At 62.2% G+C, this 56,091-nt stretch carries 52 protein-coding genes (2 of these 52 running past the window's edge); 26 read left to right on the forward strand and 26 right to left on the reverse strand.

Annotated elements, in window-relative coordinates; genetic code table 11:
• From AC1DYR_RS03730 to AC1DYR_RS03745, 4 genes are all read right to left on the reverse strand, one after another.
• Positions 1-179 carry the start of a molybdate ABC transporter substrate-binding protein gene (locus AC1DYR_RS03730; RefSeq protein WP_477703885.1) on the reverse strand. 595 nt of this gene lie to the left of the window's left edge, so 179 of the gene's 774 nt are visible here — the first part of the coding sequence; the start codon lies at positions 177-179; its stop codon lies off the left edge, out of view.
• A 134-nt stretch (positions 180-313) separates the two neighbouring features.
• Complete coding sequence (locus AC1DYR_RS03735) at positions 314-1,162, reverse strand: ABC transporter substrate-binding protein (RefSeq protein WP_477703886.1); 849 nt, start codon at positions 1,160-1,162, stop codon at positions 314-316.
• Positions 1,159-1,848, reverse strand: a complete 690-nt coding sequence (locus AC1DYR_RS03740) for an ABC transporter ATP-binding protein (protein ID WP_477703887.1) — start codon at positions 1,846-1,848, stop codon at positions 1,159-1,161. The genes AC1DYR_RS03735 and AC1DYR_RS03740 overlap by 4 nt, the downstream gene beginning before the upstream one ends.
• Positions 1,845-2,591 carry an ABC transporter permease gene (locus AC1DYR_RS03745; RefSeq protein WP_477703888.1) on the reverse strand — a complete coding sequence of 249 codons (747 nt, stop codon included), beginning with the start codon at positions 2,589-2,591 and terminating at the stop codon, positions 1,845-1,847. Before AC1DYR_RS03745 ends, AC1DYR_RS03740 begins: the two co-directional genes overlap by 4 nt.
• Before the next feature lie 168 nt (positions 2,592-2,759).
• Between AC1DYR_RS03745 and AC1DYR_RS03750 the strand changes: the two genes are divergently transcribed.
• On the forward strand, positions 2,760-3,872 hold the full coding sequence (locus AC1DYR_RS03750) for a substrate-binding domain-containing protein (RefSeq protein ID WP_477703889.1): 1,113 nt from the start codon (positions 2,760-2,762) through the stop codon (positions 3,870-3,872).
• Between the two features lie 35 nt (positions 3,873-3,907).
• Here the strand turns inward: AC1DYR_RS03750 and senA are convergent, their stop codons facing one another.
• On the reverse strand, positions 3,908-5,164 hold the full coding sequence (gene senA / locus AC1DYR_RS03755; protein ID WP_477703890.1) for a selenoneine synthase SenA: 1,257 nt from the start codon (positions 5,162-5,164) through the stop codon (positions 3,908-3,910).
• A 426-nt stretch (positions 5,165-5,590) separates the two neighbouring features.
• Here senA and AC1DYR_RS03760 point away from each other — a divergent pair, with 426 nt between their 5' ends.
• The 4 genes from AC1DYR_RS03760 to AC1DYR_RS03775 all read left to right on the forward strand — a co-directional run bounded on the left by AC1DYR_RS03760 (position 5,591) and on the right by AC1DYR_RS03775 (position 11,248).
• Complete coding sequence (locus tag AC1DYR_RS03760) at positions 5,591-7,357, forward strand: FimL-related protein (RefSeq protein ID WP_477703891.1); 1,767 nt, start codon at positions 5,591-5,593, stop codon at positions 7,355-7,357.
• Positions 7,358-7,494: 137 nt separating this feature from the next.
• Entirely contained in the window at positions 7,495-8,556 is a 1,062-nt protein-coding gene (selD, locus tag AC1DYR_RS03765) for a selenide, water dikinase SelD (RefSeq protein ID WP_477703892.1), read from the forward strand.
• 283 nt (positions 8,557-8,839) lie between these two features.
• Positions 8,840-9,439, forward strand: coding sequence for a TRAP transporter small permease subunit (locus tag AC1DYR_RS03770; protein ID WP_477703893.1), 600 nt, complete (start codon positions 8,840-8,842; stop codon positions 9,437-9,439).
• A 15-nt stretch (positions 9,440-9,454) separates the two neighbouring features.
• Complete coding sequence (locus AC1DYR_RS03775; protein WP_477703894.1) at positions 9,455-11,248, forward strand: TRAP transporter large permease; 1,794 nt, start codon at positions 9,455-9,457, stop codon at positions 11,246-11,248.
• Between the two features lie 490 nt (positions 11,249-11,738).
• Here AC1DYR_RS03775 and AC1DYR_RS03780 read toward each other — a convergent pair whose 3' ends face one another.
• Positions 11,739-13,055, reverse strand: coding sequence for a chloride channel protein (locus AC1DYR_RS03780; RefSeq protein WP_477703895.1), 1,317 nt, complete (start codon positions 13,053-13,055; stop codon positions 11,739-11,741).
• 103 nt (positions 13,056-13,158) lie between these two features.
• On the opposite strand from AC1DYR_RS03780, the gene AC1DYR_RS03785 reads away from it, so the two are divergent.
• Positions 13,159-13,647, forward strand: a complete 489-nt coding sequence (locus AC1DYR_RS03785; RefSeq protein WP_477703896.1) for a MarR family winged helix-turn-helix transcriptional regulator — start codon at positions 13,159-13,161, stop codon at positions 13,645-13,647.
• Between the two features lie 290 nt (positions 13,648-13,937).
• Here the strand turns inward: AC1DYR_RS03785 and AC1DYR_RS03790 are convergent, their stop codons facing one another.
• From AC1DYR_RS03790 to AC1DYR_RS03815, 6 genes are all read right to left on the reverse strand, one after another.
• The gene (locus AC1DYR_RS03790) at positions 13,938-15,017 is read right to left on the reverse strand and encodes a TRAP transporter substrate-binding protein (RefSeq protein ID WP_477703897.1); all 1,080 of its coding nucleotides are present in this window, start codon (positions 15,015-15,017) and stop codon (positions 13,938-13,940) included.
• Between the two features lie 224 nt (positions 15,018-15,241).
• Positions 15,242-16,321, reverse strand: a complete 1,080-nt coding sequence (locus AC1DYR_RS03795; protein ID WP_477703898.1) for a TRAP transporter substrate-binding protein — start codon at positions 16,319-16,321, stop codon at positions 15,242-15,244.
• Between the two features lie 260 nt (positions 16,322-16,581).
• Positions 16,582-17,661: a TRAP transporter substrate-binding protein gene (locus AC1DYR_RS03800; protein WP_477703899.1), complete on the reverse strand. Its 1,080-nt coding sequence runs from the start codon at positions 17,659-17,661 to the stop codon at positions 16,582-16,584.
• Between the two features lie 280 nt (positions 17,662-17,941).
• Complete coding sequence (dxs, locus tag AC1DYR_RS03805) at positions 17,942-19,852, reverse strand: 1-deoxy-D-xylulose-5-phosphate synthase (protein WP_477703900.1); 1,911 nt, start codon at positions 19,850-19,852, stop codon at positions 17,942-17,944.
• A gap of 65 nt (positions 19,853-19,917) precedes the next feature.
• A complete protein-coding gene (locus AC1DYR_RS03810; RefSeq protein WP_477703901.1) occupies positions 19,918-20,838 on the reverse strand; it encodes a polyprenyl synthetase family protein in 921 nt (306 codons plus the stop codon).
• Positions 20,839-20,891: 53 nt separating this feature from the next.
• On the reverse strand, positions 20,892-21,140 hold the full coding sequence (locus AC1DYR_RS03815; protein WP_477703902.1) for an exodeoxyribonuclease VII small subunit: 249 nt from the start codon (positions 21,138-21,140) through the stop codon (positions 20,892-20,894).
• A 279-nt stretch (positions 21,141-21,419) separates the two neighbouring features.
• On the opposite strand from AC1DYR_RS03815, the gene AC1DYR_RS03820 reads away from it, so the two are divergent.
• From AC1DYR_RS03820 to AC1DYR_RS03835, 4 genes are all read left to right on the forward strand, one after another.
• The gene (locus AC1DYR_RS03820; protein WP_477703903.1) at positions 21,420-22,538 is read left to right on the forward strand and encodes an aromatic ring-hydroxylating oxygenase subunit alpha; all 1,119 of its coding nucleotides are present in this window, start codon (positions 21,420-21,422) and stop codon (positions 22,536-22,538) included.
• Between the two features lie 91 nt (positions 22,539-22,629).
• A complete protein-coding gene (locus AC1DYR_RS03825) occupies positions 22,630-23,625 on the forward strand; it encodes a DMT family transporter (RefSeq protein ID WP_477703904.1) in 996 nt (331 codons plus the stop codon).
• Between the two features lie 10 nt (positions 23,626-23,635).
• Positions 23,636-24,535, forward strand: a complete 900-nt coding sequence (locus AC1DYR_RS03830; protein ID WP_477703905.1) for a sulfurtransferase — start codon at positions 23,636-23,638, stop codon at positions 24,533-24,535.
• 195 nt (positions 24,536-24,730) lie between these two features.
• Complete coding sequence (locus AC1DYR_RS03835; RefSeq protein WP_477703906.1) at positions 24,731-24,997, forward strand: hypothetical protein; 267 nt, start codon at positions 24,731-24,733, stop codon at positions 24,995-24,997.
• A 117-nt stretch (positions 24,998-25,114) separates the two neighbouring features.
• On the opposite strand, the gene AC1DYR_RS03840 is transcribed toward AC1DYR_RS03835, so the two are convergent.
• The 7 genes from AC1DYR_RS03840 to AC1DYR_RS03870 all read right to left on the reverse strand — a co-directional run bounded on the left by AC1DYR_RS03840 (position 25,115) and on the right by AC1DYR_RS03870 (position 31,864).
• On the reverse strand, positions 25,115-25,297 hold the full coding sequence (locus AC1DYR_RS03840) for a hypothetical protein (RefSeq protein ID WP_477646334.1): 183 nt from the start codon (positions 25,295-25,297) through the stop codon (positions 25,115-25,117).
• Positions 25,298-25,671: 374 nt separating this feature from the next.
• Positions 25,672-26,934, reverse strand: coding sequence for an FAD-dependent oxidoreductase (locus AC1DYR_RS03845; protein WP_477703907.1), 1,263 nt, complete (start codon positions 26,932-26,934; stop codon positions 25,672-25,674).
• A 419-nt stretch (positions 26,935-27,353) separates the two neighbouring features.
• Positions 27,354-27,578: a hypothetical protein gene (locus AC1DYR_RS03850; protein ID WP_477703908.1), complete on the reverse strand. Its 225-nt coding sequence runs from the start codon at positions 27,576-27,578 to the stop codon at positions 27,354-27,356.
• A gap of 165 nt (positions 27,579-27,743) precedes the next feature.
• Positions 27,744-28,589: a ZIP family metal transporter gene (locus tag AC1DYR_RS03855; RefSeq protein WP_477703909.1), complete on the reverse strand. Its 846-nt coding sequence runs from the start codon at positions 28,587-28,589 to the stop codon at positions 27,744-27,746.
• A gap of 349 nt (positions 28,590-28,938) precedes the next feature.
• The gene (locus AC1DYR_RS03860; RefSeq protein ID WP_477703910.1) at positions 28,939-29,850 is read right to left on the reverse strand and encodes a dienelactone hydrolase family protein; all 912 of its coding nucleotides are present in this window, start codon (positions 29,848-29,850) and stop codon (positions 28,939-28,941) included.
• A gap of 147 nt (positions 29,851-29,997) precedes the next feature.
• Complete coding sequence (locus tag AC1DYR_RS03865; protein WP_477703911.1) at positions 29,998-30,798, reverse strand: fumarylacetoacetate hydrolase family protein; 801 nt, start codon at positions 30,796-30,798, stop codon at positions 29,998-30,000.
• Between the two features lie 157 nt (positions 30,799-30,955).
• The gene (locus tag AC1DYR_RS03870; RefSeq protein ID WP_477703912.1) at positions 30,956-31,864 is read right to left on the reverse strand and encodes a helix-turn-helix transcriptional regulator; all 909 of its coding nucleotides are present in this window, start codon (positions 31,862-31,864) and stop codon (positions 30,956-30,958) included.
• A gap of 97 nt (positions 31,865-31,961) precedes the next feature.
• Between AC1DYR_RS03870 and AC1DYR_RS03875 the strand changes: the two genes are divergently transcribed.
• From AC1DYR_RS03875 to AC1DYR_RS03890, 4 genes are all read left to right on the forward strand, one after another.
• Positions 31,962-32,534, forward strand: coding sequence for a GbsR/MarR family transcriptional regulator (locus AC1DYR_RS03875; protein ID WP_477703913.1), 573 nt, complete (start codon positions 31,962-31,964; stop codon positions 32,532-32,534).
• A 79-nt stretch (positions 32,535-32,613) separates the two neighbouring features.
• The gene (locus AC1DYR_RS03880) at positions 32,614-33,135 is read left to right on the forward strand and encodes a thiol-disulfide oxidoreductase DCC family protein (RefSeq protein ID WP_477703914.1); all 522 of its coding nucleotides are present in this window, start codon (positions 32,614-32,616) and stop codon (positions 33,133-33,135) included.
• Positions 33,136-33,187: 52 nt separating this feature from the next.
• Entirely contained in the window at positions 33,188-33,610 is a 423-nt protein-coding gene (locus tag AC1DYR_RS03885) for a hypothetical protein (RefSeq protein WP_477703915.1), read from the forward strand.
• 25 nt (positions 33,611-33,635) lie between these two features.
• Positions 33,636-34,577 carry an SAM-dependent methyltransferase gene (locus AC1DYR_RS03890; RefSeq protein ID WP_477703916.1) on the forward strand — a complete coding sequence of 314 codons (942 nt, stop codon included), beginning with the start codon at positions 33,636-33,638 and terminating at the stop codon, positions 34,575-34,577.
• Positions 34,578-34,581: 4 nt separating this feature from the next.
• On the opposite strand, the gene polA is transcribed toward AC1DYR_RS03890, so the two are convergent.
• Complete coding sequence (gene polA, locus AC1DYR_RS03895) at positions 34,582-37,413, reverse strand: DNA polymerase I (RefSeq protein WP_477703917.1); 2,832 nt, start codon at positions 37,411-37,413, stop codon at positions 34,582-34,584.
• Positions 37,414-37,566: 153 nt separating this feature from the next.
• Between polA and AC1DYR_RS03900 the strand changes: the two genes are divergently transcribed.
• The 4 genes from AC1DYR_RS03900 (at position 37,567) to AC1DYR_RS03915 (ending at position 40,609) form a co-directional block, all read left to right on the forward strand.
• The gene (locus AC1DYR_RS03900) at positions 37,567-37,914 is read left to right on the forward strand and encodes a hypothetical protein (RefSeq protein WP_477703918.1); all 348 of its coding nucleotides are present in this window, start codon (positions 37,567-37,569) and stop codon (positions 37,912-37,914) included.
• A gap of 57 nt (positions 37,915-37,971) precedes the next feature.
• Positions 37,972-38,922, forward strand: a complete 951-nt coding sequence (locus AC1DYR_RS03905; protein ID WP_477703919.1) for a homoserine kinase — start codon at positions 37,972-37,974, stop codon at positions 38,920-38,922.
• Positions 38,923-39,056: 134 nt separating this feature from the next.
• Positions 39,057-39,893, forward strand: a complete 837-nt coding sequence (locus tag AC1DYR_RS03910) for a BPSS1780 family membrane protein (protein ID WP_477703920.1) — start codon at positions 39,057-39,059, stop codon at positions 39,891-39,893.
• Positions 39,890-40,609 carry a FecR family protein gene (locus tag AC1DYR_RS03915; protein ID WP_477703921.1) on the forward strand — a complete coding sequence of 240 codons (720 nt, stop codon included), beginning with the start codon at positions 39,890-39,892 and terminating at the stop codon, positions 40,607-40,609. Before AC1DYR_RS03910 ends, AC1DYR_RS03915 begins: the two co-directional genes overlap by 4 nt.
• A gap of 20 nt (positions 40,610-40,629) precedes the next feature.
• On the opposite strand, the gene AC1DYR_RS03920 is transcribed toward AC1DYR_RS03915, so the two are convergent.
• Positions 40,630-41,466 carry an IclR family transcriptional regulator gene (locus AC1DYR_RS03920; protein WP_477703922.1) on the reverse strand — a complete coding sequence of 279 codons (837 nt, stop codon included), beginning with the start codon at positions 41,464-41,466 and terminating at the stop codon, positions 40,630-40,632.
• Between the two features lie 184 nt (positions 41,467-41,650).
• On the opposite strand from AC1DYR_RS03920, the gene AC1DYR_RS03925 reads away from it, so the two are divergent.
• Complete coding sequence (locus tag AC1DYR_RS03925) at positions 41,651-42,808, forward strand: ABC transporter substrate-binding protein (RefSeq protein WP_477703923.1); 1,158 nt, start codon at positions 41,651-41,653, stop codon at positions 42,806-42,808.
• Here the strand turns inward: AC1DYR_RS03925 and AC1DYR_RS03930 are convergent.
• From AC1DYR_RS03930 to AC1DYR_RS03940, 3 genes are all read right to left on the reverse strand, one after another.
• Positions 42,801-43,202 (reverse strand): hypothetical protein, encoded by a 402-nt coding sequence (locus AC1DYR_RS03930; RefSeq protein WP_477703924.1) that lies wholly within the window; start codon positions 43,200-43,202, stop codon positions 42,801-42,803. The genes AC1DYR_RS03925 and AC1DYR_RS03930 overlap by 8 nt on opposite strands.
• A gap of 50 nt (positions 43,203-43,252) precedes the next feature.
• On the reverse strand, positions 43,253-45,685 hold the full coding sequence (locus AC1DYR_RS03935) for a UvrD-helicase domain-containing protein (protein ID WP_477703925.1): 2,433 nt from the start codon (positions 45,683-45,685) through the stop codon (positions 43,253-43,255).
• Positions 45,686-45,823: 138 nt separating this feature from the next.
• A complete protein-coding gene (locus AC1DYR_RS03940) occupies positions 45,824-47,173 on the reverse strand; it encodes an NAD(P)/FAD-dependent oxidoreductase (RefSeq protein WP_477703926.1) in 1,350 nt (449 codons plus the stop codon).
• Between the two features lie 233 nt (positions 47,174-47,406).
• Here AC1DYR_RS03940 and AC1DYR_RS03945 point away from each other — a divergent pair, with 233 nt between their 5' ends.
• Together AC1DYR_RS03945 and AC1DYR_RS03950 are read left to right on the forward strand one after the other, a co-directional pair.
• Positions 47,407-48,132 (forward strand): hypothetical protein, encoded by a 726-nt coding sequence (locus AC1DYR_RS03945; RefSeq protein WP_477703927.1) that lies wholly within the window; start codon positions 47,407-47,409, stop codon positions 48,130-48,132.
• Positions 48,133-48,210: 78 nt separating this feature from the next.
• Positions 48,211-51,225, forward strand: a complete 3,015-nt coding sequence (locus AC1DYR_RS03950; RefSeq protein WP_477703928.1) for a VIT domain-containing protein — start codon at positions 48,211-48,213, stop codon at positions 51,223-51,225.
• A gap of 100 nt (positions 51,226-51,325) precedes the next feature.
• Here AC1DYR_RS03950 and AC1DYR_RS03955 read toward each other — a convergent pair whose 3' ends face one another.
• Positions 51,326-51,457 carry a hypothetical protein gene (locus AC1DYR_RS03955; RefSeq protein ID WP_477703929.1) on the reverse strand — a complete coding sequence of 44 codons (132 nt, stop codon included), beginning with the start codon at positions 51,455-51,457 and terminating at the stop codon, positions 51,326-51,328.
• Between AC1DYR_RS03955 and AC1DYR_RS03960 the strand changes: the two genes are divergently transcribed.
• The gene (locus tag AC1DYR_RS03960; protein WP_477703930.1) at positions 51,456-52,433 is read left to right on the forward strand and encodes a GMP reductase; all 978 of its coding nucleotides are present in this window, start codon (positions 51,456-51,458) and stop codon (positions 52,431-52,433) included. The two genes, AC1DYR_RS03955 and AC1DYR_RS03960, sit on opposite strands and share 2 nt — an antisense overlap.
• Positions 52,434-52,506: 73 nt before the next feature.
• Positions 52,507-52,896, forward strand: coding sequence for a tautomerase family protein (locus AC1DYR_RS03965; protein ID WP_477703931.1), 390 nt, complete (start codon positions 52,507-52,509; stop codon positions 52,894-52,896).
• A 9-nt stretch (positions 52,897-52,905) separates the two neighbouring features.
• Here the strand turns inward: AC1DYR_RS03965 and AC1DYR_RS03970 are convergent, their stop codons facing one another.
• On the reverse strand, positions 52,906-53,796 hold the full coding sequence (locus AC1DYR_RS03970) for an alpha/beta hydrolase (RefSeq protein WP_477703932.1): 891 nt from the start codon (positions 53,794-53,796) through the stop codon (positions 52,906-52,908).
• 136 nt (positions 53,797-53,932) lie between these two features.
• On the opposite strand from AC1DYR_RS03970, the gene AC1DYR_RS03975 reads away from it, so the two are divergent.
• The 3 genes in view from AC1DYR_RS03975 to AC1DYR_RS03985 are tightly spaced (at most 31 nt apart) and all read left to right on the forward strand, a layout consistent with a single transcriptional unit that may run on beyond the window.
• The gene (locus AC1DYR_RS03975) at positions 53,933-54,619 is read left to right on the forward strand and encodes a GntR family transcriptional regulator (RefSeq protein WP_477703933.1); all 687 of its coding nucleotides are present in this window, start codon (positions 53,933-53,935) and stop codon (positions 54,617-54,619) included.
• Positions 54,620-54,650: 31 nt separating this feature from the next.
• A complete protein-coding gene (locus tag AC1DYR_RS03980; protein ID WP_477703934.1) occupies positions 54,651-55,562 on the forward strand; it encodes a phytanoyl-CoA dioxygenase family protein in 912 nt (303 codons plus the stop codon).
• 4 nt (positions 55,563-55,566) lie between these two features.
• Positions 55,567-56,091, forward strand: partial view of an NAD(P)H-dependent oxidoreductase gene (locus AC1DYR_RS03985; protein WP_477703935.1) — the 5' end (the start) only. Its footprint extends 834 nt past the window's final position; 525 of the gene's 1,359 nt are visible here — the first part of the coding sequence; the start codon lies at positions 55,567-55,569; its stop codon lies beyond the right edge, outside the window.

Consider the following 56,091-nt stretch of genomic DNA (forward strand, 5'->3'; position numbering starts at 1 on the left):
TTTTCGATGCGCTCGCGCAGCAGACCAGAAGCGCCAAACGTCAGCTGGGTTTTGACGCCTGTGCGGGATTCGTAGGCGCGGGACACTTCCGTGAGCGCCTCGCGCAGACTGCCCGCCGCGTACACGCGTAGCGGCGCGGCGGCCTCAGCAGAGGCTGCGGGCGATTGGGCATGCGCCATAGACAGGCCTCCTGAAAAAACAACCGCCGCAGCAATCCATGCCAGCAGGGGCCACGGAACCGGCTTCGCCGGGCCGCAGGCGCCGCCCCTTGAGGGGGGACAGGCTACACGCAGTGAGCCTGGGCGGGGTGAGCTCATTTGGTTGCGTTGGGGAAGAACAGTTGTTCACCGTTGATCTTGTAGCCGGCGATCACGTTCTGGCCTGCGGGCGAAATCACCCAGTCCACAAACTTCTGCGCTTCCACCACTTTGGTCTGCGGATGTTTCGCGGGGTTCACCACCATCACACCGTACTGGTTAAACAGCTTGGTGTCGCCTTCGACCAGCACAACCAGGTCACCGCGATTTTTGAAGGACAGCCAGGTGCCGCGGTCGGCCAGCACATAGCCGCCGCTGCTGGCCGCGATATTGAGAGCCGGGCCCATGCCGCAGCCACAGGCTTTGTAATTGGTGAAAGCGGGCTTGTCGGCTGGTGTCTCGACGCCTGCGGCTTTCCAGTAGCGAAGTTCGGCGGCATGCGTGCCGCTCTTGTCGCCGCGAGAGATAAAACCGGCATTGGCGGCGCTGAGTTTTTTCAGCGCCTCGACAATGTCCTTGCCCCTGGTTTTGGCCGGATCAGCTGCGGGGCCTATCAGCACGAAATCGTTGTACATGACAGGAAAGCGCTTGATGGCAAAACCTTCGGCCACCACTTTTTCTTCCGCCACCTGGTCATGCACAAACAGCACGTCGGCGTCCCCCCGGCGGCCCATGTCGATGGCCTGGCCGGTGCCGACAGCGACTACTTTCACGTCAATGCCCGTGGCTTTTTTGAACTCGGGCAGCAGGTAGGGAAAGAGGCCCGACTGCTCGGTCGAGGTGGTTGACGCCATCACGATGGTGTTGGTTTGTGCTATCGAAACAGTAGCTGCCAGCGCAAGCGGGACAAGCGCCAAGGCCCTGATCGACCCGAAAATTCCCGAAACCATGCTCAAGCTGTTCATGCAAGTTCTCCTTTTAAAAATGCTTCCGCCGCTGCGGGGACAGGACCGGTGAAAAAGGCCGCAGTCGGCAAGTCGACTACCAGCCGGCCGTGCTCAAGGTAAATCACCCGGCTGGCCAGCCGCTTGACCTGCCCCAGGTTGTGGCTGCTGAAAATAAGCGTCATGCCAGCGTCGGCAAATTCCGCCATCAGGCGCTCCACCTCGCGCTTGGCCGTGGGGTCCAGGCTGGCCGTGGGTTCGTCGAGCAGCAAGACCTGCGGCTTGAGCGCCCAGGCGCGCGCCAGCGCCACACGCTGCTGCTGCCCGCCCGACAGCGCCTTGGCATTGCGTGTAGCCAGGTCTTCCAGCCCCACCCGTTCCAGGGCGACCAGTGCCTGGACTTTGGCCTCTTGCCAGCGCACGCCACCCAGCCACAGTCCGAGTGCCACGTTGTTCAGCACACTGGCGCGCAGCATGTAGGGCCGCTGGAACAGCATGGCCTGCCGCAATTGCACGTCGTGTTGAAAGCTGCCGGCGGAAGGCCGGACCAGGCCGTTGAGGGTTCGCAGCAGCGTGCTCTTTCCGCTGCCGTTGGCGCCCACCAGCGCCAGCCTTTCGCCGGCCTTGATGCGCAGGCTGCAGCCGCTGAGCGCGTGAACCTGGCCGAACTGCACGCCGATGGCGTGCAGGTTGAAAACCTGCGTCATGGCTGCGCGCCCCCGGTGGCCAGGGCCACATCCGGCAGACGGTCGTCGAACTGCTCGCGCCAGCGCCGCACCAGCGCTATCAGGATGTTGAGCAGCAGCACCACACCCAGCAGCACGATGCCGAGCGCAAGTGCCAGCGGCAAATCGCCCTTGCTGGTCTCCAGCGCGATCGAGGTGGTCATCACGCGCGTGAAGCCGTCGATGTTGCCGCCGACCACCATCACCGCACCGACCTCCGAGATCGCCCGGCCGAACGCGGCGATCAGCACCGTCAGCAACGCATAACGCTCGTCCCACAAAAGAATGAGGCCGCGCACGAAGCGGCCCGCACCCAGCGACTGGAATTGCTCGCCATGGGAACGGTCGGCGTCTTCAATGGTCTGGCGCACCAGGGCGGTGACGACCGGCAGCACCAGCACGGCCTGCGCCAGCACCATGGCCTTGAAGGAAAACAGCCAGCCCAGGAAACCGAGCGGCCCGGTTCGCGAGAGCAACAGGTACACCACCAACCCGACCACCACCGAGGGCAGGGCCAGCGTGGTGTTGAGCAGGGCCAGAACCGCACCGCGGCCGCGAAAGCACGACACGCCCAGCCACGCACCGAGCAGCAGGCCGCCGCCGCAGGCAATGAGGCAGGCAGAAGCGCTCACGGCCAATGAACGGGCCACGATGCTGGCCAGCATGGGATCGAGCGAGGTGATGAGCGTGAATGCCGTGGCGACGCTGTCTGAGAAGGTGTTCATGTCAAAGCTGTGCGGCACTCTAGCGTAGGGCCTAAGTCCTTGATTTGCATTGGGAATCATCGCTATGAATGCGTTTGCATAGGTTGACCCGCCGCTTCGCAGCGCGCCCGCCCTTCGCCTGTCGCTGCTGACCTGTGCACTCATAATCAGTGCACTTACCGCTTTGCCATGCATAAAGTCGAACTCTCTTACCTGCTCACGCCACAGCGCGGCAAAAACGCCCTGATACGCAATCCGCTGATGGACATGCTCCATGCGGTGCGTGAGCAAGGCTCCATCTCAAAAGCCGCCAAAGCGCTCGACCTGTCGTACCGCCACGTATGGGGTGCACTCAAAGACTGGGAGCAGACCCTGGGCCGAACACTGATCGTCTGGGACAAGGGCCAGCGGGCACGGCTCACGGAATTCGGCGAAAAACTGCTTTGGGCCGAACGGCAGGCACAGGCTCGGCTGGCGCCCCAGATCGAAGCGCTGCGGGGCGACATCGAGCGGGCTTTTTCCACCGCCTTTGACGACAACGCCCATGTGCTCACGCTTTATGCCAGCCACGATGCGGCGCTTTCCGCGCTGCGCGAGCAGGCCAGCCCGCGCGGGCTGCACCTGGACATCCGGTTCATGGGGAGCGTGGACGCCATTGCCGCCCTGAACGCGGGGCGCTGCATGATGGCCGGATTTCACACGCTGGACCAGCCTGGCAGCCAGTCCGTGACCGCCCTGACCTACCGCAACCTGCTCAAGCCCGGACTGCACAAGCTGATCGGTTTCGCCCATCGCAAGCAGGGCCTGATCGTGGCCAAAAACAACCCGCTGCACATCGCCGGCATCACCGACCTGGCAAGGCCGGGCGTGCGTTACGTGAACCGGGCAGAAGGCACCGGCACACGCGTGTTGCTGGATGAACTGCTGGGCAAAGCCGGTGTGGCGACTTCAGATATCCAGGGCTACCAGAGCCAGGAGCCATCCCATACGGCCGTGGCCCAGGCGATTGCCAGCAATGTGGCCGATGCGGGCCTTGGCATTGAAACGGCAGCGCGCGAGAAAGGGCTGGGCTTCATCGCCCTGGCCGAGGAGCGCTACCACCTGGTATGTCTGAAGTCCGAACTGCCCACGCCGCAGGTGCAGGCACTGCTCAAGGAGCTCCAGAGCAGCGACTGGCAGGCCACGCTGGGAGAGTTGCCCGGCTACAGCGGCGAAACGGCCCAGAGCGGCAAGGTGCTGTCCCTGCGCGCCACCTTGCCCTGGTGGACATACCGTAAGGAAAAATTGGCGAAAAATGTCTAAATCCCTTTATGGACGAGCGCAAGTAGCTATTCTTTTTATAGCGCGCAGGACCTGAAGCCACAGAAAATATCATCCCGACCAGGCAGGCAGAAATTGCGGAACCGGGGATGCTTCAGGCGCGCACGCGCGGCGAATGAGCCGCCGCGCAGCACCTTGTGGCTGCCGAACCAGGGTTCGGAATAGGCAGCGAAAGGGCCGGGCACAAAACCCGGGTAAGCGCGAAAGGTGGTGCCCGTCCACTCCCACACGTCGCCCCAGCGAAAGCCCCTGCGGGCGGCCGTGCACGCAGCGGTTTCCCATTCCACTTCTGCAGGCAGGCGGCGGCCCGCCCAACGGCACCAGGCGTCAGCCTCCCACCAGCTCATGTGCATGGCCGGCTGGTTGCCGAGCATGCGCATGGCCTTGCCAAAGCGGGTCAGCATCACGGCGCCGCTGGCCACGCCGATCTGTTCAACGTAACGCGGACCGCGCCTGCCTTCGCTTTTGACGGTGGCTTGCAACCACTCCCATCCCTCGGGCTGCCAGAACTCGGGCCGGTCATAGCCGCCGTCATCGACAAATTCCACGAACTGCGACCAGCTCACCGGCTGCGCGTCGATCTCGAACTCCGGCACGCTGATGTCGTGCAGCATCAGCTCGTTGTCAAAAGCAAAACCTGCGCTGTCCGATAGCGCGGCAGAGCCCATTTTCCAGACGGTAGCCGGAACCAGCAGAGCGCCCCGCAAGGCCATGGGCGGGGGCGTGAAGGCTTGCAGCAAATCCTTGTCCATGGGCACACCCAGCATTTGTGCCGCATGGGTCAAGGCTTCGGCCTGCATGTCCTCATAAAAGAGGCACAGGCGGTAGAAGTAGAGTGCGCCGCTGTCTTCATCGGCTTTTCCCAGCAGTTCCAGCGTGCTTTCCAGCGTGTCGAGCAGATAGGCACGGCAAGCTGCCACATCGGGCAGGTCAAGCGCCCAGCGCTGGCTGTGGGGAACACTCGCAGGGTCCCACCAGCGGTCGGCGTTGGGCTCGACCGAAGCGAGGCGGGTGTGCCCCGGTGCGCAGCGTATTCCCTGTGCGCGCTGCACATTGCGGCCGATCCACCATTCCTGGAACCAGCCGACGTGGCCGAGCATCCACAGCGGAGGGCTCAGCAGCGGGGAGGCCGGCACGGCAAAACCAACGGATTCCAGCGCCTGCTGGTACTGGCCAAAAATCCGCAAGGTGTGGTTGCGGGCATCCATCAGCGCCAGCGACAGGACGTCACGGCCCCCGCTGCGCATCAGGGGCGAGTCAAGCAGGCTGTTCATTGTGGCGACTGTCTGAGGACGTGAGGAATGAAGTGCTGGACGAGACGAGTAATGAAAAGGTGTGGCGCCCTCACCCCGGACAAAGTTGCGGCAAGGGCTGCCACGGATGGACACAAACAAGGCGCCACCAAGTCAGGCGCCCGTTAAAGCCAGAATAGCAGACGGACCGACGGCGACGTCGCATAAGTGATTAGGTTGCATGTAGGTCTGGAGTACAAATGAGGATCAGGCCACCGCTCCGCCACACTGCCAAAAATATTGATGAAAAGATGTCGCGCTACAGCGACTTACCCCCTTTTGTAACAACAGGTACACGGATAGACTCCGGCCAGTCGCCCCGTATCTTGAGAATGCCTGCGGGTGTCTGGAGGACGCACCGACTGCCCCTCGACCTCGCCCCTTGACTCACTCACCAGCACGCCACTTATGCAACCACACGATCTGAACTCATCGCCCGCCGAGCTCGACATGACGCTCCTGGACCTCGGGCCCCTGGCGTGGGTGCTGGAAGAACTGGGCAAGTCGCTGGAAGGCTCCAACAAAGCCCTGAAACGCTTTTTGAGGGAGGCCGAAGGCGTCAGCAACTCGGATCTTGCGGCACTCGATGCCGGCCAGTTACGCATTGCCCGCCAGCAGTTGCACCAGGCGGTCGGCGCGCTCGAGATGGTCGGCATGAGCGCGCCTGCACTGGTGCTGCGGGCGATGGAAACGGCGGTGCAGAAGTTCATCCAGTCGCCGGGGCAATGCACGCAGGATGCCGCAGCCAAGATCGAACTTGCCGGTTTTTCCCTGGCGCATTACCTCGAAGACGTGCTGGCCGGCAAACCAGTGTCTGCGGTGTCACTTTTCCCCCAGTACCGCGACATCCAGGCCCTGGTTGGCGCAGATCGCGTCCATCCTGCGGATCTCTGGGTGTTCCAGTGGCGCTGGATAGAGCCGGTCCTCAATATCACCGTCGACGCCAGGGCGTACGGCGGTGAATCCCGGCAGCTGCTGGACCGGCTGATGCTGACCCTCATTCGAACCGGTGATGCAGAAGCCGCGCAAAGCCTCAGCGATGTGTGCCTGGGGTTCGCCCAGGGTCAAACCGGCATCGAACCCAGGACCTTCTGGAAAATAGCAGCGGCGTATTTCGAAGCACTGGCAAAAGGCCTGCTGAAGATCGATCTTTACGTGAAGCGCGCCACCCTGCGCATCTTGCTGCAGTATGTCTGGCTGGCCAAAGGCACGGAGGCTTCGGCCCGGCTTGCGGAAGATCTGCTTTTCCTGTGTTCGCAGGCGAAAGTCCCGCGTTCCAGCGATGCACCGGTGCTGTCGGCAGTGCGCTCGAGTTATGGCTTGACGCGGTTCAAGCCGGTTGACTATGAATCGGTCCAGTTCGGCCGCTTCGCCCCGGCCCTGATCGCGCAGGCCCGCAAGCGCATCAGCTCGGCAAAGGAAACATGGTCCGCAGCCACCGCTGGAGACCTGAGCAAGTTCAGGTCCCTGAACGACCAGTTCAGCCTGGTGACGGATTCACTGGTCAAACTGCACCCGCCGAGCGAGCCGATGGCGCGGTCGCTGACGCGCGTGATCGCCTCGACGGTCAGTTCGGGTCAGGCTCCCAGCCCCGAGTTGGCGCTGGAGGTGGCAACCGCCGTGCTGTACCTGGAAGCCGTGTTTGACGATTTCGACCCCAACGACCCGCGCCTGTGGGCCCGGACAGCCCGGCTCGCGGAGCGACTTGAAAGCGCCAGGACGGGCGGACAGCCACAACCGCCGGAATCGTGGATGGAGGAGCTGTACCAACGCGTCAACGACAAACAGACCATGGGAAGCGTGGTGGGCGAACTGCGCGTGGCCCTGGGTGTGCTGGAAAAATCCCTCGACAGCTTTTTCCGCACGCCGGAGGACAAAAAACCCCTGGCCGTGGTGCCAGGACAGCTCGCACAGATGCAGGGCGTGCTGTCCATGCTCGGGGTAGACCAGGCAGCGGTGGCGGTGATGCACATGCGCGAGCTGGTGGAACAAATGCTCAAACCTGGTGCCAATGAGCAGCAGGCCCACATGGCAAGATCGGTCGATCGCCTCGGCAATAATCTCGGCGCCTTGAGCTTCCTGATTGACATGCTCAATTACCAGCCCGGCCTGGCAAAAAAACTGTTTGTGTATGACGCGGTGAAAGGTGAACTGAAGGCGGACAAGGACAACTGAACCGGAAGGAGCGCCGCCGGGACCGCGTCTCAGGGCAGCAGGTGAAATGCCTGAGAAAGCACCCTTGTTTTAAACTGGCTGCCACGCACACAACCCGCGCACCGCCGGTACCGCGGGTAAGCCATTGAAAGCACTCGATGAACGCCCCTGAAACTCTTCCGGGCACCCCGCCCCGGCTCACCAGCCTGTCGCATGGCGGCGGTTGCGGATGCAAGATTGCGCCTGGTGTGCTGAGTGAAATCCTCAGAAACTGCAGCAACCTCCCGATTCCGCCGCAGCTGCTGGTGGGCATTGAAACCGCCGACGACGCAGCTGTTTACCTGCTCAATGACGAGCAGGCGCTGATCGCGACGACCGATTTCTTCATGCCCATCGTGGACGACCCCTACGACTTCGGCCGCATCGCCGCCACCAATGCGATCAGCGACGTCTATGCCATGGGCGGCACGCCCATCATGGCGCTCGGGCTGGTGGGCATGCCCATCAATGTGCTGCCGCTGGAGACCATAGGCGCGATCCTGCGTGGCGGGCAGGACGTTTGCCGCGATGCGGGCATTCCGATCGCGGGGGGCCACACCATCGACTCGGTCGAGCCAATTTATGGCCTGGTGGTGCTGGGCCTCGTGCACCCTTCGCGTGTCAAGAAAAATTCCGGTGCCAAGGTCGGGGACGTGCTGGTGCTGGGAAAACCGCTGGGCATCGGCATTCTTTCTGCGGCACTGAAGAAGGAACAGCTCGATGCCGCAGGCTATGCCCGCATGATCGCGCTCACCACACAGCTCAACAAGCCGGGTATCGAGCTGGCACGCATGGAAGGCGTGCATGCGCTCACCGACATCACCGGCTTTGGCCTGGCAGGCCACGGCCTGGAACTGGCCCGCGGGGCCGGCGTCCAGTTGCGTATCGACTGGCAGCGCGTGCCGCTGGTCAGTGGCACGCGCGAACTCGCAGCACAAGGTTGTGTGACGGGCGCCTCGGGGCGAAACTGGGCCAGCTACGGTGGTGAAGTCAATCTGCCGGCTGCTTTTTCCGAGGTGGACAAGGCCTTGCTGAGCGACCCGCAAACCTCGGGAGGCCTGCTGGTGTCCTGCAGCGCGGACAGCGCCGACCAGGTGCTGGCGATCTTCCACGCCCAGGGCTTTGACGACGCGGCGGTGATCGGGGAAGTCATCGCGGGCGCGGGCATGGCCGTGCGCTGAATCAGGTGCGCACTTATGCCGCGGCCAGCTTGTGCCGCGGGCAGAGCGCGTGCCCATCAAGACCATGGGCCAATACGCCTTCGACTTGAAAAGCCCGCCAAATCGGGCCGAACCGCGTGTTTACCCCTATGTATCCGGGGGCCTACCGTCAAAATGCTGTCAGCTTGCCTTCTATAGTTCTTTATAGAATTTCACTGCTGCAAAGATCCATCCGGACTCACCGCCCAAAGCGGAGACTCCGGATGAATTTTTATGCGGATTACCTTTACCCCGGAGACAAACAATGCGCGCATTACTGAAATTTTCAAATGCGGTGGACTGGATCAATACGCAGATCGGCAAGCATGTCATCTGGCTGATCCTGGCCTCCACCCTGATCAGCGGCGTCAACGCCATCGTCCGCAAGGTGTTCAACGTGAGTTCCAACGCCTACCTGGAAGTGCAGTGGTACCTGTTTGCCGCGTCATTCCTGATCGCCGCCGGCTATACCCTGCTGCAAGGCGAGCACGTCAAGATCGACGTAGTCTCCAGCCGGCTTTCCAAGCGCGGGCAGATCTGGGTGGACATCATCGGGTTCACCATCTTCCTGACACCGGTGTGCTTTGCCCTCATTTACTACGGCTTCCCGTTTTTCCTGCGCGGTCTGCAATCCGGTGAGGTCTCCGGCAACGCCGGCGGCCTGATTCGCTGGCCCGTCTACGCGATGATCCCGCTCGGTTTCACCCTGTTGTTGCTGCAAGGATGGTCGGAGCTGATCAAGCGCATTGCGTTCCTCAAGGGCCTTATCGAAGACCCGACCGTCAAGAAGGTCGAAAAAACCGCCGAAGAAGAACTGGCTGAAGCCATCCGCAGGCTTGCTGAAACAAAAACCAACGCCGGCTGATCGGGAGACACATTCATGGAATTTTTTATTCACAACCTTGCCCCGATCATGTTTCTGGGGCTGATCGTTTTCCTGTTGATGGGTTTTCCGGTTGCTTTCAGCCTGGGCGCCTGCGGCCTGTTTTTTGGCTTTATTGGTGTGGAACTCCGCGTGCTGCCGGAAGCACTTTTGCAGGCTCTGCCGCTGCGTGTTTTTGGCATCATGCAGAACGACACGCTGCTGGCTATTCCCTTCTTTACCTTGATGGGATTGATTCTTGAACGAAGCGGCATGGCGGAAGATTTGCTGGACACCATCGGCCAGCTCTTCGGCCCGGTTCGCGGCGGCCTGGCGCTTGCCGTGATCTTCGTGGGCGCCCTGCTGGCGGCGACGACGGGTGTGGTTGCCGCATCGGTGATCTCCATGGGCCTGATCTCGCTGCCCATCATGCTGCGCTACGGCTACGACAGGCGCATCGCCGCCGGCGTCATCGCCGCCTCCGGAACCCTGGCGCAAATCATCCCGCCGTCCCTGGTGCTCATCGTGCTGGCCGACCAGATGGGCCGCAGCGTAGGTGAAATGTACAAGGGTGCGTTCATCCCGGGTTTTGCGCTGACGGGCATGTATGTGCTCTACATCGTGGGCTTGGCCATCTTCAAGCCGCACTGGGTGCCCGCCCTGCCGGCCGAGGCCCGGACCATACGCGAAGACAGCGGCAAAAACGGCCTGCTGTCGCTGCTGGTCCTGACGGTAATTTCGACCGGCATCGCCTTTTACTTCGGCGAACACTACGCGGCCGTGCAAAGCTGGGTGACGGGTGTGCCGGTCACCACGGTGGCAACGGATGAAACCATCGTCGTCTCCATGTGCGCGGGTGTCATGCTCGCCTTCGTCATCGCCGTGATCAACAAGGTCTCGGGCCTGAAACTGCTTTCGCGCATGGCCGAACGTGTCACCTTTGTCCTGATCCCGCCCCTGCTTCTGATCTTCCTGGTGCTGGGCACGATCTTCCTGGGCATCGCCACACCGACAGAAGGCGGCGCCATGGGTGCACTGGGCGCCTTCATCATGGCCATGGTGCGGCGCAGGCTCAGCTTCTCGCTGCTCAAGCAGGCCCTAGCGACCACGACCAAGCTGTCCTGCTTCGTGGTGTTCATCCTGATCGGCTCCACGATGTTCAGCCTCACTTTCCAGGGTGTTGATGGGCCGAAATGGGTCGAACACCTGCTCACCGGCTTGCCCGGCGGCCAGACCGGCTTCCTGATTGTGGTCAACCTCTTGATCTTCTTCCTGGCCTTCTTCCTGGACTTCTTTGAACTGTCGTTCATCGTGGTTCCTTTGCTGGCACCTGTTGCAGAAAAACTCGGCATCGACCTGATCTGGTTCGGCGTGCTGCTAGCCGTGAACATGCAGACCTCGTTCATGCATCCGCCGTTCGGGTTCGCACTCTTCTATCTGCGCAGCGTGGCGCCCATCAAGGCCTATACCGACAGGGTCACCAAGAAGCTGATCGAGCCGGTGACGACCATGCAGATCTACTGGGGTGCCGTGCCCTTCGTGCTGATCCAGGTCATTATGGTCGGGCTGATTATTGCGTTCCCTGGCATTGTCTCCAGCGGCCTGGACAAGAAGCAGGTCTATGACCTGGACAAGGTGCGCATCGAGATGGAAAACAACATGCCCGCCGTAGAACCGGCAACAGATCCGTTCGCGCCCCCCCCCGAATCGCCGGCTTCGGACGCCACGAGCGGCATGCCTGCACCGGACACCGCACCGGCCGCGGAGACCGACCCCATGAAGGCGCTGGAAGAAGCCGTGAAAAAGAAATAGGCGGTTTCCTGCCGTCTCCATGCCCCGTTTTTACGGGGCTTTTTTGCGCCTCGAAAAAGCAGCCTGCACCCGGCTCGACCGCCAGGCCACACGGAACGAACAAGGGAAATAGAGGGAGAGGAAGCCAGGGGGGCGCCAAACGCTAGACGCTCAACCAAACTTCCTTTAGGGCCCTCATCGACCGACCGGCAGATTTTTCTTGCCATCTGAATGCATGGCCGTTTCTCGAGGAAAGCGTCTCCAATGGCGCAACGTCGTGCCCGGCAGATTCCAATTGGTTTTCGCGAAACAAATGGCCCAATCTACGATTGGACTATCTCGATTCATCGCCACATGCAGCCCATAAAAAAGAGCCCCCAGAGGGCTCGAGCCTCTGAGGGCTCCAAGGTCCTCGCTGGGAAATAAGTGGAATTGCGCTTACCAATTATGTTTGTGCAAATGTATTTTGCATCAGGTCTTTCCCTGCCTGAAACCAGAGCTTGTCAGGTGTTCAGGCTTTGGGCAGGCGCAGCAACTGCAGATCCGCCAACAGGGAATAAAGCGGGACACTGACCAGGCGTGAAACGGCGCTTGCGACCAGCGCGCTGGCCATCAGACTGAGCACCAGTCCATGGCCATCGACCATCTCCATCACAATGATGAAGGCCGTCATCGGCGCATGTGTGACGGCGGCCAGGAACCCCGCCATGCCCAGCGCTATCAGCGTGGGCGCGTTGACGTAGCCGGTGAGTTGGGCAATGTCGTTGCCCAAAGCGCCGCCAATCGCCAGCGATGGTGCAAAAATGCCACCCGGCACGCCGGACCAGGTGGTGAGCCAAGTGGCGATGAATTTCAGAAGCACATACAGCGACGAGGATTCACCGCCGCTTTCCAGCATCGTGCGCGTATGCGCGTAGCCGCCGCCATAGGTATCGCCATGGCTCACGCAACCCAGCACCGCCACCGCCAGACCGCAACCGGCTGCGAAACGGACGGGTGCTTTCTGCCGGAAGCGGCTGAACCAGTCTGGTGTGCTGCCGGCCAGGGACACCGCAAGCAGGCGGGAAAACAGCCCACCCGCCAGACCGCTGCAGACGGCGACCAACAAGCCCGGCAGCAGCAAGGCCATGCTGATGTTGTCGACATGGATCACTCCGAAATAGGTGGCATTGCCGTAAACCGAAACGGCCATCAAGCCGCCCAGCACGATGGCCGCCAGCAACAGCCCGTTGCTGCGCTGCTCAGGTTTGCGCGTCAGTTCTTCAATCGCGAACATTACGCCGCCCAGTGGCGTATTGAATGCCGCGGCAATGCCGGCTGCGCCGCCGGCCAGCAACAGGCCCTGCTCCGATACCCGGGAGCCCGAAGGTAGCCAGCGACGGGCGTGATACATGACCCCGGCCGCGATCTGCACTGACGGGCCTTCGCGGCCCAAGGACAACCCGCCCAGCAGTCCCCAGGCTGTCAACAGCATCTTGGCCACGGCAAGCCGCAATGACACAAACAGGCCGCGCGAGTCGGCGGGCACATTGGGTGCCAGAGCGGCCATGACCTGCGGAATGCCCGAACCACCAGCACCCGGAGCGTAGCGCCTGGTTACCCAGACGATGGCCGCCGTGCAAACAGGCGTCCACAGCAGCGGCCCCCACCAGTAGCTCTTTTCGAACACGAAGAAAAGCCTCAGCGCATGCTCCGTCAGCCAGGTAAATACCACAACCGCCAGACCCGCCAGCACAGCTGACGCCAATACCACCGTGCGACCGGCCCAGAGGCGCCAGTCGGCCATCTCACTTCGCAGGTTTGAGAGAAAAGGAGGATGGGATTTCATTGCGCGCCGGATAGATACATTTGGGGAAATGCAATTTACATTCCCCCAAATGTAAACTACGTGGCATTAAAGCGGCACTGTGGCGCGAACTATCATCTTGAACATGAAGCCTGAGACACCTGACAACAACCCCAGCGCCACCACGGCCCAAGTCCTTAGGCGGTTTCGTGTGGTGTTCAACGCCGTACGAAGCCATTTTCAGCAGGTGGAAAACCAGGTGGGACTGGGCGGTGCGCAGGTCTGGGCGCTGGCCCTGGTGCGCGACCAGCCGGCGATTGGCATGGGTGAACTCGCCAAAAGCATGGACATCCACCAATCCACGGCAAGCAATCTGGTCAAGATCCTGCTGCGCAAGGCGTTCATCCGGATGGACAAGGCGCCCGGCGACCGGCGCAATGTTCAGCTGACCATCACACCGGCCGGACTGGAGGTTTTGAATCAGGTACCCGGCCCCTTCGAGGGCGTACTGCCGCTGGCGCTAGGTAAACTGACGCCCACCAGCCTGCAGCGATTGGATGAGGATCTGGCCGAACTGATCGCACTGTTGAAAGCCGATGAAGAGGCCGGTGGCATACCGTTGGCCGAAATGTAGGGATGCACACCAAACGGCCCGCGGAAACAAAGCGCGCCGGGATCGCAGGTTCTCGAAGCGGGCTGTCACAAGGCAGTTACAGCCAGACATTGAGAGACTCGTCAGCTTTATTTTTCAGAAACCGCGCATTGAATGCCATGCATAAAAGTCACCGGGAAGAGATGAACTGATATGGCACGGCTAGCCGTGACAAAGAAAAGCCCGCCTGAAACAGGAGGGCTTTTCAATTCAAGACTTTAGTTGAACGTCTCGTGCCAAGCGGGAATTTCCGAGCAGAAGGGTTCCGGCTCTTACATCTTGCGGCTTTGCATGAAGGTATCGAAGCGCGACTCGGCGAAACGGAACCAGAGAATCTGGTCGCGCTGGAAGGCTCGGTAGTCGCCGTAGATCTTCTTCCAGTCCGGGTTCTTGGCGGCGATCTCTTCGTACAAGTCCATGGAGGCCTTGAAAGAGGCTTCAAGCACCGCGGTGGGGAAAGGCAGCACCTTGGTGCCCCCGGCGACCAATTGCTTCAGCGCGCCGGGATTGCGGGCGTCGTACTTGGCCTGCATGTCGATGTGCGCGTGCGAGGCAGCGGTCTCGACGATGGCCTTGTATTCCGCAGGCAGGGCCTCGAGCGCCTTGTTGTTGATAAAGAAATCAACTTCGGGGCCGCCTTCCCACCAGCCGGGGTAATAGTAGAACGGCGCCACTTTGGCAAAACCGAGCTTCTGGTCGTCATAAGGGCCGACCCACTCGGCAGCATCCAGCGTGCCCTTTTCGAGGGCCTGGTAAATTTCACCGCCAGGCAGGTTTTGCGGTACCACACCGAGGCGCTCAACCACCTTGCCGGCGAAGCCGCCAATGCGGAACTTCAGGCCCTTGAGGTCGGCCACGGTCTTGATTTCCTTGCGGAACCAGCCGCCCATCTGGGTGCCGGTGTTGCCACCGGGGAGGCTCACCATGTTGTACTTGGCATAGAACTCGTTCATGAGCTTGCGGCCGTTGCCCTCGTACATCCACGCGGACATCTGGCGCGAGTTCATGCCGAAGGGAATGGCCGCGCCGATGGCGAAGGCCTCGTTCTTGCCGAAATAGTAGTAAGGCACGGTGTGGCACATTTCCACCGTTCCCTGCTGAACGCCGTCGACGACGCCGAAGGCAGGCATCAGTTCACCGGCCGCGTGCACGCTGATCTGGAACTTGCCGCCAGTCATCTCGCCGACCTTCTTGGCGAACACTTCGGCACCGCCATAAATGGTGTCAAGCGGCTTGGGGAAGCTGGAAGCCAGGCGCCAGCGAATGGCGGCCTGGGCGTGAACAGCAGGTGCCACACCAGCGGCCAGTACACCGGCAATACCGGCGTTTTTGATAAGTGAACGACGATCCATTAAATGCTATCTCCTGAAGGGTGGTCGGGTTTGCGGTCCGAATGGACCTGCGGGGGGCCAGCTGGCAATCGACGGCTATGCAAGCCGTGCTTTTGAGCAAGAGGGCAGAGATCTATTTTGTCAGCATTTCACACTGCTTGCCCAACCCCGTTTTAACAGTATCGGGACAGGCGTAAAAAAACCGCCTGCAAGAGGCGGCTTTCGGGATGACCGATGGGCCAGGTTCAGAGTTTCTGGGCTTGCATGAAGCGGTCAAACGTGGCTTCCGTGAAACGGAACCACAGGTTCTGCTCGGCGCGGAACTTGGAGTAATCGGCGTAGATCTTTTTCCAGTTTTCGTTCTTGGCACCAATCTCTTCGTACAGGGCCATGGACTCTTTGAAAGCAGCGTTCATCACGTCGATCGGGAAAGGCCGCAGTTTGGTGCCCGCACCTACCAGTTGCTTGAGCGCGCCCGGATTTTTTGCGTCGTATTTGGCCTGCATGTCGCCATGGGCCTGGGCCGCAGCCGCTTCCACAATCGCCTTGTTCTCGGGCGTGAGGGCGTCGAATGCCTTGTTGTTGATGAAGAAGTCCAGCTCGGGACCACCCTCCCACCAGCCGGGGTAGTAGTAAAAGGGAGCGACTTTGTTAAAACCCAGTTTCAGGTCGTCGTAAGGTCCCACCCACTCGGCGGCATCAATCGTGCCTTTTTCGAGGGCCTGATATATCTCGCCACCGGGGATGTTCTGCGGCACGCCGCCTATGCGCTCCAGGACCTTGCCGGCGAAGCCGCCTATGCGCATCTTCAGGCCCTTGATGTCCTTGACGGATTTGATTTCCTTGCGGTACCAGCCGCCCATCTGGGCGCCGGTATTGCCGCCCGGGAAGTTCACGATGTTGTACTTGGCATAGAACTCGCGCATCAGCTTCATGCCGTTGCCTTCGTACATCCAGGCACTCATCTGCCGGCTGTTCAGGCCGAAGGGGATCGCGCAGCCCAGCGCAAAGCATTCGTCCTTGCCGAAAAAATAATAGGGCGCGGTATGGCACGCCTCGACGGTACCCTGCTGCACACCGTCAACCACGCCGAAGGCGGGCATCAGTTCGCCGGCCGAATGGACGGAGATTTCGAACTTGCCGCCCGACATGGCTTTCACGGCCTTGGCAAATACTTCGGCGGCGCCAAAAATGGTGTCAAGGGACTTGGGGAAGCTGGAGGCAAGGCGCCAACGAACGGCAGCCTGTGCATGAACAGCAGGTGCTACACCCGCGGCCAATACACCGGCAATACCGGCGTTTTTGATAAGTGAGCGACGATCCATAAAACTCTCTCCTGAAGTTATCGAATTTTGCGTTGATCTGCCAGATCGGTTCAGCGGACTACAACAGTTGAATTGCATTGCCTTGATTGAATCGGCGGAGCATGGATACTTTGTCACTCTTTTGCATAAAAACACCCCGTTTTTACCCGTAGATCGCACACAAAAAAGCCGCCTGGGCAGACGGCTTTTTGACGAAAACGTTTCAGCGAGCGGCTTGCCAGTTGCAAGCCACCCGCCCCTATCGGATCAAGCTAGCAACGTTACAGCTTCTGGCTCTGCATGAAGCGGTCGAAGGTCGCCTCGGTAAAACGGAACCACAGGTTCTGGTCGCCGCGGAACTTCGAATAGTCCGCATAGACCTTGCGCCAGTTTTCATTTTTGGCCGACAGCTCTTCATACAGCTTCATCGACTCCTTGAAAGCGGCGTTCATGACGTCGGCCGGGAATGGCCGGAGCTTGGCGCCCGCACCCACCAGCTGTTTCAGGGCCGTCGGATTCTTGGTGTCGTATTTGGCCTGCATGTCGACGTGTGCGGCGGCGCTGGCCGCTTCCACAATCGCCTTGTATTCGGGCGACAGCGCGTCGTAGGCTTTCTGATTGATGTACAGGTCCAGCTGCAGGCCGCCTTCCCACCAGCCGGGGTAATAGTAGTTGGGTGCCACTTTGTTGAAGCCCAGCTTCTGGTCATCATAGGGACCGATCCATTCAGCGGCATCGATGGTGCCTTTTTCCAGGGCCTGGTAGATCTCGCCGCCGGGGATGTTCTGCGGCACACCGCCCAGGCGCTCGATGACCTTGCCGGCAAAACCGCCGACGCGGAATTTCAGGCCTTTCATGTCGGCAACGGACTTGATTTCCTTGCGGAACCAGCCACCCATTTGCGCGCCGGTGTTGCCGCACGGAAAGCTGATCATGTTGTATTTGGCGTAGAACTCGCGCATCAGCTTCAGGCCGTTGCCTTCAAAGGTCCATGCGCTCATCTGGCGGCTATTAAGGCCAAACGGGATGGCGCCACCGATGGCAAAGGTTTCGTCCTTGCCGAAGAAATAGTAAGGCGCCGTATGCGCCGCGTCGATGGTGCCCTGCTGTACGCCATCAACCACACTGAAAGCTGGCATCAACTCACCGGCCGGATGCACCGAAATTTCAAACTTGCCACCGGAAATTGCCCTGACGTGTTTGGCAAAGGCTTCAGCACCTCCATAGATCGTGTCCAGCGATTTGGGGAAGCTGGATGCCAGGCGCCAGCGAACAGCGGCCTGCGCGTGAACGGCAGGCGCTACGCCTGCGGCCAAAACGCCGGCAACGCCTGCGTGTTTGATGAGAGAACGACGATCCATCAGGTTGACTCCGAAGTGTGAAAAAGAAAATCTGTGACTGGCGCATGCACCCGAGTGGCTGCTGCTGCAGGTCTTGGAGAATTCTAGAAATGAGGGGGGTGTAAGCCGGGCGGGTAAACCCTTGAAGAGCTGACGGGAAGCTGTCTATGTGGCCCCCACGGTCGCGCACTTCGTGTCGCTCCCTGCCCCCCCGGAGGGGGCCGCTGCGCCTGCGGTCTGGCAAAGCCAGTCCCGCTGCCCCTGCTTGGTTTAAAAACCTCAGGGTATGCGAAGTCCGCGGTCAGGCGACAGACTTGAGCGCCGGTTTTCCAGACTTACCGGACCCGAGCAGTGCACCGAAACGAGCCGTGATGGCGGCTTCCATGCCTGCGGCGTCCAACCCCTGCAAAGACAACAGCTTGGCCGGGTCGCCGTGTTCAATGAATTCGTCTTTGAGGCCCAGGTGCAGTACGGGCTTGTTGATGCCTGCGGCTTGCAGGGCTTCGCTGACGGCGCTGCCGGCGCCGCCCATGATGGCGCCTTCTTCGACCGTGACGAGGGCTTCATGGCTGGCTGCCACTTTGAGCAGCAGTTCGGTGTCCAGCGGTTTGGCCCAGCGCATGTTGACGACGGTGGCGCCGATTTTTTCTGCGGCTTGCAGGGCCGGGTATAGCAAAGTGCCGAAAGCCAGGATGGCAACACCCGAGCCTTCGCGGCGGACTTCGCCTTTGCCGAAGGGCAGTGCCTCAAGGCCGGTTCCCGGCTTGATGCCGGCGCCGGCACCACGCGGGTAGCGCACAGCCACCGGATGGTTTTGCTCGAAAGCCGAGCTCAGCAGCATGCGGCATTCATTTTCATCGGCGGGGCAGGCCACACTCATGTTGGGAATGCAGCGCAGGTAAGGAATGTCATAGGCGCCCGCATGCGTGGCGCCGTCGGCGCCGACCAGGCCGGCGCGGTCCAGCGCGAACACGACAGGCAGGTTTTGCAGGGCCACATCGTGAATCAGCTGGTCGTAGCCGCGCTGCAGAAAGGTGGAGTAAATCGCGACCACGGGCTTGAGCCCTTCGCAGGCCATGCCCGCGGCAAAGGTCACCGCATGCTGCTCGGCGATGCCGACGTCGTGGTAGCGCTCGGGAAAGCGCCTGTGGAATTCAACCATGCCCGAGCCCTCACGCATGGCCGGGGTGATGCCGACAAGCCGGCTGTCGTGCTCGGCCATGTCGCACAGCCACTGGCCGAACACCTGGGTGAAGGTCTGCTTGGCCGGTGCACTGGACTTTTGCAGGCCCATGGCCGGATCGAACTTGCCGGGGCCGTGGTAGGCGATCGGGTCGGCTTCGGCGAGCTTGTAGCCCTGGCCTTTTTTGGTGACCACATGCAGGAACTGCGGGCCGCCCTTGGTATCCATCAGGTGTTTGATGTTCTCAAGCGTAGGGACCAGCGACTCGAGATCATGGCCATCGATGGGGCCGATGTAATTGAAGCCGAAGTTTTCAAACAGCGTGGCAGGCACGACCATGCCCTTGGCATGCGACTCCAGGCGCTTGGCCAGCTCGAGCAGCGGCGGCGCCACGCGCAGCACCTGCTTGCCCATGTGCCTGGCGGATGCATAAAAGCGCCCGCTCATCAGCTGGGCCAGGTAACGGTTCAGTGCGCCCACCGGCGGGCTGATGCTCATGTCGTTGTCGTTGAGCACCACCAGCAGCTTGCAGTGGTCATGCACGCCCGCATTGTTCAGGGCCTCGAAGGCCATGCCGGCGCTCATGGCACCGTCGCCGATGATGGCCACCGCATGGCGGTCTTCACCTTTTTGCTGGGCAGCCAGCGCCATGCCAAGCGCGGCGGAAATGGAGGTTGACGAGTGAGCCGTGCCGAAAGTGTCGTAGGGGCTTTCGTCGCGGCGCGGAAAGCCCGACAGGCCGCCAAACTGCCGCAGGCTGTCCATGCGCTCGCGCCGGCCCGTGAGGATTTTGTGCGGATAGGTCTGGTGGCCCACGTCCCACACCAGGCGGTCTTCGGGGGTGTTAAAGACGTAATGCAGAGCCACCGTCAGCTCCACGGTGCCCAGGTTCGAACTCAGGTGGCCGCCGGTTTTTGAAACACTGTCAAGCACGTAGGCGCGCAGTTCGTCGGCCAGGGATTTCAGGTCAACTCGGGGCAAGCTCCGCAGGTCGGCGGGGCTGTTGATGGTTTCAAGCAATGGGTACATCGTGGTGTCGCTGTTTATGGCAAGGCCGGTTTCCCGGTCCGCGGTATTCAATCCTGATGACGGCTTCAATGATGACGGTTCACAAGCATGTCCGCCAGTGCGCGCAGAGCATCAGTGTGACCCAGCCCGCTGGCGTCCAAGCTGCGCAGCGCCTTGCCCAGCAGCTGCTGCGCATAGGCTTTGGAGTCTTCCAGCCCCATCAGCGATACAAAGGTGGGTTTGTCCTGGGCGGCATCCTTGCCGGCCGTCTTGCCCAGTGTGGCGGAGTCAGCGGTGACGTCCAGGATGTCATCAACGACCTGGAAAGCCAAGCCGACGGCGGCGCCGTAATCGCGCAAGGCGTCTTGAGCGGCCGGCGTCGCAGCGCCACAGGCGGCGCCCATCATCACGCTGGCCTGCAACAGCGCACCGGTTTTGAGCCGGTGCATTTCATGCAGCTGGACGGAGGTCAGCGGCAGGCCCACGCTGGCTAGGTCAATGGCCTGGCCGCCGGCCATGCCCTGAAAACCGGCCGCCTGGGCCAGCATGCGGCACAAATGCGCCTGAGTGCCCGCGTCGACAGAATGATCGGGCGGCGTGAGGAACTCAAACGCCAACGCCTGCAGGGCGTCACCAGCCAACAGTGCCTGTGCCTGGCCGAACTTCACATGCACCGTGGGTTTGCCGCGGCGCAACACATCGTTGTCCATGCAGGGCATGTCGTCGTGCACAAGCGAATAGGCGTGGATCAGTTCTACCGCGCAGGCGGCTCGCAGGGCGGCTTGCGCATTGCCCTGCACGGCCTCACAGGCCGCCATGACCAGCAAGGGCCGCAGGCGTTTTCCACCGTCGAGCACGGCATAACGCATGGCGTCGCCCAAGCCCGCAGGCGCAGGCGCGTCGCTGGGGCAGGCAACCCAACGCGACAAGGCGCTCTCGACATTGGCAAGCTGCCCGGCACTCCAGGCGCTCAAGGTAAACAAAGGCAGTTTTTCAGGGGCGTTCAATCGTGGGTCTCTTTTTTAGGGGGTGAAGGAATGTTCTGCCTGCAATGAGCCGGTTATTCCTGCACCCACGGCTTGAGTTCCGTGCCTTCCAGCACCTTGATCTGGGTTTCCACGGCCTCAAGCTTGTCCCTGCAGAACTTCAGCAGCTGTGCACCGCGCTGGTAGCCGGTAAGCAGTTGGTCCAGCGGCAGCTGACCGGATTCCAGGCTGTCAACCAGCCCTTCGAGTTCCTGCAATGCGGCCTCATAGCTGGCGGGCAATGCCGATGCGGAGGCAGCGGTGGACGAAGGACTTTTGGCCATGGTGATTTGGATGAAGGGTGATTTTAGGCCGTTGCAGGCAAGTTGCGGCCCCGGCGTCCGGGACTACGAATCCATACATCTCTATTATCCGGCGACGGCGTGTGAAGACCCGCAAAAAAGCCTGCGCGGGTACAATTGATAACAGTTCTCGATAACGGCAGTGCCCCTGCTGCGGGATATCCGGCCTTGTTTTATCTGTGGGCTGACGCTCAGCCTGCCTACCCGCTTGTCAACAGCCTCCATCGCCCTGGCGCGGGGGGCATGTTCACCGAAATTTGCATGTCTGATCTCAGCCTCCGTCTCCTGCAGGCCACCAGCCAGCTCCCCATTTCCAGCTATTTTGATGCGGGCCTGTACCAGCGGGAGCAGCAAAAGCTGTTTGCCCGCGGGCCGCGCTACCTGGGCCATGAACTGGCCGTACCCCACCTGGGCGACTACTATGCCTTGCCGCACGAAGGCGAAGGCCGGGCGCTGGTGCGCAACGCCTCCGGCATCGAGCTGATCTCCAACGTATGCCGGCACCGCCAATCCACCATGCTGCAGGGCCGAGGCAATACCGGCAGCAACATCGTCTGCCCGTTGCACCGCTGGACGTACAACACGTCGGGCGAGCTCATAGGCGCACCGCACTTCGAAATCGACCCCTGCCTGAACCTGAACCGCTACAAAACCACGACCTGGAACGGCCTGGTGTTCGAGGACACGGGCCGCGACGTCGCCGCCGAAATGTCGCAGCTGGCCACCTACGCCGACCTCGATTTTTCCGGCTACCAGCTCGACAAGGTTCACCTGCACGAGTGCAACTACAACTGGAAAACCTTCATCGAGGTCTATCTGGAGGACTACCACGTCGGCCCCTTCCACCCCGGCCTGGGCGGCTTTGTCACCACCGACGACCTGCGCTGGCAACTTGAACCCGCCTATTCAGTGCAGACCGTGGGCGTGTCGGACAAGCTGGGCAAGCCCGGCACCGACACCTACAAGAAATGGCATGACGTGGTGCTGCAGTACCGCAAGGGTGTGCCCCCCAAATACGGCGCAATCTGGCTCACCTACTACCCGCACGTCATGGTTGAGTGGTATCCGCATGTACTCGTGGTCAGCACGCTGCATCCACGGGGCCCCGACAAGACACTGAACGTGGTCGAGTTTTTCTACCCCGAGGAAATCTGCGCCTTCGAGCGCGAATTCATCGAGGCGCAGCAGGCCGCCTATATGGAAACCTGCGTGGAAGACGACGAAATCGCCCTGCGCATGGACGCCGGCCGCAAGGCCCTGATGGTTCGCGGCGACAACGAGTTCGGCCCTTACCAAAGCCCCATGGAAGACGGCATGCAGCACTTTCACGAGTGGTACCGCCGCGAAATGGGCGCCAGCAAAACCACCCAGATGATCTAAGGGCGCCCGCATGCTATTAATTTAATAGCTGCTCGCGCATGTCCTCATTGGGCTACGGCCATTTTTTATCCCAAATAACCGCCTGAAAACAATGCAAGCCGTCTGGATGGTCCTTTCCTCGCTCCTGTTTGCCACGATGGGGGTCTGCGTCAAGTACGCGTCCGAACACTTCAACAGCGCCGAACTGGTGTTCTACCGCGGCACCCTGGGCATCGTCTTCATGGCCGCCTACGCCCGCGCCCGCGGCATCACCCTGGCCACCCGCTGCCCGGCCATGCACGCCTGGCGCAGCGTGATCGGCGTGATGTCGCTGTCAGCCTGGTTTTATGCGATTGCCCATCTGCCGCTGGCGACCGCCATGACGCTCAACTACATGAGCAGCGTGTGGATTGCGGCCTTCCTGGTCGGTGGTGCGTTGATGGCCTGGGCGCCGCCGAAGGCAAATGACACGCTGAGCGCCGCCGGGCCGCCCCAAGGCGCGAGCGCCCCCTCGGGGGGCAGCGCAGCACGCGAAGCGGCAAGCGTGGGGGCTCTATTTTCCAGCCAGGGGCCTCTCGTCATGGCTATCCTGGCGAGTTTTGCCGGCGTCGTCATGCTGCTGCGCCCCGCCATCGACCAGAACCAGACCTTTGCCGGGCTGGTGGGACTGATGTCGGGCCTGGGTGCTGCCTTTGCCTACATGCAGGTCATGGCGATTTCGCGCATGGGCGAGCCCGAAACGCGCACCGTGTTTTATTTTGCAGTCGGCGCGGCGGTTGCCGGCGCGCTCGGCATGTGCGTCATGGGCATCACACCCTGGAACTGGGAACACGCGCTGTGGCTGCCGCCCATCGGCATCCTGGCTTCGCTGGGCCAGCTGTCGATGACCAAGGCCTATTCCATGTCCGAAAACCATGGCGGGACATTGATGGTTGCCAACCTGCAGTACTCGGGCATTGTGTTCGCGGCCCTCTACAGCCTGATCCTGTTTGGCGACAATATCCCCCTGATCGGCTGGGCCGGCATGGGCCTCATCATCGTCAGCGCGATTGCCGCAACTGTTTTGCGCGCCCGCGCTGCGCCGAACGCCCCGGCAGAGGAACACTAAGGAGCATGCAATGAGCTACACCACCCTGATTTCCGCGGAACAACTACAGGCGCTGATGGCATCGGCCAAGCCCCTGCGTATCTTCGACTGCACGTTCGACCTGATGAAGCCCAACGCCGGCCAGGAGCAGTACCTCGCTTCGCACATTCCCGGCGCCGTGTATGCCAACCTTGACACCGCATTGAGTGCCAAGCATGGTGTGGCGGGCGCCCATGGCGTGATCACGGCCAGCGGCGCTGATGCACCGGCATCAGGTGGACGCCACCCGCTGCCAAACCGCGAGAAGTTCGCCACCTGGCTTTCCAGTGTCGGCTTTGCCAACAACATGCAGGCGGTGGTGTATGACCGCAACGGCGCCAACTACTGCGGGCGCCTCTGGTGGATGCTCAAGTGGGCCGGCCATGAAAACGTGGCGGTGCTCGACGGTGGGCTGCAAGCCTGGCAGGCCGCAGGCTGCGCCGTCAACAGCGGCGAAGAACCCGCGCATTTCCAGGCCAGCTTCCTTCTGGCGCCGGAAAAAGCCACGCTGGTATCGGCCCAGACCGTGGCGAGCCAGCTGGGTCGCCCGACACAAACACTGGTTGACGCGCGCGCCACGCCGCGTTTCAAGGGCGAAGTGGAGCCGCTGGATCCAGTGGCCGGCCACATACCCGGCGCATTGAACCGCCCCTTCGGCCAGAACCTGGGGCCCGACGGGAAGTTCAAGCCGGCAGCACAGCTCAAGGCAGAGTTTGAAGCCCTGCTGGCGGGCCGCAACCCGGCCACCGTGGTACACCATTGCGGCAGCGGCGTCAGCGCCGTTCCCAACCTGATTGCCATGGAGCTGGCCGGCCTCGGAAGAAGCGCGCTCTACGCCGGCAGCTGGAGCGACTGGTGCAGCGACCCGGCGCATCCGGTCGCACAGGGCTGAGGCCACACTGCTTCGCGGCGCCGCCAGAAACACAAAAACCTGCACGCTGGAAAGCGTGCAGGTTTTTTTCATGTTGAAGCGGCCGCGCAGGACCCGCTCAAAAGTGCCGGTCAATGCCGGATTTTCAGGTCCGATTACTTGGCCGGAGCGCTGGCTGCCGTACCAGGCGTCGCCGCGTCACCTGTCATCGGGGACGTGCTGGTTCCCATTGGGGTGCTACCGGTTGTGGACGTACCCATCGAAGAGCTGCTGCTTGTTGGGGATGGCGTGGTCGACGGCGAAGGTGTGGTCGAAGGTGAAGCGGCAGGTGTCGAAGGCGACGCGCCGGTGTCTTCCACCTTTTTGCCACAGGCTCCCAGAGCCAGCAAAGCGGCCAGGGCAACGGCGGTAAGGGCAGCAGGTTTGAATTTGGATGCGTGCATGTCGGTTTCCTTTTTTGAAGATGAAATGGCTGAGCGGTGAGTGGCTGAACGTCAGCCGGAATTCAATTTAGCCCGCTACATCGGGCTTACCCCATGAGACGGTGTCCCACAGGGCTGTAAGCGTTTTTCGCCTGATGCGCACACAGAGGCGCCTGCATCAGCAGGCGCGCGCGTGGCCGGACAAACGGATGCGCTTGTGCGGGTTGTCAAGCCGTGAACCCGACGAAGGGCCGGCACCGCGACTGCTCCGCGAGCCGTTGTCGGGCCGGTCACCCAGGCGCCCTTTCGAAGGGCTGGGTTCGGGCCTGTGGGAGTGAAGTGTCTCTGCGGTGGTTTTCATGACGGTCTCCTGAAAGTCACCCCTGCTTGCGGCAGGAAAGCCGTTGCGAGGTGCAAACTGTTGAATGGGATTGGGGGTTGGGGTGGTTTGCGGCGCTTGCACACCTGCTACGCACCTGTGCCTGCCTTATTCACTGTAGGCATCGTTGCGGCCGGGGAATGTAGGCAATGCCTGTGGATTGCGTAGGAACAAACCTACAGACCGTCTTCATTTCGCCTTTTTCCTGCGGACGCCAGCGCTTAAGTCCCCCTGAAAAAGAAAGCCGATGCAGGTCAGTCCGGACCCTGAAAATCCTCAAAAATAGAAACAAAATGGCCGCTCACCCTTATGGAAGCGCCGCAAGCAGCTATTAAATCAATAGCACTTACGACCATTCAGCCGGTATCAGCAGTCACCGGCTGGGCAGGCGAGCGCACGTGCTCAGGCCGCACGCCCACGCCGACCGCATAGGCCGGCAGCGCCTGCAGCAGGGGCCAGCGCCGCATCAGCTTCAGCGGCCAGGGCAGCGCCATGGGCGGGCCGTCGCGCCCCCGCGCCGCCAGTACCGGGCTGAGCAGGCGGTTCTGGATGGCGACCTGCACCGCCTGCGTGACGCGTGTGGGAAACAGCCGGCGTTTTTGCACCTGCGCCAGAAAGGGTGTCAGCGCGGCGCGGTCCAGCTGCGAGTTTGCCAGGGGTGCAGCCAGAATATTGGCCGCCGCCACGGCATCCTGCACCGCCAGGTTGATGCCCACGCCACCCACAGGCGACATGGCATGTGCGGCGTCGCCGATGCACAGCAGGCCCGGCTTGTACCAGTGCTCCAGCCGGTCGACCGTGACACTCAGCAGCTTGATGTCGTCCCAACTGGCCAGGGTGGCGATACGGTCGGCAAAGAGTGGCGCCACTTTCACCACGTCTGTTCGGAAAGCCTCCAGCCCCTGCGAGCGAACAGCCTCGATGCCGCCCTTGGGAATCACATAGGCGCACTGCCAGTAGGTACGGCGGTCAATCATGGCGAGGAAGATGCCGTTGGTAATGCGCCCACCCGTCGTGGAAGGATCGCCCGGCATCCTGGGCAGGCGCATCCACAGCACATCAATAGGCGCCCCCAGATCGCGCACGACCAGCCCCGCCGAACTGCGCACCGTGGACCGCCTGCCATCGGCGCCGATCACGAGGTCCGCCATCACCTGCAAGGCGCCCCCGGGCGTGGCGACCTCCACGCCCGTCACCGCACCGCCCTGCTGGATCACACTGGTCACTTCGGCGTTCTGGATCAGGCGAAAACCGGGATACAGCTCCGCTTCATCGCGCACAAAATCCAGGAACTCCCATTGGGGCATCATCGCGATGAATTTGCAGCGCAGGCGCAAATGCCTGAAGCTGGCCAGCACGAGCTCGGTGTTGCCGACCACGGCGCGCAACTCGCTTACTTCGTCGTGCGGGCGCGCCAGGAATTTCTCCAGCAGGCCCAGTTCGTGAATCACTTCAAGGGTGGAGGGATGCACGGTGTCGCCGCGAAAGTCACGCAGGAAGTCAGCGTGCTTTTCCAGCACAAGCACCTGCACCCCGGCGCGTGCCAGCAAAAGACTCAGCATCATGCCGGCCGGGCCGCCGCCTGCGATGCAGCAGCGCACATTCATTACGTCGGCCATGGTGTCTCCCGGAGATGAAAATCCTCCGACCATATCCAGGCTTGATGGCCCTTGCAAGCTCCAGGCGGGGGCAGCTACCGCCCAGATCCGTCAACATCTCTTGCGGAGCTGTTTTCGCCTATTTCAGCGTCATTGGCATGGGGGTGGTCTGCACTTCACCCGGGTCCGGCGGGGTGTCCAGGGGCGGCAGGGGCTCGGGTGGCGGAACGTTCGGGTTGGTGGCCATGGCTACTTCCTGCTTTCCTTTTCCGGCGTCGCTGGGCCCCTGCCAGGCGCCTGCAGAGACTGCGGCGGCTCCACCCGCCTGGGCAAGTCGCGGATCATCGCTTCACCTTTTTCGTCCCGGCCGTCGGACGGCAAGTCGGCCTCCGACGTCGGTTCGGGCTCTTCATTGCCCGGCCGCTTGCGCGTTCCGCCCGTCACAGGCCCACCACCATGAGCGGTATGTCATGCGTCGCCAGCGCAGCAGCGGCTGCCATGCTGGCGAAAACGGTGATAAAAAAAGCGATGTACGCGGCTGCGCGCGGGCGGTGAAAACTTCGCGGCTTGCGTTGTGGCGTTTCTTGAGCCCACTCGCCGCTGACATCGTAGGCCGAAGGGCGGAAAGCGCTGGAAACCGTGGTGGAGTCTGAATGGAAGTTCATGGCGGGCCTGCCTTTTGCACAGTGTTTTGCACAACGCAACGGAGCATCAAAAGGATGCTTGGCCTTATCTTCCCGCTCCGCCCGAAACCCGCCTATAGGTCGCCAGGCCTTGTACCTGTCAGGCGCCGTCTGACAGCAGCCGCAACTGCAGTTGCGCCTTGCCGCTCAGTGGTGGTGCGCCATCCCGCTGATCAGCGTGACCAGGCCGATGCCGATACCCAGCCAGGCGATTTGCGCCATGGTTTCCCGGGCGGTGACGCGTTTTTGCAACTGGGGAATCAGGTCGGCCAGCGCGACGTAAATGAAGCTGCTGGACGCCATGATCAGGAAAAACGGCAGGTAGTCGTACAGCTGGTCAACCAGCGCGTAGCCCACCACGCCACCCAGCGCGGTGACGGCACCGGCAAGCGACACCTTGATGAAAGCGGCGCGGCGGTTGTTGGAGGTCTGGCGCAGCACCACCAGGTCGCCCATGTGGTGAGGCACTTCATGCACCAGCACCGCCAGTGCGGCGACCACGCCCAGCCGCAAATCGGCCATGAAGGCCGACGCGATCAGGATGCCATCGCCGAAAGCGTGCACGCTGTCGCCGGCCAGCACGGCCCAGCTGCCGCTTTTGGCTTCGCCATGCGTATGGCTGTGGTGGCCGTGGTGGCTGTGCGCGGCATGGACGTGCTCTGTATGGTCATGCTGCGCATGCGCCGCCACCTCGGGGCCATGGTGTTCGCCGCCATGGTGCTCATGGCCGTGATGCCACAGCTCGGCCTTGTCGAGCAGGAAGAAAAACACCAGCCCGACCAGCAAGGTGGCAAACAGTTCCTTGGCCCCGGCCTGGCTTTCAAAAGCCTCGGGCAGCAAATGCATGAAGGCCGTGGCCAGTAGCGCGCCGGCCGCCAGGCTGAGCATGTGCTGGGTGTACCGGGCCAGCACGCCAAAGCTGAGCAGCGCCGCCAGCCACACGCTGCCAATCCCTGCAGCCAGGGTTCCCACCAAAATTGCTATCAAAGTCATAGCTGCTTGCGCTCGTATTTATTGGGCTGAAGCCCAAAATCATTCAATAACATCCGTGGAGGTTACCCCAGACGACAAACCCCGGCGCGGCATCCAATGCCTGCGGCCGGGGTTTCTTTTATCTTATCGTGACTGTCAAGGGGTTAGCCCCACGCTCCCCCAAAGGGGCGGCCCGCCTGCGCCCACCGGCAAAGCAGGTTCCATGGCTCATGCTGGGTTGAAGATTCGGGGGCGTATGCAGCGGGATATTTCGCCAGTGGGGGCCGAGGGTCCGGCTTCGCCGGCCCCAGGCGCCGCCCCCTTGAGGGGGGAACAGGCTACACGCAGTGAGCCTGGACGGGGGTGCTTTTTAATTCACGCCGTGGGATTTAAACCATTCCAGGGCGCGCTTGAAGCCGTCATCTGCCGCATCCTTGCGGTAGCTCGGGCGGTAGTCGGCATGAAAGGCATGGGGAGCTTGCGGATAGACCACAAACTCGGAAGCTGCGGCTGCCTTGTTGCCTTTGGCGCCGGCTTCGGCCAGCGCGTCCTTCATCTGGTTGACGGTGGTCAGCGGGATGCCGCCGTCCTGCCCGCCGTAGAGACCCAGTACGGGCGCCTTGAGGTTGGCTGCCAGGTCCAGCGGGTGCTTGGGCGTCGGCGCTGATGGCTGGCCGACCAGGCGGCCGTACCAGGCCACGCCGGCTTTGACGTTCCTGCTTTGTTCGGCATACAGCCAGGTGATGCGGCCACCCCAGCAAAAACCGGTGATGCCCACCTTTTTGGCATTGCCACCGTTAGCGGCTGCCCACTTCACGGCGCCGTCAAGGTCGGCCATGACCTGTTCGTCAGGCACTTTGGACACCACTTCGGCCATGAGCTTGGCCATTTCGTTGTACTTGCTGGGGTCGCCCTGACGCGCATAGAGCTCGGGGGCAATCGCCAGATAGCCGGCCTTGGCAAAGCGCCGGGCCGTGTCGGCGATGTATTCGTGCACGCCAAAAATTTCCTGGATCACAAGCACCACCGGCAGGTTGGTCTTGCCGGCGGGCGCCGCAAAGAAAGCGGGCACCTTGAAGCCATTGACTTCATAGGTGGTTTCGCCGGTCTTCAGGCCTTCTGAGGAAGTTTTGATGGCTGTCTGCGCCATGATGGGCATGGCGGTGGCGGCATACCCAACCCCCAGGGCCGTTTTGAGCGCAGTGCGGCGACTGGCGCCGGCTTCGGTGGACCGCCCGGGCAGCAGGGCGTCGAAGTCTTTCTTCTGGTCGTGTTCAAGCATGGCGGTTTCCTAAGTGAGTTGTTGGAGGGCGAAAGGCGAAAGAAGGCAAGCTGTCGGAGTCTATGCGGCCCCGAAAGTTCTTGCCACCGAGGGGCGATGACACGGGTGTTTTCCCTTGCCCCGCCCCTCCCCGTCAGCCGCCTTCCCTTAAACAATCTTGACGCTGAGCTCCGGCAGGCCGTCGATATGGCATTCGATGACATCGCCCTTGACCACCGGGCCGACGTTTTCAGGCGTACCCGAGTAAATGATGTCGCCGGGAAAGAGCTCAAACGCTTCGGACAGTTTGGAGATCTGCTCGGCCACCGACCAGATCATGTGGTTCAGCGTGGCCTGCTGCTTGACCTGGCCGTTGACCTTGAGCCAGATCGCGCCTTTGGTGTAGTGGCCGGTCTGCGCAACCTTGTGGATGGGGCCGATGGGAGCAGAGCGGTCAAAGCTCTTGCCGATTTCCCAGGGCTTTTTCTGGTCGCCCATGCCGCGCTGCAGGTCGCGGCGCGTCATGTCCAGGCCGAGCGCGTAACCGTAAACACGATCCAGCGCCTCGCTCATCGGGATGTTGCGCCCGCCCTTGGCCAGCGCCGCCACGAGTTCGACTTCATAGTGGTAGTTTTTGGTCAGTGTGGGGTACGGGTGGTCTGCAACCTTGCCGGGCGGCACCACCTGAATCGCATCCGTCGGCTTCTGGAAAAAGAATGGCGGCTCGCGGCTCGGGTCGGAGCCCATCTCGATCGCATGTGCTGCGTAGTTGCGGCCTATGCAGTAAATGCGACGCACCGGAAACATCTCGGCGCTGCCCGCAATGGGGATGTAGGTCTCGGCCACCGTAAAAGGCGTGGCCGGCGCATTGGCCGCCGTGCCCGGCGTGGCGCAGCCGACGACGGCGCCTGTCGCCATCAGGGCGCCTGTTTGCAGAATTCCGCGTTTGCTCATGTCTGGTTGTGTCATGTGTGTCTCCTGGGATTGTTGAAAGCTGGAGCTTGTTGTCGGGTGTTTTTCTCCAGCTATCGAGCTTAGGGTTCACAGGCCGCGCGCAGGAGGACGCAATTACGCATTTACCGGACGATTCAATGCAACGCCGCTGCGCTGCAGCAGTAACTGGGTTTCAGGTTGAACCGGAAATTTTGGCGCGTACCGAGTCGCGAAAAGCCTTGGGGGTCTGGCCGAAACGCTGGCGGAAGCGCCGCGCGAAGTAGGCCTCATCGGCAAAGCCCGAGGCATAGGCGATGCTGGCGATGCGCTGGCTGCTGTGCGCCAGTTGTTCCTGCGCAAACTCCAGGCGCCGTTCGGTCACCAGGTCAGTGAAAGTCTTGCCGGTTTCTTTCTTCAGCAGATGCGCAAGGTAGTTGGGCGAGAGGAAAGCGGCCGCTGCCGCGTCGGCCAGCGTGACCTCGCCGGCCAGGTGCTCGCGGATGTAGCGCACCGCGCGCTGCAGGCTGGCACGCCGGCTGCCCTGCTGCGCCTGGCTGGCCGAAAAACGCAGCAGGTCGGCTTCGTACTTGCGGCAGACCATGCCGATCAGCTGCAGCATCAGGCCGCGGATCATCTCGATGGAGCCGAAGCGGCGATTGGCGTTTTCAAACGCGAGTTTTTCGAGCAGTGCCTCGACTTCGGGTAACTCCGTCTTTGAAAAATAAAAGTCGGTGTGTTCCTGGAAGAGAAAGGGGGCGAGTTCGGGCGCGCGGGTCAGCGGCACGTCCTCAAGGTCCAGCGGGTCCACATCGAGGCCGGGGCGCAGGAACTGCTGCGACATGTTGATGATGACGTAGCGCGAACCCTCGGGATGCGGGATCACATGCACGCGGTAAGGCAGGATAAAACTCAAATAGCCGCGCCGGAAGGGCCGCACCGTGCCGGCCACATTCTGTTCGGTGTCGCCCTGCAGGCTGATCTGGATCTGGAAATACTCGTGCCGGTGCGGGCGTACCAGCGGCGGCCGCACCAGCTGGGACCGGATGTCGAAGTCGAGGTGGTCGGCCCGCTCGGACATGCCGTAGGTCTTGATGTCTGTCATGCGCCGTATTCTCGGGCTTGGGCCTTTGCTGTTGTTTCTTTTCAGAATCTTTTATTTCTGTATTGACAGAAATTTCAGATGGCGTATATTCAGAACTATGGAACTCAGCCCCGTCGCCCGCAAATTCGTCGTCCACTGGGGAGAAATGGGCACCGCCTGGGGCGTGAACCGCACCGTTTCACAAATCCACGCCCTGCTTTTCTTCCACGGCCGCCCGCTGCATGCCGAAGACATCGCCGATACGCTGGAAGTGGCGCGCTCCAATGTCAGCAACAGCCTCAAGGAACTGCTGAACTGGAACCTGATCCGTGCGACCCATGTGCTGGGCGACAGGCGCGACTATTACGAAACCTCGCTCGACGTCTGGGAACTCTTTCGCACCGTGGTGCGCGAGCGCAAGGAGCGCGAGTTTGACCCGACCGTGCGCATGCTGCGCGAGCTGGTGAAGGAAGACGGCTTTGAGGCCGAGTCCGCCGATGCCCAGGACCGGGTGCGGGAAACGCTGCGCCTGATGGAATCCCTGGGCTCGTGGGCCGACGAGATGCTGCGGCTGTCACCCACCACGCTGGAGAAAGTGCTGCGCATGGGCGCCAGCGTGCAGAAGTTCGTGCGGGGCGACAGCGACGCGAAACTCATGGACCCCTCCGAACTTTTACCGCCCACTTTTTGATTTAGAGGACCTGGCCAGCTTTGGCCATTTTTTTGACTATTTATTTCTGTTTGTACTGAAATTTCTAAAGGAGAGAAATATGACAAGCGCCCGCATAACCACCCGCAGCGTTCCCGACCTGGGCAACACCCGTTACGACAGCTTCAAGGCCGGGCTGGATCCCACGATTTATCCGCTGACCCTGTTCTACGAATCCGCCTGCCCGCTCTGCAATGCAGAAATGAGCAACCTCATGCTGCGCGACACCGAAGGCCATCTGCGCTTTGCCGATGTCTCGGCGCCGGACTTCGCCGATGTGCCTGCCGGCGCCACGATGCAAGACCTGCTGGACCTCATCCATGCACGCACTGCGGACGGCCGCGTGCTCAAGGGCGTCGAGGTGTTCCGGCTGGCTTACGAAGCCGTCGGCCTGGGCTGGGTCAGCTCGGCCATGCGCATGCCCGTGCTGCGCCCGCTGGCCGAATGGGGCTACCCGGTGCTGGCACGCAACCGCCACCGCATCCCGCGCGGCTTCGTTCGCCTGCTGTTTGAAGGCGCTGTGCGGCGCGCGGCCGAGCGCTCGGTCCTGGCGCGCTGCGACGCCGGAAGCTGCTCACGCTAAGCCGTTCCATCACCACTCACCCAACCATCCGAGCAAACGAAAGGAAATCATCATGAGTGCCAACCTGTTTTTTGTCTCCCTGCTGATCGCGCTGGTCGGCCCGGTCGTTGCGATCACTTACCTCAAGCCCATCCTCTACAAAGTGCTGCGCATGCTGTGCGACGCCGACGGCGGGGCCGAGTTCTGGATACGCTGCGCCTACCTGCTGGCGGTGTCCGGCACCTTGCTGCTGATGCTGACCTTCGGCGAATTCAATGACCGCAGCAGCGTCATCGACACCGTGCGGCGTTCGCTGTGGCTGGTGCTGGCGGGCGTGTTTGTCACCGTCGCAATCATTTCGCGCAATGTGTGGATGCAAGTGCGGCAATGGCTGGCGGCGAAAGAGCTCGCTGCCCATGTGCAAGGTGCCCGCATCGCCAGGCCCGCCGAATCGGCTGTGTCCGATGCATCCTCCACGGCCGGCTGGCCCGCCTGAAGAGGTTCATGAACGGAGAACAGAAATGATCACCGCAACACCTGCCACGCCCCGCGTCATCACCCCGCAATCCAAAGGAGGCGAAGCACGGCTGGCGGACATCAGGTCCTACTACAACGCCGTGGCCGAGGACTACCGGGCCTGGAGCCCCGGCATGAATATGCACTTCGGTTACTGGACCTGGAAGGTCAACCCCCAAAGCCGCGAAGCCATGCTGGAGCGCATGAACCAGGAGGTGCTTCAGCGGCTGGCATTGCCAGACAGTGGCGCCGTCCTGCTTGCGGACCTGGGCTGCGGCGCTGGCGCCACAGCGCGGTCCATCGTCCAGAGCCGCAAGCACAGCACGGTGGACGCCGTCACACTGGTGGCGCAGCAAATTGTCCAGGGTGCCCAACTCAACCAGGCCGCGGCCTTGCCCAACCAGGTCCGCTTTCACCTGGCCGACTATGTAGATACCGGCTTGCGCACGGGTGCGTACGACGGTGTCTACGCGCTTGAAAGTGCCTGCCACGCACCAGGGGCCGACAAGCGCGCACTGGTGCGCGAGGCCGCACGCCTGCTGCGGCCCGGCGGCACGTTGGTGATTGCCGATGCCTTGCGGCGCAACAACAAACCCCTGCCAGGATTCATGGAGCGGATTTACAGGCTTTGGTGCCATCACTGGGCGGTCAATGAACTGGCGGAGAAACAGGCGCTGCACGCCGCGCTTGCCAGCCACGGATTCACCGACATCCGGTTTCAGGACATCAGCCTGCGCCTGGCGCCGAGTGCATTGCAAATTCCGCTGTTTGCCACACGCTTTGCACTGCGTGAACTCTGGCGGGCCCGTTTCCGCCTGTCACCGCTGCGCCGCGGCCACATCGTGGCGTCCTATGCGGCCTTCCTGCTGGGCCTGTGGCTGCCGGGGCTTGGCTACTACATGGTCACCGCGCGCAAACCAGCGGACGGCGACACATCGCCGCATTAACTGATCAGTGCGCCTTGTCCCAGTTGGGCCCCACGCCGATCTCCGCCAGCAAAGGTACTTTCAGTTCAGCCACGCTGGCCATCAGGCGCGGGATTTCGGTACGCAGCCACTCGACCTCCGCCTCCGGCACTTCAAACACCAGTTCATCGTGCACCTGCATGATCATCTTGGTGGCGCGCTTTTCTTCGTCAAGCACCTGCTGCACCTTGTTCATGCTGAGCTTGATCAGGTCGGCCGCCGTGCCCTGCATAGGCGCGTTGATGGCCTGGCGTTCGGCGGCCTTCTTGCGCGGCCCGTTGCCGCCGTTGATTTCCGACAGGTAAAGGCGCCGGCCGAAGACGGTCTCCACGAAGTGATTTTCCTGGGCGAACACCACGGTCTGGTCCATGTAATTCTTGACACCCGGGTAGCGCTGGAAGTATTTGTCGATGTAGGCTGCTGCAGCCTTGGTTTCGATGCCAAGGTTGCGTGCCAGGCCAAAGCTGCTCATGCCGTAAATCAGGCCGAAGTTGATGACCTTGGCATAGCGGCGCTGTTCGCTACTGACCTGATCAACCGCCACGCCGAACACCTCTGCCGCCGTGGCACGGTGCACGTCGAGGCCGTTGGTAAAGGCACTGAGCAGCGCCTCGTCCCCGCTGATGTGCGCCATGATGCGCAGCTCGATCTGTGAGTAATCGGCACTGGCAATCACGCTGCCCGCAGGCGCTACGAAGGCTTCGCGCACACGCCGGCCCTCCACCGTGCGTATCGGGATGTTCTGCAGGTTGGGGTCGTTGCTGGAAAGCCGCCCCGTGACCGCGACGGCCTGCGCATAGTGCGTGTGCACGCGGCCCGTGCGAGGCAACGCCAGTTGCGCGAGCTTGTCGGTGTAGGTGCCCTTGAGCTTGCTCAGCGAGCGGTGCTCAAGCAGCTTGGCCGGCAACGGGTAGTCTTCAGCCAGTTTTTCGAGCACTTCCTCGTCGGTGCTACGCGCGCCGCTAGGGGTCTTCTTGATGACCGGCATGCCAAGCTTGTCGAAGAAAATCTCGCCGAGCTGCTTGGGACTGCCCAGGTTGAAGGGCTGGCCGGCGATCTCGTAGGCCTCGGCTTCCAGCTGAATGATGCGCTGGCCCAGCTCGTGACTCTGCGCGGCCAGCGTGGGTGCGTCGATCATCACGCCGTTGCGTTCAATGCGGTACAGCGTTTCGCTGCTCTGCATTTCCAGCTCATAGATAAAGCGCAGCTTCTCGTTGGCCTCCAGCTGCGGCCACAGTACGCGGTGCACGTCCAGCGTCTGGTCAGAGTCTTCGCACGAATATTCGGCAGCTTTCGCGATGTCGACCTGGTTGAACTTGATCTGGTGCGCGCCTTTGCCGCACAGATCTTCGTAGTTGATGCCGCTGCGGCCCACATGCCGCTCGGCCAGGCTGGCCAGGCCATGCGGCTTGGTCACTTCCAGCACATAGCTTTGCAGCATGGTGTCGTGCGCATAGCCCTGCACCTCGATGCCGTGGTTGGCGAACACGTGGCGGTCGTATTTGACGTGCTGGCCCAGCTTGGCTTTACCCGGGTTTTCCAGCCAGGGCTTCAGGCGCGTCAGCACTTCGTCGCGCGGCAGTTGGGTGGGTGCATCAGGATAGTCGTGCGTGAGCGGAATGTAGGCCGCTTCGCCGGGCGTGACGCTGAAACTCAGGCCGACGATTTCGGCCAGCATTTCGTCGAGCGAGGTGGTTTCGGTGTCCAGCGCGACCAGTTCAGCCGCTTCGATTTTGACGAGCCAGCGGTCGAACGCCTCCCAGGTGAGCACCGTGTCGTAGCTCAGGTTGCTGGCACGTTCGGCCGGCGGCGTGTCGGTCAGCGGCGCTTCGTCAAACAGGCCCGGCGAATCCGAACGGCCGCCTGAACCGCCGGCGGGCGCGGGCTTGTGCCTGCCTTCAGGTCCGCCAATCAATTCCGGCGGCGTGCTTTCGATTTCGATCTGCTTGACCAGGCCTTTGAAGCCGTACTTTTCATAAAAGGCTTTCAGGGCTTCCGTCTGCTGGCCGCCGATAGTGATGGCATCCAGGGCGGGCAGGCCGTCTATATAGCCGTCCAGCTCGCAATCTTTCTTGATGGTCAGCAGCTCCCGGCCCTTGGGCAACCACTCCAGCGATTGGCGCAGGTTCTCACCCACCACGCCCTTGATCTCGCCGGCACGGGCCACCAGTGCATCGAGCGAGCCGTATTCGAGCAGCCATTTCACGGCGGTCTTGGGGCCGACCTTGGGCACGCCGGGCACGTTGTCGACCGCATCGCCGACCAGGGCCTGGTAGTCCACCATGAGCCGCGGTGGCACGCCGAATTCGGCCTCGACGCCGGCCAGGTCGCGCCGGCGGTCGTTCATGGTGTCGATGACGGTGATGTTTTCGTCGACCAGCTGGCTCAAATCCTTGTCGCCGCTGGAGATGATGACTTCGATACCCTGCTTTGAAGCAATGCAGGCCAGCGTGCCGATCACGTCGTCAGCCTCTACGCCCGGAACATCCAATACCTTCCAGCCCAACAGCCGAACCACCTCGTGGATGGGCTCGACCTGGCTACGCAGGTCGTCGGGCATGGGTGAGCGCTGGGCCTTGTATTCAGGGTACAGCGCATCGCGAAAGGTCGGCCCTTTGGCATCGAACACGCAGGCAGCGAAGTCAGCGCGCACGTCCTTGCGCAGCTTTTGCATCATGTTGACCATGCCGCGTATGGCGCCGGTCGCCGGACTGGCCGGGTCGCCCGGGTTGGCCCTCAGGTCGGGCATGGCATGGAAGGCGCGGTACAGGTAGCTGGAGCCGTCCACCAGCAGCAGTGTTTTTTTGTCGGTACTCATGCAGCCGATTGTCGGGGATATCGGCCAGCTGCCGCCCGCGGCGCCGATAGCGCCCGGCGCTGGCCTGTGGGGAAGCTTTCCGCCTACAGCCGCAGCTCCCTTATTACGACATACCGGGCTTGTCGGCCGGGCCCCGCGGCCTACAATGCAGGCATGAACCACGCTCTCCGCCCTCTTCTTGCCGCCGCGTTTGCGGTGCTGCCGCTGGCTGCGGCCATGGCTCAAGCGCCTGCACAAAACGCAGTGCCGCCAGTGACCGCGGAGGCCCCGGCCCCTGCAGGCCGGCCGGACAAGGCAATCCAGCGCATTCGCACTGAAGACGCGGGCAGCCGGATCGACGAACTTCGTGTGGGCGGCGAAACGCAGCAAATCCTGGTTCAGCCCAAAGTCGGCGGTGCAGCTTACGAAATCAAGCCCGCGGAAGGCGCCCGGGGCACCGCCCCCGCGTCGACCAACAACGACACGAACGGCTCACGCGTCTGGAACGTGCTGAAGTTCTGATTTTCGCAGCTCCACGTACTCCAAGAACTCCAAGAACTCCAGGATCCAGTTTCAGGCATGGCCGTATATACCGAAGTCTCGTTTGACGAGGCTGCAGCGTTCTTGAACGCCCTGAATCGGGGGCAGCTGCAAAATATCAAAGGTGCCGCAGGCGGCATCGAAAACACCAACTACTTTGTGGACACCGACCAGGGCCAGTATGTACTGACCCTGTTTGAGCGCCTGACATTCGAGCAACTGCCGTTTTACCTGCACCTGATGAAGCACCTGGCGGCGCACGGTATTCCGGTGCCTGATCCGGCAGCCGACCCCAAAGGGAACATTCTTCACCGCCTGAAGGACAAACCGGCCTCCGTCGTCAACAAGCTGCGCGGCCACAGTGAGCTGGCGCCCACCGCCGGTCACTGCGCCGGTGTCGGGGAAACACTGGCGCGCATGCACCTCGCAGGCCTCGAATACCCGCGGCGCCAGCCCAACCTGCGGGGCCTGGCCTGGTGGAACGAGACCGTTCCAGTCGTGCTGCCCTACATAACACCCGAGCAGCGCAGCCTTATTTTGGGCGAGCTGGCCTACCAGAACCATGTAGCGGCTTCATCCGCCTTTGGCAGCCTGCCGCGCGGCGCCATACACGCCGACCTCTTTCGCGACAACGTGATGTTCGAAGACGGCCGGCTCACCGGTTTTTTTGATTTTTACTTCGCCGGCTGCGACACCTTCCTGTTCGACATCGGTGTATGCCTCAACGATTGGTGCATAGACCTGGAAACCGGCGTACAGGACGAAGCCCGTTCGGCGGCCTTCATGAAGGCTTACGAAAGCGTGCGGCGCCTGACGCCGCAGGAGCGCAGGCTCCTGCCGGCCATGCAGCGCGCGGGAGCCCTGCGCTTTTGGCTGTCGCGGCTGTGGGACTTGCATTTGCCCCGTGAAGCTGCAGTGCTCAAGCCGCACGACCCCAGCCATTTCGAGCGTGTCCTGCGCGAGCGGCTCACGCACCCTTACGTCCTCTAGCCCAAGCCACCCGCGGGCCTGATGACCCTTCGGCCAAGGCCTGTTTGAGGGCCAGCGCCAGGCGTCGCTGCTTTCAGGCAAACTGCCCTCCTGCAATATCCCGGTCTCGTCCGGCCCATTTCCCGCTGAAGACCATGAAACTTAATATTGTTCCCGCAAGCACCGGCATGACCTGGGTCAGGTTGGGCATCAAGACTTTCATGCAGCAGCCACTGGCCATGTCGGGCCTGTTTTTCCTGTACCTGGCCGCAGTCACGGTGCTTTCCTTGCTGCCGTTTTTCGGACTGATCCTGGCGCTGATGATTGTTCCCGCTGCCATGCTGGGCCTGATGGCCGCCACACAGGAAGCCGTGAAGGGAAAATTTCCCATGCCCACGGTGCTCCTCAGCGCTTTTCGCGCGGGACGCGAGCGTTTGGGCGCGATGCTTGTCCTGGGCGCGATCTATGCGGCGTTCTGCGTGCTGATCAACTGGATCGTGCCGATGCTGGTGGACCCCCCGGTTGCCGCCGACGCGAGCCGCGAGGCGATGATGACGCCGCAGTTCCAGCTGGCCATGGCCAAGAACATGTCGGTGTCCCTGCTGCTGTACCTGCCTGTGCTGCTGCTGTTCTGGCATGCACCCGCCCTGGTTCACTGGCACGGCATTTCCCCGGTCAAAAGCCTCTTTTTCAGCGTTGTCGCCTGCGTTCGCAACGCGGGGGCCTTCCTGATGTTCGGGCTGGGCTGGCTCGGCGTATCCATGGGCCTGGTCATCGTGCTGAGCGTGCTTGCCGGCCTGACAGGCAGCGCTGAATTCGCGGCCGCGGCAATGATGCCCCTGGGCTTGCTCATCGCAGCCATGTTTTCCACCTCGATTTACTTCACGTTTCGTGATAGCTTCGTGGCCACGCTACCCGGTGACTCGCCGGACGGCGCCCATAACCCGGAAAACACCAACAACGACCCCGCTACCCCAGGAGATTCTTCATGACCCAGCACCAGCTGCAAGGCCGTACCGAACAGGAAATTTTGTGGTTTCAACGGCGTGACACGCTCAAGGCAGCAGCCGCCTGGGTAGCGATGGGGGGACTGCCGGCCGCCATGGCCCAGCAGCGAAGCAACATCGTCGAACTCCGGGGCGATGCCCTGCTCAACGGCACCCGGCTGCAGACCGGCCAAACCATTCTCACTGGCGACCAGATCCAGACGGGCCCGGGTTCCAACCTGATGTTTGTCATCGGCAACTCGGCATTCCAGGTGCGCGAGAACTCCATGATGAAGGTGGAACGCGGCAACTCGCTCAATACCGTGAGCCTTCTGCGCCTGCTCACGGGCGCCGTGGTCAGCGTCTGGGGCAAGGGCAGCAGCCGTTCCATTGTCCTGCCCACGCTGACGGCCGGCATACGTGGCACCGGCGTCTATGCCGAGGTCTTCGCCGACCAGGGAGACCGCAGCTATTTCTGCAACTGCTACGGTACGGTTGACATGGAGTCGAACGGGGAAAAAACCGTGTCACAGTCAAGTTACCACCAGTCATTCTGGGGCGAAGTGGAGCCCAAAAACGGCCACCGTCTCACCCCCGCCAACGCGATCAACCACAGTGACGAGGAACTGGAATTCCTCGCCGGCCTGATCGATCAGCGTACCTCCTGGCAAATTGCAGGCAGGAAAGGGATCAAGGACGGCAGCGGAAAAATGACCTACTGACCCGGCCTCACCCGCGCTGGCTATAAGGCATCGCCGGATGCGTTTTGCAGCCGTCTGACCAATGCCACCAGTTGCGGCTGCACCTGCGTCGTCAGGAAATGCGGCGAAAGATTGAACCCCGGGCCGCCGCAGCTCACCACCATAACGGAGCGCCTACCCGGTGGCCGGAATGCAGCAGCGATAGCGTTAACGTCCTTCTGCCAATCCCCAAAAGACGCGCAGCAGCCGTGATCGCGGTAATGCGCCAGCGCCAGCGCCATCACCTCGCGGGTTTTAGGCCACGCTTCCTCGTCCTGGACCCGAATACGCTCAAGCAGGGTCTCACGCTCCTTATCCGAACAGCCGCACAGGTAGGCCCGCCCCATCGCAGTGCTGGCCAGTGGAATGCGTGAACCCACGTCCAGGCTGAGCGTAAGCGCAGATTCGCTTCTGCAGTTTTCCACATAAATCATGCTCAGGCGATCGCGTATCCCCAGCGATACCATGGCCTGCGAACTGTCGGCGAGATCCTGCATCAACGGCCTGGCGAGCTGCCGCATGTCCATGCGCGCCAGCATGGCGCTGCCCAGCGCCAGTACCGCACTCCCCAGCCGATACCCCGCGCGACCGCTGGCGTCCTGCGCATGCTCGAGGTAGCCATGCTTGGTCAGTGTGTAGGTCAATCGCGAAATCGTTGACTTGGGCAGGCCGCAGCGGCGTGCCAGTTCCGTGTTGCCCAAGGACCGGTCTCGTGAGCGAAAAGCGCTGAGCACATCCAGGCCGCGTGCCAACGCCGTCACAAAGTGCCGATCTTCCTTGGCATGAACAGGGCTGACCGCTCCGGAAGCCGATCCGCTGGAAACAGGAGATTGAGACATGGCAAGTTCTGCAGTGCAGAATAAAAAGTTCGGCGATTGTGGCATTTCGTCACCATTGAAACCACAACCCAAGGGAAATCCACTACCAGAACTGTATCTTAATGTTTCAAAATCTACCTAATAAACGGATAAACGGTTCTGCAATGCAGAACAAGTAATTAATTTTAACTAACGGGAAAAACTGATGGAAACAAAAAAAATTCGTCTCATGGCGAAAGCCGTGGGATTCGCCGCCCTGCTGTCGGTGGCTCTTTCCGGCTACGCAGCGCCGGGACGCGAAGATCTGGTGATCGGCCAGGTGGCGCCGCTGACAGGCACCATCGCCGGAACCGGTAACGAATACGTGGCCGGCGGCGCTGCATATTTCGCCTATGTCAACGACAACGGCGGAATTTATGGCCGCAAGATACGCGTGGCCCTCAAGGATGACAGCTACAAGCCGGACCAGACCCTTGCCCTGACACGCCAGCTGCTGGCCGAGGAAAAGCCTTTGGCCCTCTTCGGCTTTGTCGGAACCGGCAACGTGCTGGCCCTGAACAAGAACAAGGTGCTTGAAGAGGCGGGTATCGCCCTGCTGGCGCCCTACACGGGTGCCCAGGAGTTGCGCGACCCGGTGAACCCCCTGATTTTCCACATCCGTGCCAGCTACGCCGACGAAACAGCCCGCATGGTGGAACACCTGTACACCATTGGCCTGCGCCGCTTCGCGGTGATGTACCAGGACGACCCCTTCGGCAAAAGCGGCCTGGCCGGTGCGGAAAGCGCGATGAAAAAACTGGGCATGACGGCCGTGGCCACAGGCAGCTACGACCGCACCAAGCCCGAGGAAGTCGATGCAGCGGTCGCGGCCATCACCCCGGCCAATGCGGACGCCATCATCATGGTTTCGGTCAATCGCGCCTCCGCAGCGTTCGTCAAGAAAATGCGGGCGCAGGGCAGCAAGGCTCGCCTGTTCAGTATCTCGGTGGTGAACTTCAAGGAACTGCTGAAAAACGCCGGGGAAGACAACGCCCGCGGCATCGGCATTTCCCAGGTCATGCCCTACCCTTATTCCACCCTGGCGCCAGTGGCGCGCGAGTTCCAGACCCTGATGGCCAAATACCAGCCGGACAAGGTGGTCTCCTACGCCAGCATGGAGTCCTTCATTGCAGCCAAGATTCTTGTTGAAGCCATGCGCCGCAGCGGCGCCGATCCAACACGCCAGAAAATCATCACCCAGCTGGAGAAGATGAACAGCTACGACGCGGGAGGTTTCAAGGTAAGCTTTTCGCCGGAGAACCGTGTCGGCTCGAAGTTTGTTGAAGTGACCGTGATCGGCCGCGACGGCAGGTTGCTCAAGTAGCGCGGCGCACTTCCAGGATCTCGTACTCCATCGCCTCTTCGTAGGTCTTGGCGTCGCTCAGCGCCAGGTGCAGCAGAATCCTGGGCGCATGTGCCTTGATAACCCTGTGCATCAACACGCCGACGACGACCATCGGCAGGCCCACCCAGAGGTAGCCGTACATGGAAAGCACCACACCGATGCCCAGGAGGGGCAAGGAAATGCCGACCACAAAGAGCCGGTGCTTGACGTATTTTTGCGCACGCTCCGGGTTCACGATGACCCGGAACCGGCCGTGCGGCAGGCCGGTGCGGAATTCCTGGTGCGGAACATAAATCGCTGACGGGCTTTCAGGGTTTTCAGTGCCTTCATTTTTTCCGGTCTCGATTCCGGTTTCGGTGTTTGTCTCTGTCATTATTTTTCCGCCAGGTTGAATTCAGCAAAACGCCTCAAACGGCGCGGCCACTACACCACCGTCAGCTTGGCCACGCTCAGGGCCAGCCACTTCACACCGTGCCGCGTGAAGTTGATCTGCGCGCGTGCATCGTCGCCGCTACCCTCGAGCATCAGCACTTTTCCTTCCCCGAACTTGGCATGGAACACTTCCATGCCGCTTTTGAGCCCATGCGAAGGCGCATTCTTCTGAGGCGGCACCGGAGGGTTGGCAAAACGCTCTGCGCCGCCAGTTTTTGAAGAAAAAACGCTGCTAGCCCAATCCCCACGTGCGCCACCAGCTCCTGAATTGCTAGCACCAGACCATCCGCCGGAACCCACTCCCGACGCAAAACCGGGGTTCTTCGGCGTGATCCATTTGAGGGCGGCTTCCGGCAACTCGTCAAAAAACCGGCTCTTGAGGTTGTAGCGCGTCTGGCCGTGCAGCATGCGGGTTTGCGAATGGCTGAGATACAGGCGCTTGCGCGCGCGCGTGATCGCGACATACATCAGCCGGCGTTCTTCTTCCAGGCCATCGCGGTCGCTCATCGAGTTCTCGTGCGGAAAGATGCCGTCTTCCAGGCCGGTGATGAACACGCAGTCAAACTCCAGCCCCTTGGACGAATGCACGGTCATGAGCTGCACCGCATCCTGTCCGGCCTGGGCCTGGTTGTCGCCCGACTCCAGCGCGGCGTGCGTGAGGAAGGCCGCCAGGGGCGACAACGTCTCGCCGGTTTCAGTGTCGGGCGCCAGCGCCTCAGGCAAGGGCTCGTTCACCAGCGGCGCAGACGCATCCAGCCCCTGGCTGGCTGGGGACTGGGTGAGCCGCGCGCCCAGCTCGTCGACCGGCAGCGCCACTGCATCGCGGCCAAAGCCTTCCTGGCTGACGAAAGATTCGGCAGCGTTGACCAGTTCGGCCAGATTCTCCAGCCGGTCCTGGCCTTCCTTTTCGGTTTTGTAGTGTTCTTCCAGGCCGCTGTGCTGCAGCACCAGCTCGATAATCTCCCGCAGCGTCAGCCCCGTGGTCTGCTCGCTCAGCACCTGGATTTTGGCGGCAAAGGCGCCGAGGTTCGCGCCTGCCTTGCCCGGCACGGCACTCACGCCGTCGTACAGCGAACAGCCGGCCGCGCGCGAAATATCCTGCAGTTGCTCAATGCTGCGCGCGCCAATCCCGCGCGGCGGAAAATTGACGACACGCATGAAGCTGGTGTCGTCGTGCGGGTTCTCCAGCAGGCGCAGGTAAGCGAGTGCATGCTTGATTTCAGCGCGCTCGAAAAAGCGCAGGCCGCCATAGACGCGGTAAGGCACCCCGGCATTGAAAAGCGCGGTTTCCATCACCCGGCTTTGCGCATTGCTGCGGTACAGCAGCGCGATCTCCTTGCGCTCGGTGCCGTCACGCACCAGTTGCTTCACTTCATCCACAAACCACTGGGCCTCGGCAAAATCGCTGGTGGATTCATACACACGCACCGGTTCGCCCGGCCCTGCTTCGGTGCGCAGGTTTTTGCCCAGGCGTTTGCTGTTGTGGCTGATCAGCTCGTTGGCTGAATCGAGAATGTTGCCGAAGCTGCGGTAGTTGCGCTCCAGCTTGATCTGGTGTGTCACTTCGAACTCGCGCACAAAGTCGGCCATATTGCCCACGCGCGCGCCGCGAAAAGCGTAAATGCTCTGGTCGTCGTCGCCCACCGCCACCACCGAGCCACCGGGCATGGCGTCCGTGCCTTGGGCCGCATCGGGCCCTTGCCCGGCCAGCATCTTGATCCAGGCGTACTGCAGTTTGTTGGTGTCCTGGAATTCGTCGATCAGGATGTGGCGAAAACGCCGCTGATAGTGCTCACGCACGGGGACGTTGTCACGCAGCAGTTCGTAGCTGCGCAGCATGAGCTCGCCGAAATCCACCACGCCTTCGCGCTGGCACTGCTCTTCATACAGAGCATAAATTTCGACCTTCTTGCGGCCTTCTTCGTCGCGCACCTGCACGTCTTTGGCGCGCAGGCCGTCTTCCTTGTTGCCGGCAATAAACCACATCAGTTGCTTGGGCGGAAAACGTTCGTCGTCCACATTGAACTGTTTGCACAGGCGCTTGATGGCCGAGAGCTGGTCCTGCGTATCGAGGATCTGAAAACTTTGCGGCAGGTTCGCCAGCTTGTAGTGCGCGCGCAAAAACCGGTTGCACAGGCCGTGGAAGGTGCCAATCCACATGCCACGCACATTCACCGGCAGCATGGCCGACAGGCGCGCCATCATTTCCTTGGCGGCCTTGTTGGTGAACGTCACCGCCAGAATGCCGCCGGGCGACACCTGGCCGGTTTGCAGCAGCCAGGCGATGCGTGTCGTCAGCACCCGCGTCTTGCCGGACCCGGCGCCAGCCAGGATCAGCGCATGCGTATTGGGCAGCGTGACCGCTGCGAGTTGCTCCGGATTGAGGTTTTGCAGGAGAGGGGAGCTGGGGACTTCTGGGAACATCCCCCATTGTAGAAAGATCAACGGCTCCGGCACGGTGCCGGGATACTCCCCGTATGCCGGAGGCAGATTTCCCTTCACCAGCCGGGGCCGCGGCCTGCAAGGCCTCGGGGCTACACGCAGTGAGCGACCGTGGGGGCTCTAGCTCGCGTCCGTCTTCAGGATGGTCTCACCCTTGAGCGCTCCCACGTCGCGGATGGCCATGCGGTGGCGCTTCCAGCCGTCCCAGGTACGGCGGAAATTCGCCAGCGAAATACCGTAATAGATCGCCTTGAACATGCGCAGCCGCCCCCAGAAAGGCGTCTTGCCGAAAATGTCGCCCGCCAGCAGCGACAGCAGGGCTTCCTTGACGCGCAACGGGTTGGCCGGGTGCATGAACATGTGCCGGATGGTCGGGTTGGTCACGCGGTAAATGAACCACGAATATTCGCTGGGGCCCTTGCGCATCATGGCCTCGAAGCTTTTGCGCACGGCGGGCAGGTCGGCCGGCTGGTCAAGCGCTGTTGCCACCAGTTCGGCGCCGTCAAAAGCGCTGTGCATCGCAAGGTAAACACCTGACGAGAACATCGGGTCGATGAAGGTAAACGCATCGCCCAGCATCAGGTAGCGGTCGCCGGTGGCGTGGGTGCTGCTGTACGAAAAATTACCGGTGGCGTGCACCGCGTCATCGACCAGCGTGGCATTGGCAAGGCGCCGTTTCAGCTCCGGCGCCAGGGCGATGGTGTCCATGAAAAATTCGCGCAACGGCTTTTCGCGCGACTTCAGGTAATACGGCCAGCACACTGCGCCAACGCTGGTGGTGCCGTCGGCCAGCGGAATAAACCAGAACCAGCCGTGGGGGAACCAGCAGATGCTGATGTTGCCTTCGCGTTTGCCTTGCAGCCGCTCGACATTGGTGAAATGGCCAAACAGCGCCGTGCTGTTGTGTTCCTTGCTCTTGGCTTTGGAGCGCAGCTTGTTCGCCAGCAGCGTGTCGCGTCCGGAAGCGTCCACCACAAAACGGGCCCGCCAGCTGCGCTTCGCGCCGCCCTCCAGTTCCGCCTGCACGGTGGCGCCTTCCGCGTCAAACACCACATCGCGCACGGTGCAGCCTTCGAGCGTTTTTGCCCCACGCGTCGCCGCGTTGCGAAACAGCAGTTCGTCGAGATCAGAGCGCCGCACCTGCCAGGCCGAAGGCATTGATTTGTCCCAGGCGTCGGCGAATTCAATGTAGCTGCAGTGCGCGTGTTCGGGCGAAACAAACTCGATGCCCCATTTGGGCATGCCGATGCGGTCAACCTGGTCGCGCACCCCCAGGCGTTCGAAAAGCTCGACATTGGCGGGGAGCAGCGACTCACCGATGTGGAACCGCGGGTGATGCGCTTTTTCGAGCAGCACCACGTCACGCCCCTGGGCAGCCAGCAAGGCTGCAATGGTGGAGCCGGCCGGGCCGCCGCCCACAATAAGGACGTCGCAGGTGGCGGTAGAAGCAGAAGTGGGGATTTCGTTCATGGCAGGCATTGGCTATGGGTTCGCGCAACGGTATGTCAGGCACGCCGCTGCAATTGTGAAAGACTGCGCGCAGGGTAACACCGCTCGCGCCGCGCGTTCAACTTTGCCTCTTTTGAAATTGTATGGTTCAGTTTCTTCCGTCACCCAACGGTATGCGCCGGACTGCGACCGGGAAACCCGTAAATCCCCGCCCGGCCGCAGCTTCTGCGAACATAGCCGTATTTGGGGTTTTCATGACTACAGGTTTGGGCCCATCAGGGCCGACTCGGCTGGCGGCCTGCCTTTTGGCAGCGGGTCTCGGTTTTACCGGCATGGCGCGTGCGCAGTCGTCCTGCTCCAGCGACGGCCAGGGCCGGCCGGTGATGCTGCTCGAACGTTTTATCAACGCCAACTGCGACACCTGCTGGGCCGACCCGGCCACCCCGCAAGCCGCGGCCGGCCAGGTCGCATTGGACTGGGTAGTTCCTGGCGACAAGGGCAGCGACGCGCCGCTCTCCGCCGTCGCCGCACGCGAAGGATGGCAACGGCTGGAGGCGCTGCGCCAGGCCGTGCCCGCGCAGAGCCTGGCCAACACCTCGCCCATCAAAGCCATCAAGGGCGCCACCCTGCGTGTGGCGCATGGCCTGCCGCTGAGCGGTTATCTGGGCGCCTCCATCGAGCTCAAGCCCGTCCCCGCGGCCGCGAAGGGCCGGCAATGGACAGCCTGGCTGGCGCTGGTCGAAACCTTGCCGGCCGGCACCGAGGGCTCCCCGGTCGAGCGGAATTTGATTCGAAACGTGCTCCAGACCAATTGGAACGGGCGCAAGCAGCTATCAAAAACAGAGCAAAACCGGTTCTTTGATGCACGCTCCATGAGCATTGCGGAGGGCGCCAACCCGGACCGGATGCGCGTGGTGGGCTGGGTGGAAAACGAAAAAGGCCTGGTGGTGGCCGCGGCGCAGTCGCGCTGCGTGCCTTAAAAATATTTCGCGCCATTTAACCCCTTTGTGTTGCGCGCGCCGTTTCACGGTGCATCGCCAACAACAAAAGGGGTTTTCATGCCAAACGGTTTTCACGGCTTCACGGGATTCACCCGGCTGACCGCCATCCGCATCCTTCGGGCCACCGCCGTACTCTGCTTCAGCGTTCAGGCACTGGCGCTCAGCCCGATGCCGCAACCCGTCTCCAATGGCAAATTCGCGCCGCCGCCCGACTGGCGGCCGCCGGTCATCGCCGTGAACCATGCGGGCCAGCCCATCCAGCTGCGGGCCGTTTCCATCGAAGTCGACCTCTTCGGCGACCAGGCCCGCACCAGCGTTGAGCTGCGCCTTTTCAACCCCAACCCCCGCGTGCTCGAAGGCGAGCTGCAGTTCCCGCTGCAGGAGGGCCAGGTCGTGACCGGCTTCGCGCTGGATATCAACGGCCAATTGCGCGACGCAGTGCCTGTGCCCAAGGCCAAAGGGCAGGAGATCTTTGAAGACATACGCCGGCGGCGCGTAGACCCGGGCCTGCTGGAAGCCGCCGCCGGCAACCAGTACAAGCTGCGCGTTTATCCCATCCCGGCCCAGGGGGAGCGCCGCGTGCTCATCACATTCAACGAGACCCTGCCGCGCCAGCGTGATGCGGGTGTACTGAGGGTGCCGCTGGTGTTCGCGTCAAGCGTGGGCCAGTTGCAGGTGAAGGTGCGCGCCCACGGCGCCGCCCACCGGGACGTGGAACTGCTGCAGGCGCCCGCCGGCACCGAGCTGAACGCCAGCGCTACCGGCGCGGAACTGGCCCTGCAAAAAACGCACTGGCAAGCGCCCCAGGGCCCTGCGGGTTGGCTTCAGCTGGCGCTGCGCCGTACGGGCAAGCCGCAGGTCATGGTGGGCGAAACCGGCGGCAAGCCGTTCTTTGCCGGGCAGCTCGACGTGCGCGATGAGCCGGTGAAGCGGCCTGCCCCGGCCCACATCGCACTGGTGTGGGACGCATCGGCTTCGGCCGCCGCGCAGGCCCGGGTGCTGCCGGTGCTGGAGGCCTACTTCCGCAAGCTGGGCAAGCCCGTCAAGCTCAGCCTGCTCGTGGTGCGTAACAAGGCCGAGGCTGTGCGCAGCTTCACCGTCACGCCGGGCCACTTCGGTGAACTGGCCGATGCATTGCGCGCAGAGCCCTTCGACGGCTCCAGCAATTTTGACGACCTGCCCATTCCCGCCGACGTGGACACCACACTGATGGTGACGGACGGTCTGATGACGGACGGCAAAAAACTCATTCGCTACACCCACACGGCACCGGTGATGGTGATCAATGGCGCAGCCTCCGCCGACATGGCGCGGCTGGCCAGGCTGGCCGACCGCACCGGCGGAGCGCTGGTCGATGCCGCGCTGCAATCGCCCGACGAGGGCGCGCAAGCCATGCTGATGCACGGCTGGCGTATTGAGCGGCTGGACAGCCTGTCCGCACGGCAACTGGTGACGCCGACAACACGAATCAGCCAGGGCCGCGTCTCGGTGGCAGGCGAGTTGCTGGACAGCACCGCCCGTATCGACATCACCTTGGCGCACCCGGATGGCCGCAAGCGCACACTGGCGCTGCAGGTCAGCGCCAAGCCGGTCAGCGGCCACTGGCCGGGCCAGCAGTGGGCCCAATGGCGTAGCGCCGAGCTGGCTGAAAATGCCGGCCTGCACAGCGCGGAACTTCAGCGCATCGCCGCGGTGCATGGCGTCGTGGGGCTCAACAGCTCGCTGATCGTGCTGGAGCTGGCCACCGACTATGCCCGCTACAACCTCCCTGCCCCGCCAGAGCTGGCGGATGAAGTGGCGCGGCTGGGCCAACAGCAACTCGCACAGGCTACGCAGACACGGCAGGCGCACATCGAGGCCATGGTGAGGCAGTTTGACGAGAAGCAGCGCTGGTGGGGCAGGGACTTTCCAAAGGAAGCGCCCAAACATGCGGAGCCCAAGGCCGAGAAGCACATCAGCCAGGGCGGCCTGGGCAGTCTGGCCGGCACAGCGCGCTCACGCGAGCAAGCCCAAGGCGCACCCGCAGCACCACTTTCCTTCGCCCCTGCTGCCCCTGCCGCTGCAGCCCCCGCAGCCGCACCCGCCGTGATGGCCGAAGCACGCTCCGACGTCATGGACAAACGCAGCGCCAAGGCGGTTACGGCAGCGCCCGTAGCCACCATCGCGCTGCAGGCCTGGGTGCCCGACGCGCCTTACATGAAGCGCCTGCAGAATGCCGGCAAGGACGAGCTCTACCGCGTCTACCTGGACGAGCGCACCGCCTACTTGAGCAGCAGCTCTTTCTACATGGATGCAGCGGGCGTGTTCTTTGACCGCGGCCTGCCCGAACTGGGGCTGCGCGTGCTCTCCAATCTGGCAGAAATGAACCTGGAGAACCGCCAGCTGCTGCGCCTTTACGCCTACCGCCTGGTGCAGGCGCGTCGCAACGACCTGGCCGTGCCGGTGTTCGAACGCATCAGCGAACTGGCGCCCAACGAGCCGCAGTCCTGGCGCGACCTGGGCCTGGCGCTGGCTGAGAGCGGCCAGCCGCAACGCGCCGTCAACGCCTTGTGGGAAGTGGTGTCGCAGCCCTGGAACGGCCGCTTCGCCGGCATCAACATGATTGCGCTGGCCGAACTCAACGCGATTGCCGCCCAACCTGCCGCCAGCGGCCAGCCGGCGCTGGACATGAGCCTTGTGGACACGCGCCTGCGCCGCAACCTGCCGCTGGCCTTGCGTGTGGTGATGGCCTGGGACAGCGACGACACCGACATCGACATGTGGGTGAGCGACCCGAACGGCGAAAGGGCCAGCTATGCCAACCGGCTGACCCATCAGGGCGGCGCGATGAGCCCCGACGCCAGGGGCGGCTACGGGCCGGAGGAGTTTTCGCTAAAGACCGCCAAAACCGGCAAGTACGGCATAGAGGCGCAGTTCTACGGCCACCGCCAGCAGGTGCTGTCGGCCGGCACCACGGTGATGGTGCGTGTTACCACCGGGTTCGGCACGCCCCAGGCACACGATGAATGGACGACCTTGCGGCTGGCGCGCGGCCAGGAAACCGTGCGCGTCGCCGAGGTCGAAGTGCGCTGAAGCTTGGCGCCTCAAGCCCGGGTTATCAAGATGCCACTATGCATATAAAGGCTATACCGCTTTGCGGGGTAGCGCTGGCGTGAGAGGCGCATAGAATCAATCACCGGGCCCAAGCAATTGCGCCCGGTTTTTGTTTCAGCCTTGTCTTCTCATCAAGCGCCTGCAAAACAAAACCGGTCCAGTCCAAGCGCCTTCTGTTCTTCAACAGTTTTTCAAAAGGCTTGGGAATCATGGAAATCTTCGACTACGACAACATCCTGCTACTGCCGCGCAAATGCCGCGTGGAAAGCCGCTCGGAATGCGACGCCAGCGCCACGCTGGGCGGGCGCAGCTTTCGCATCCCGGTGGTGCCGGCCAACATGAAAACCGTCATCAATGAGGATATCTGCGCCTGGATGGCGAAAAACGGCTACTTCTACGTGATGCACCGCTTCGACCTGGACAACGTCCAGTTCGTCAAAGACATGAAAGCCCGCCGCGCCTACGCCTCGATCTCCCTGGGCGTGAAGAAGCCCGACTACGACACGGTGGACCGCCTGGCCGCCGAGGGCCTGGTGCCCGACTACATCACCATCGACATTGCACACGGCCATGCCGACACGGTGCAGAAGATGATCGCCTACCTCAAGCAGAAGCTGCCGGCGTCCTTCGTGATCGCCGGCAACGTGGGCACGCCCGAGGCGGTGATCGACCTGGAAAACTGGGGCGCCGACGCGACCAAGGTTGGCATCGGCCCCGGCAAGGTTTGCATCACCAAAATGAAAACCGGCTTCGGCACAGGCGGCTGGCAGCTGTCGGCGCTCAAGTGGTGTGCCCGCGTGGCGACCAAGCCCATCATTGCCGACGGCGGCATTCGCGAACACGGCGACATCGCCAAGTCGGTGCGCTTTGGCGCGACCATGGTGATGATCGGCTCCATGCTGGCGGGCCTGGAAGAAAGCCCGGGCAAGACCGTCGAGGTGGACGGCAAGCTCTTCAAGGAATACTACGGCAGCGCCTCGGACTTCAACAAGGGCGAGTACAAGCACGTGGAAGGCAAGCGCATCCTGGAGCCGGTCAAGGGCACGCTGGCCGATACCTTGCGCGAGATGGAAGAAGACATCCAGAGCTCCATCAGCTATGCCGGCGGCACGAAGCTGCTGGACATCCGCAAGGTCAACTATGTGACCCTGGGCGGCGACAACGCCGGGGAACACCTGCTGATGTAGGCCGGTGGTAACAAATGGTAGCAAGGCCGGCTCCGGCGACAATAGGCCTTGTTCCTGAAGAGACTCACTCCCCTTGCCCACCGCAGCCATTGAAGTACGCCGGCCCTATTCCGGCGAAGAAGAAAACGCCCTCATGGACGCCGTCCAGGAGGCGTTGACCTCTGCGCTGAAGGTGCCGCTCTGGACGACCTCCATCCGGCTGGTGGTCCATGAGCCGCAGCGCTTTCGTGCGCCGCCCGACAAAGGCGACCGCTACACGCTGGTGACGATCGACTGCTTCGTCGGGCGATCCCTGGAAACCAAACGCGCCCTGTACCAGGCCATCGTGCAAAAGCTCGCGCTGTGCGGCATTCCCGCAGACCACGTGAAAGTGCTGCTGCGTGAGGCGTCACGCGAAAACTGGGCGATACGGGGCGGCCTGCCGGCGTCCGACGTGGTGCTGGAGTACGACGTCGATATCTAGGCTGGTTAGCTAGCGCCTGCTACCCGCCAGCAGCTGCAATGCAAGCTGATGCAGCCGGTTGGACGGCTCCGTTACCGCCTCCAGGATGCTGAAATGGTTGCGCCCCAGATGGGACTCGCAGACCGGCACCACCCCGGCGCCCCAGGCCTGCTGGATCAACACGTTCTGGCGCAGGAACTCCGCGCTTTCGTCGGCACCTGCCACGCTGTACAAGGTACCGCGGCCCGGCGCCGGCAGCAGGGCCGGGCTGGCCTTGAGCACCTGTTCAGGCGTGAGTTTCAGCGAATCCTTCAGGAAAGGCGTGTGGCGCATGGGTTCAAGGTCGTACAGGCCTGAAATCGACAGGGCATTTTTCAAAAGGTCTGCCGGCAGGTCACGGGCATAGGCCTGCCAGTCGCACGCCATCAGCATGGCCGCCAGGTGCCCACCGGCTGAATGGCCCACCACCGTGATGCGGGATGGGTCCCCGCCGTAACGGGCAATGTGGCGCCAGGTCCAGGCCAGCGCCGCCACCATCTGCATCGTGATCTGGGGAATGGTCACCGCGGGGCACAGCGCATAGTTCGGCACCACGACGCAAGCGCCCGTCTGCGTAAAGGCCGGCGCCACAAAGGAATGGTCGGCCTTGTCGAGAGACCGCCAGTAGCCGCCGTGGATGAACACCAGCACCGGCGCACCGGCCTGGCCGTGGGTGCCACCATGGGTGGCGAAATCACCCGCCGCAAACACGTCGAGCATTTCACCCGCATGGTTGCCATAAGGAATATCGATCTGGCAGGGCACGCGCTTGCGAATGGCCTGCGAGCTCTCAGCCCAGCGCGTGAAATACACCCCGTGGTCCGGCACCAAAGCCCGGTTGTTGTACATGCGGTCAAGCCAGGCGGGATCGGGCTGGGTCATTGTTCTTCTCCTGAAAGTGTCAAAACGGCTTCAACGGGTGCCATCTTGGCACAGCCCGGCCACCCGCAGCCCTTTACGGGTAAACCCGAAATTTCAGTCTCCAGATAGCAGTGTATTCTGTATACAGAGTATGAATATGCCGCAACAACTGATCAAAATCGAATCCACTCCCGACCTGGTTGACCAGGTCTACCGCAGCCTGCTGGACGCCATCAGCGAAGGTTCGCTGGCGCCGGGTGCGCGCATCATGCAGGAAGACATTGCCGAGCAACTCGCGGTGTCGCGACAACCGGTGCTGCAGGCTTTGCGCCTTCTGAAGAAAGACGGCTTTGTGCTGGACGCCCCGGGGCGCGGCGTGCTGGTGGCGCCACTGGACGTGGCCTGGCTGGTGCAGATCTACCAGGTGCGCAGCGCACTCGATGCGCTGGCCGCCCGGCTGGCCGCGCAAGGCCGCTGCCGGCTCGACCCGCAACTGATCAGCCAGGGCCGCAAGGCCGCGCGGGGCGGCGACGTCAAGGCCATGATGGCGGCCGACGCGCAATTTCACGCGGCCATTTACGCCGCCTCGGGCAACCCGCTGATCGCCCAGAGCGCGCAGCTGCACTGGCACCACATCCGCCGCGCCATGGGTGCTGTGCTGCAGGTATCGACCATGCGCGAATCGATCTGGGATGAGCACGAAGCCATTGCCGAGGCCATCGCGGCCGGTGATGAAACCCGGGCCGAAACACTGATCCGCGAGCATGGCGAGGAAGCGGGCCACAACCTCGCCAACCTGCTGTCCAGCGCACTCGGCCAAACCGGCGCTTGTGCGGCGCCCTGAACACCCGACAACACGCAACAGGAGATATGCGATGAAACTGACCCCGGAGCAACTTGCGCAATTCGATCGCGACGGCTACCTGTTTTTCCCCGGCCTCTTCACGCCCGAAGAAACCCGGGTACTGAACGACGCCGTGCCCGAGCTCTACAGCCGGCGCGAAGACTACAACGTGCGTGAAAAGGGCAAGGACGCTGTTCGTACCAACTTCGCCGCGCACATGTACAGCGAACCTTTTGCCCGGCTCGCGCGGCACCCGCGCATGATCGAGCCGGTGGAAGACCTGCTGGGCGAAAAGCTCTACATGCACCAGTTCAAGATCAACGGCAAGATGGCTTTTGAGGGCGATGTCTGGCAATGGCACCAGGACTACGGCACCTGGCTCAACGACGACATGATGCCGACCGAGCGCGCGATGAACGTGGCCATCTTCATGGACGATGTCACCGAGCACAATGGCCCGCTGATGTTCATCCCCGGCAGCCACAAAAAGGGCGTGGTCAATGCGAAGCATGACCTCACCACCACCAGCTACCCGCTCTGGACGGTGGACAACGACCTGATCCGCCAGCTGGTGCAGCGCGCCGGCGGCAAAGGCACTTACGACGCGGCTGGCCGCCACGTCGGAGGCGGCATCGTCAGCCCCAAGGGCCCGGCCGGCTCGATGATTTTGTTCCACTCCTGCCTGGTGCACGCCTCGGGCAGCAACCTCTCGCCTTTCAACCGGGTGAGCGTGTACCTGAGCCTGTGCGCGGTGAGCAACCACATCCGCCGCCACAAACGCCCCGAATACATCGCGCACCGCGACTTCACGCCGATTGAATGCCTGCCCGACGACTGCCTGCTCAAAGACTACCCGGTGGACTTGCCGTGGAAAGACGGTGTGCCGGCGAGTGCGCTGCAAACATCGATGGAAGAAATCGCGCCCGAACGCAAGGCGGCTTGAGTTCATGAACCTTTACACCAAACTCCAGCAACGCGCGGCCGAAGGCAAACCGGTGCGCATCGGCCTCGTAGGCGCCGGCAAATTCGGCTCCATGTATCTGGCGCAAGTTCCGCGGACACCGGGCGTGCACCTGGTGGCGATTGCCGATCTGTCGCCTGCCGCTGCGCGCGCCAACCTTGCCCGTGTAGGGTGGAATCCGGCTGTAACGCAAGCTGAATCTGCGCAAGAAGCTATCAAAACAGGAGCAACCTGGATCACCGACGACTGGCGGGCGGTGGTCACGCATCCGCAGATCGACATTATTGTGGAATGCACCGGCAACCCGATTGCGGCGGTAGAGCATTGCCTGAAAGCCTTTGAACACGGCAAGCATGTGGTCAACGTGACGGTGGAAGCCGACGCTTTCTGCGGCCCGCTGCTGGCGCGCAAGGCAGCTGAGGCCGGCGTGGTGTATTCACTGGCCTTTGGCGACCAGCCGGCACTCATTTGCGACCTGGTGGACTGGGCGCGCACCTGCGGCTTCCCGGTG

Source organism: Polaromonas sp. P1_F9, assembly GCF_056405615.1.

Excerpts from the sequence above, each read along its gene's own strand:
- AC1DYR_RS03860 (WP_477703910.1), bottom strand. The coding sequence starts at position 29,850 with ATGCTTGAACACGACCAGAAGAAAGACTTCGACGCCCTGCTGCCCGGG.
- AC1DYR_RS03940 (WP_477703926.1), bottom strand. The coding sequence starts at position 47,173 with ATGAACGAAATCCCCACTTCTGCTTCTACCGCCACCTGCGACGTCCTT.
- AC1DYR_RS03900 (WP_477703918.1), top strand. The coding sequence starts at position 37,567 with ATGAACCACGCTCTCCGCCCTCTTCTTGCCGCCGCGTTTGCGGTGCTG.
- AC1DYR_RS03855 (WP_477703909.1), bottom strand. The coding sequence starts at position 28,589 with ATGACTTTGATAGCAATTTTGGTGGGAACCCTGGCTGCAGGGATTGGC.
- senA (WP_477703890.1), bottom strand. The coding sequence starts at position 5,164 with ATGAACAGCCTGCTTGACTCGCCCCTGATGCGCAGCGGGGGCCGTGAC.
- AC1DYR_RS03980 (WP_477703934.1), top strand. The coding sequence starts at position 54,651 with ATGAAACTGACCCCGGAGCAACTTGCGCAATTCGATCGCGACGGCTAC.
- AC1DYR_RS03735 (WP_477703886.1), bottom strand. The coding sequence starts at position 1,162 with ATGAACAGCTTGAGCATGGTTTCGGGAATTTTCGGGTCGATCAGGGCC.
- AC1DYR_RS03905 (WP_477703919.1), top strand. The coding sequence starts at position 37,972 with ATGGCCGTATATACCGAAGTCTCGTTTGACGAGGCTGCAGCGTTCTTG.
- AC1DYR_RS03800 (WP_477703899.1), bottom strand. The coding sequence starts at position 17,661 with ATGGATCGTCGTTCTCTCATCAAACACGCAGGCGTTGCCGGCGTTTTG.
- AC1DYR_RS03865 (WP_477703911.1), bottom strand. The coding sequence starts at position 30,798 with ATGACACAACCAGACATGAGCAAACGCGGAATTCTGCAAACAGGCGCC.
- AC1DYR_RS03795 (WP_477703898.1), bottom strand. The coding sequence starts at position 16,321 with ATGGATCGTCGCTCACTTATCAAAAACGCCGGTATTGCCGGTGTATTG.
- AC1DYR_RS03820 (WP_477703903.1), top strand. The coding sequence starts at position 21,420 with ATGTCTGATCTCAGCCTCCGTCTCCTGCAGGCCACCAGCCAGCTCCCC.
- AC1DYR_RS03870 (WP_477703912.1), bottom strand. The coding sequence starts at position 31,864 with ATGACAGACATCAAGACCTACGGCATGTCCGAGCGGGCCGACCACCTC.
- AC1DYR_RS03890 (WP_477703916.1), top strand. The coding sequence starts at position 33,636 with ATGATCACCGCAACACCTGCCACGCCCCGCGTCATCACCCCGCAATCC.
- AC1DYR_RS03825 (WP_477703904.1), top strand. The coding sequence starts at position 22,630 with ATGCAAGCCGTCTGGATGGTCCTTTCCTCGCTCCTGTTTGCCACGATG.
- AC1DYR_RS03785 (WP_477703896.1), top strand. The coding sequence starts at position 13,159 with ATGAAGCCTGAGACACCTGACAACAACCCCAGCGCCACCACGGCCCAA.
- AC1DYR_RS03845 (WP_477703907.1), bottom strand. The coding sequence starts at position 26,934 with ATGGCCGACGTAATGAATGTGCGCTGCTGCATCGCAGGCGGCGGCCCG.
- AC1DYR_RS03930 (WP_477703924.1), bottom strand. The coding sequence starts at position 43,202 with ATGACAGAGACAAACACCGAAACCGGAATCGAGACCGGAAAAAATGAA.
- polA (WP_477703917.1), bottom strand. The coding sequence starts at position 37,413 with ATGAGTACCGACAAAAAAACACTGCTGCTGGTGGACGGCTCCAGCTAC.
- AC1DYR_RS03935 (WP_477703925.1), bottom strand. The coding sequence starts at position 45,685 with ATGTTCCCAGAAGTCCCCAGCTCCCCTCTCCTGCAAAACCTCAATCCG.
- dxs (WP_477703900.1), bottom strand. The coding sequence starts at position 19,852 with ATGTACCCATTGCTTGAAACCATCAACAGCCCCGCCGACCTGCGGAGC.
- AC1DYR_RS03815 (WP_477703902.1), bottom strand. The coding sequence starts at position 21,140 with ATGGCCAAAAGTCCTTCGTCCACCGCTGCCTCCGCATCGGCATTGCCC.
- AC1DYR_RS03955 (WP_477703929.1), bottom strand. The coding sequence starts at position 51,457 with ATGATTCCCAAGCCTTTTGAAAAACTGTTGAAGAACAGAAGGCGCTTG.
- AC1DYR_RS03780 (WP_477703895.1), bottom strand. The coding sequence starts at position 13,055 with ATGAAATCCCATCCTCCTTTTCTCTCAAACCTGCGAAGTGAGATGGCC.
- AC1DYR_RS03975 (WP_477703933.1), top strand. The coding sequence starts at position 53,933 with ATGCCGCAACAACTGATCAAAATCGAATCCACTCCCGACCTGGTTGAC.
- AC1DYR_RS03770 (WP_477703893.1), top strand. The coding sequence starts at position 8,840 with ATGCGCGCATTACTGAAATTTTCAAATGCGGTGGACTGGATCAATACG.
- AC1DYR_RS03945 (WP_477703927.1), top strand. The coding sequence starts at position 47,407 with ATGACTACAGGTTTGGGCCCATCAGGGCCGACTCGGCTGGCGGCCTGC.
- AC1DYR_RS03915 (WP_477703921.1), top strand. The coding sequence starts at position 39,890 with ATGACCCAGCACCAGCTGCAAGGCCGTACCGAACAGGAAATTTTGTGG.
- AC1DYR_RS03875 (WP_477703913.1), top strand. The coding sequence starts at position 31,962 with ATGGAACTCAGCCCCGTCGCCCGCAAATTCGTCGTCCACTGGGGAGAA.
- AC1DYR_RS03925 (WP_477703923.1), top strand. The coding sequence starts at position 41,651 with ATGGAAACAAAAAAAATTCGTCTCATGGCGAAAGCCGTGGGATTCGCC.
- AC1DYR_RS03760 (WP_477703891.1), top strand. The coding sequence starts at position 5,591 with ATGCAACCACACGATCTGAACTCATCGCCCGCCGAGCTCGACATGACG.
- AC1DYR_RS03750 (WP_477703889.1), top strand. The coding sequence starts at position 2,760 with ATGCATAAAGTCGAACTCTCTTACCTGCTCACGCCACAGCGCGGCAAA.
- AC1DYR_RS03850 (WP_477703908.1), bottom strand. The coding sequence starts at position 27,578 with ATGAACTTCCATTCAGACTCCACCACGGTTTCCAGCGCTTTCCGCCCT.
- AC1DYR_RS03885 (WP_477703915.1), top strand. The coding sequence starts at position 33,188 with ATGAGTGCCAACCTGTTTTTTGTCTCCCTGCTGATCGCGCTGGTCGGC.
- AC1DYR_RS03790 (WP_477703897.1), bottom strand. The coding sequence starts at position 15,017 with ATGGATCGTCGTTCACTTATCAAAAACGCCGGTATTGCCGGTGTACTG.
- AC1DYR_RS03830 (WP_477703905.1), top strand. The coding sequence starts at position 23,636 with ATGAGCTACACCACCCTGATTTCCGCGGAACAACTACAGGCGCTGATG.
- selD (WP_477703892.1), top strand. The coding sequence starts at position 7,495 with ATGAACGCCCCTGAAACTCTTCCGGGCACCCCGCCCCGGCTCACCAGC.
- AC1DYR_RS03960 (WP_477703930.1), top strand. The coding sequence starts at position 51,456 with ATGGAAATCTTCGACTACGACAACATCCTGCTACTGCCGCGCAAATGC.
- AC1DYR_RS03840 (WP_477646334.1), bottom strand. The coding sequence starts at position 25,297 with ATGAAAACCACCGCAGAGACACTTCACTCCCACAGGCCCGAACCCAGC.
- AC1DYR_RS03745 (WP_477703888.1), bottom strand. The coding sequence starts at position 2,591 with ATGAACACCTTCTCAGACAGCGTCGCCACGGCATTCACGCTCATCACC.
- AC1DYR_RS03740 (WP_477703887.1), bottom strand. The coding sequence starts at position 1,848 with ATGACGCAGGTTTTCAACCTGCACGCCATCGGCGTGCAGTTCGGCCAG.
- AC1DYR_RS03775 (WP_477703894.1), top strand. The coding sequence starts at position 9,455 with ATGGAATTTTTTATTCACAACCTTGCCCCGATCATGTTTCTGGGGCTG.
- AC1DYR_RS03920 (WP_477703922.1), bottom strand. The coding sequence starts at position 41,466 with ATGTCTCAATCTCCTGTTTCCAGCGGATCGGCTTCCGGAGCGGTCAGC.
- AC1DYR_RS03950 (WP_477703928.1), top strand. The coding sequence starts at position 48,211 with ATGCCAAACGGTTTTCACGGCTTCACGGGATTCACCCGGCTGACCGCC.
- AC1DYR_RS03970 (WP_477703932.1), bottom strand. The coding sequence starts at position 53,796 with ATGACCCAGCCCGATCCCGCCTGGCTTGACCGCATGTACAACAACCGG.
- AC1DYR_RS03910 (WP_477703920.1), top strand. The coding sequence starts at position 39,057 with ATGAAACTTAATATTGTTCCCGCAAGCACCGGCATGACCTGGGTCAGG.
- AC1DYR_RS03880 (WP_477703914.1), top strand. The coding sequence starts at position 32,614 with ATGACAAGCGCCCGCATAACCACCCGCAGCGTTCCCGACCTGGGCAAC.